The sequence below is a fragment of the Nostoc sp. S13 genome (genome assembly GCF_029379315.1).
In the GTDB taxonomy this organism is placed as follows: Bacteria; Cyanobacteriota; Cyanobacteriia; order Cyanobacteriales; family Nostocaceae; genus Nostoc.
This window is the reverse complement of record NZ_JAQYWQ010000017.1, coordinates 1-57,671: the sequence shown is the minus strand read 5'-3', so window position 1 is coordinate 57,671 and position 57,671 is coordinate 1. Positions and strand designations below refer to the sequence as shown.

Below are 57,671 nucleotides of genomic sequence, written 5' to 3'. Positions count from 1 at the left end.
TCATGCTCAAGGTGCTACCGCTTACTCCCAACGGCAAAGTAGACCGTCAGGCACTGCCAGAACCCAACTCAGTACGTCCTGAGTTAGAAAAAAGCTTTTCAACTCCCCGCACACCAGTTGAGGAGGTACTTGCTGGAATTTGGGCTAGAGTTCTTGGTACTGAGTACGTAGGTATCGACGATAACTTTTTTGACTTGGGAGGGCACTCGTTGCTAGCCACGCAAGTTGTTTCGCAAGTGCGCGAGGCCTTTCAAGTAGAGTTGCGACTGCGTAGTTTATTTGAAACACCGACAGTAGGGGGATTAGCTAAACTCATTGAAACCACAATCAGCGCTGGGCAGAAACTGCAACTTCCACCAATTGAGGGTGTTTCGCGGGACAGAGAGTTACCTTTGTCTTTTGCCCAGCAACGGTTGTGGTTCCTCGACCAACTGGAACCAGGTAATCCTTTCTACAATATTTCTCGATCTGTGCGACTAAAAGGTTCGCTGAACGTGGCAGCACTGGAGCAAAGCTTCAATGAAATTGTGCGACGTCATGAAGTCTTGCGTACAAGTTTTACAGATGTAGATGGGCATCCCGTCCAGAAAATTGCTTCGGCGCTGAATATAACGCTGCCAATTATAAATTTGGGTGAATTATTAGAAGAAGAACAAGAAGTTGAGGTTCTGCGGCTGGCTAGCTTACAAGCGCGACAGTCCTTTGACTTGACTCAAGATGCATTGCTACGAACTACCTTGTTGCGGTTGAAGGAAGAGGAACATGTGTTGGTATTCACCATACACCATATTGTTGCCGATGGCTGGTCAACAGGTGTGATTATTCACGAAATAACTGCACTCTACAAATCATTCCATAGCGGTAAGCCCTCGTCACTGCCGGAATTGCCTGTTCAATATGCAGACTTTGCTATATGGCAACGACAGTGGCTGCAAACAGTACAGTCGTCCCAGATGGCTTACTGGAAACAACAATTAGGCGGGAACTTGCCTGTGCTGCAACTTCCGACCGACCGACCTCGACCAGCCATTCAAGCCTTTAGGGGAAGAAAACAGCCGTGGCAAATTTCCAAAACTCTGACCGAGGCACTCAAGTCCCTTTCACAGAAGAAAGCAGTTACCCTGTTTATGACTTTGCTAGCGGCGTTCAAAACACTACTGTATCGCTACACAAATCAAGCAGATATTTTGATTGGCTCTCCCATTGCCAACCGCAATCGCAAAGAGATAGAAGGTATAATCGGCTTTTTTGTCAATACCCTTGTACTGCGTACCGACCTTTCTGGAAATCCAAGCTTCAAAGAATTACTGCGACGGATTCGAGAGGTCACGTTGGATGCATATGCTCACCAAGATTTGCCTTTTGAGCAGCTAGTGGAAGAGCTACAGCTAGAGCGCAACTTAAGCTACACGCCACTATTTCAGGTGATGTTTGTTTTGCACAATGTTCCAGTAGAGGTGTTGAAGCTTCCGAACTTGAGCTTGAGTCCGATGGAAATAGAACCCGAAACATCCTTGTTTGATCTAACTATGTATTTGACAGAAACTGAACAAGGAATGATGGGCTATTTCGAGTACAATAGTGACTTATTTGATACTGCCACCATTAAGCGAATGCAGGGGCATTTCCAGACACTACTGGAAGGCATTGTCGCCAATCCCGATCAGCATCTATCTGACTTGCCAATCTTGACTGCAACAGAACAACAGCAACTGCTAGTAAATTGGAATCAAACATCGGCTGATTATCCGTCTAGTTGTATTCATCAGTTATTTGAGGCTCAGGTAGAACAAACACCAAATTCCATAGCAGTCGTTTTTGAAAACCAGCAACTGACTTATCAGGAATTGAATGTTCGTGCCAATCAGCTAGCACACTATTTGCAAACGTTAGGTGTGAGACCAGAGGTGCTGGTGGGAATTTGTGTGGAGCGATCACTGGAAATGATGGTCGGACTGTTGGGCATCTTCAAAGCTGGCGGGGCCTATGTGCCACTAGATCCAGCTTATCCGCAGGAACGCTTAGCCTTCATGTTAGAGGATACACAAGTTACCGTACTATTGACACAACAAAAACTGGTTGAGCAACTTCCTGAACATAAAGTACGTGTTGTCTGCTTGGACAAAGACTGGGAGAATATCACCTACGCAAGCGATGAAAACCCAGTCAGCAGTGTGACAGTTGATAATTTGGCCTATGTTATTTACACATCTGGTTCCACAGGAAAGCCCAAAGGCATTGCCCTAGCCCAACGTCCTTTAATAAATTTGTTGGAATGGCATTTCTCATCTCTCTACAGAGGTGCACGTACCCTTCAGTTTGCCTCTTTAAGCTTCGATGCCAGCTTTCATGAGATATTTGCTACCTGGGGCACTGGCGGCACCTTGTTCATACTCTCAGAAAATTTACGAATGGATGCTGTTGGCTTAGGGCGATTTCTTGCAGACCAAGCAATCGAGAAAGTCATCCTCCCAGTTGTTGTGCTACAGCAACTGGCGGAGTCAGTAGGTGAGCAAGGCATTGCCCCCCTACATAGCGGATTTTTTAGCAGTCTCCAGGAAGTGACCACTACAGGTGAGCAACTACAAATCACTCAGCCCATTATCAAGCTATTCAAATCCTTGGAGCATTGTTGTTTACACAACCACTATGGACCATCAGAAACTCATGTGGTAACCGCTTTAAGTCTAAAGAAAAATTTTGAAGAATGGTCATTCTATCCACCTATCGGCAGACCGATTGCCAATACCCAGATTCACATAGTGGATCAACAATTTAATCCGGTACCGGTTGGGGTGATCGGGGAACTTTACATAGGTGGAATCTCCTTGGCACGCGGCTATTTAAATCGACCAGATTTGACAGCTGAGAAATTCATTCCCGACCCCTTTAGCGATAAATCTAGTACCCGCTTGTACAAGACGGGGGATTTAGCACGCTATATGCCTAATGGCAATATTGAGTACCTAGGGCGCATCGACCACCAAGTAAAGATCCGTGGCTTCCGTATCGAGTTGGGAGAAATCGAAGCAGTGCTAAGTCAGCATCCAAGCGTATTGGAGGTAGTTGTCCTGTGTCACAAAGATGAAGCGGGTAACAACAAATTGATAGCCTATGTCGTGTCTGACCAAGAATCCACTCCCACAACTACTGAATTGCGTCGTTTTTTGCACGAGAGGCTGCCCAATTATATGATGCCGTCAGTATTTGTATTCCTGGAGGAATTGTCACTGACACCTAATGGAAAGGTGGATCGCCAAGCACTGCCAGCACCAGATCAGCTACGATCCGAATTGGAAAAAATCTTTGTAGCACCTCGGACTATGGCAGAGGAAATTGTGGCAGGGATTTGGAAACAGGTTCTTTGTATTGAGCAAGTCGGCGTATACGATAATTTCTTTGAGTTGGGCGGTCACTCCTTAATGACCACCCAAGTTATTTCCCGGCTCCGCCAAGCCTTTTTAGTTGAGCTACCCATACGCAGTTTATTTGAATCACCTACAGTAGAAGGTCTGGTTAACGCAATCGCCCAAATCTGGGGTAGTTGCGAAGTTGTCGAAGAAATTGCTCAGACGTGGAAAGAATTGGAACAAATTTCAGTAGATCAGGCAAAAACGATGCTTTCGAGATCAAAAATTGAGATTGAAGGATAAGAAAATGACTCAAAATCAACAAGAGTTTTCAGCAACTTTCAAGGAAAACAAGTACTTTGTTTTAAAATCATTTTTGACTGACCCTTTGTTAACATTAAAATTTACTTACTAACTTCACAAAAAATTTATTATGCACCTGAATAAAGAGCAATTTGAAACTTATGAAGACAAAGGCTTTGTCTTGTTATCTGAATGTTTTTCTAAATCTGAAGTTCATAGAATGAAAGTTGAGTTGCCTGTTCTCTTTTCTGAAGATACCCCAAAAAGGGTTCTTGAAGAAGAGGGAAAGACTATACGAGCAGTGCATGGAGTGCATGGCACTAATGAAACTTTTCAACGCTTATCTCAACATCCACGGCTAATTAAACCTGCCATGCAGCTTCTTGGCAGCAAAGTTTACATCTACCAATTCAAAATTAATGCCAAGGCTGCATTTAGGGGTGACATTTGGGAATGGCATCAAGACTATATTTTTTGGCGTAAAGAGGACGGGTTGCCAACAGCGCGAGTAGTGAATGCCCTTGTGTTATTAGATGACATGAATGAATTTAACGGACCACTATTTGTCATTCCTCGTTCTCATAGAGAAGGGATGATTGACATTGTGGCTCAAAATACCAATAACAAGTCTAAAGCAGAAAAAGAACATCCTGACTGGGTATCAAATTTTACTGCAAAGTTAAAGTATTCTCTCAATCAAGAGTTAGTTGCTGACTTAGTATTGAAGTATGGAATTTTCTCTATAAAAGCTTTGGCAGGCTCAGTCCTATTGTTCGATAGCAATCTTGTTCATGCTTCACCAAGTAACATATCCCCATTTGAACGAGCAGTTGTGATTGTCACTTACAACAGTGTTGAAAATATTCCTCTACCTATGTTAAATCGACGGCCAGAGTTTCTTGTAAGCCGTGATTATCGACCAATAGAACCTCTATCAGAAGATGCTTTATTGATTGAAAGTTTAACAATATAGCAGCGATAAAAGGAAATAAGATAAATGAGTTATTCATCCACGCATATAGGTGATTTTTCCTCAGAAAAACAAGAGCTTTTTAAACAACTACTCAAGAAGAAGGGGATAAACAGTCCAGGAACACAGATAATTTCTCGTAGAACAGAAACTGGTTCGTGCAAACTCTCATTTGCCCAGCAGCGACTATGGTTCCTGGCTCAGTTGGAGCCAGACAGCCCTTTTTACAACATTTTTGCTGCTGTTCGTCTACAGGGACAATTGAACCAAGAGGCACTAAAACAAAGTTTCAACGAAATTTTACGCCGCCACGAAACGTTGCGAACGAATTTCCAGACAGTAGAAGGGCAACCCGTGGCAGTTATCTCCAAAGCGACACCACTACTGTTGCCCGTACTCGATATCAGTGAGTTACCTTTAAATCAACAACAAGCCGAAGTCACACAACTGGCAGACTTAGCACGACAATCGTTTGACCTCAACAGCGACCTTCTGTTGCGGGTGAAACTACTGCGCCTTGAGGAACAAGAGCATATAGTACTACTGACGATGCACCACATTACCTCTGACGGCTGGTCAATTGGTGTGTTAGTGCGTGAGGTGACAGCACTTTATCAAGCCTTCTGTAGTGGGCAACCCTCACCACTTCCCGAACTGCCAATTCAGTATGCAGACTTTGCTGTATGGCAACGACAGCAGTTACAAGGAGAGGTACTTGAAGCTCAACTTGCTTACTGGAAGAAACAATTAGGAAGCAACCTCCCTATACTGCAATTACCGACAACTCGTCCGCGAACAGAAGTTAAAACCAATAAGGGCGCTACTCAATCTTTCCTCATTCCCTCTAACATATCTCAAGAACTGCAAGCACTGTCGCGTCAACAAGGTGTCACCTTATTCATGACCTTGCTGGCAGGTTTTCAGATACTACTACAACGCTACACTAGTCAAAATGACATCGTTGTTGGCACTGATGTCGCTAATCGTAATCAAGCAGAAATTGAATTATTAATTGGCTTTTTTGTCAATCTGCTTGTCTTACGTACCGAGTTGAGCGGAAACCCCACCTTTGAGGAATTGCTTAAACGAGTACGCTCTGTAACATTAGGAGCTTATGCTCATCAAGATTTGCCGTTTGATCAATTAGTCAAAGCTTTGCAACCAGAGCGTAATGTGAGCAACACGCCGCCATTATTTCAGGTGTTGTTTGTCCTCCAGAATACTCCCACGTCACCTTTGGAATTGCCAGGACTGACCTTAAGCCTGTTAGAAGTTGAAAACAAAATAGCAAGGTTTGATTTAGCACTATTTATCACCGAAACAGAGCAAGGCATCTTGGGCAAGTGGCAGTACAACTCTGATCTTTTTGATGTCAGCACCATCACTCGCATGACAAACAACTTCCAGACGCTACTCAACAGCATTGTGTCCCAACCTGATGCACGAATCGGCAATTTAGAAATGCTGACTGATGCCGAAATAAAACAACAAACCACGCAAAAAATGGAGCGCAAAGCGTTCAAGCGAGAAAAGTTTATTAGCCTTGCGCCCAAAGCGTTAAGTTTATCACAAGAAAGATTAATCAAGACTATTTATCTCCAACCAGGGCAAACATTTCCTCTTGTAATTCAGCCAGATGCTGACGAGATTGATTTTGTGGCTTGGGCTAAAACTAACCAAAAATTTCTAGAAACAGAATTGTTGAAACATGGAGCGATTCTATTTCGAGATTTCAATGTAGATTCTCTCTCAGAATTTGAAAGTGTTGCCCAGGCAATTTGTCCAGATTTATTCGGTGAGTATGGCGACTTACCTCGTGCTGGAGAAAGCGGTAAAGTTTATGGTTCTACTCCTTACCCACCCGATACAGCTATTCTTTTCCACAATGAAAGCTCTCACTTACATCAGTTTCCTTTAAAAATTTGGTTTTTCTGCGTACAACCTGCTAAACAAGGTGGACAAACGCCGATTGTAGACTGTCGAAAAGCTTATAAACTCCTCAATCCCAAACTACGAGAAGTATTAGCTGAAAAACAATTCATGTACGTTCGTAATTATACGAATGGTTTAGATGTAAGCTGGCAAGATTTCTTTCGTACCAATGACAAATCTTTAGTAGAAAATTACTGTATTCAGGCTAAAATCGATTTTGAATGGTATGATAATAATAGTCTAATGACTCGTCAAGTTCGTCCAGTAATAGCAGTACATCCTAAAACTGGTGATCAGGTATTTTTCAATCAAATACAGTTACACCATATAGCATATTTAGATGCAGAACTCCGAGAATCTCTGTTGTCATTGTTTGGAGATCAAAAGCTACCACGTAATGTTTATTATGGGGATGCTACTCCCATAGAAGACGAAGTAATTGCAGAAATTAATCAAGTTTATCAGCAGTCGAAGACAAGTTTTCCTTGGCATAAAGGAGACATTTTGATGCTAGATAATATGCTTGTTGCACACGGACGTTACCCCTATGAGGGGGAACGCAAAATTGTGGTAGCAATGGGAGAAATGATTCAAAGCCAAAACATTACACTTCATAGCAGGCAAGGAGGAGGTAAATGATAACTGACGCTACTAGTAACGGTTTTAGGCTATCTCCTCATCAGAAACGCCTTTGGTTATTACAGCAAGATAGTTCTGCTTACTTAACTCAAAGTACTGTTCTGATACAAGGCAATCTTCAACTAGAAATTTTAAAAGCAGCATTACAGCAAGTCGTCAATCGGCATGAAATTCTTCGGACAAATTTGTGTCGCTTGCCTAGTATAAAAACTCCTGTGATGGTTGTTGCCGATCGCAGTTCCCTTTTCTGGCAAGATATTGATTTAAGCGATTGTTCTGAGCCGCAACAGTTATCTAAAATAGAGGAGCTTTTTCAGCAGGTTAGACATCAAGGTTTTAACTTCGAGCCAGCTTCCTTATTGCGTTTATCTTCACTGAAACTGTCGCCAAATACACATATTCTGTTGATCTCCTTACCTGCACTTTGTGCAGATGTCCAGACAATTAAGAATCTAGTTAATGAAATTAGTAATTCATATTCTAGTTGCTTAGAAGGAAAAAAATTGTGCGATGAAGTAGTGCAATTCATACAATTCTCAGAATGGCAAAATCAGTTACTAAGAGATGAGGACGCAAGGACTGCTAATGAATACTGGTCTCAGCAAAAATTATCTTCTTTAGCTACGTTAAAGTTACCTTTTGAGAATAAAACTTTAAAAAAATCAGGATTTGAGATAGACTCTACCAAATTGGTAATAGCTCCTGAACTGGCAGCCAAGATTGAAATTTTAGCCCAAAAGTATAATACTTCCGTTGTTGTTGTCTTACTAGCTTGTTGGCAAACCCTCATTTGGCGACTTACAGGAGAGCCAGATATCGTTATTGGTATGGGTTGCGATCGCAGAGAATATGAAGAACTCCATAACATACTGGGACTGCTTGCCACCTGGATACCAATTAAAAGTCATTTGACACCAGACTTACGCTTTCAAGAAGTTTTGAAACTTGCTGAAAAAACTTTAGACGATGCTACAGAATGGCAGGATTATTTCGTTCCTGAACCTATAGATAATGACAATCACCTAGCTTTTTCCATTGGTTTCGAGTTTGACCAATTACCAGAAAAACGCTTTGTCGGTGGTGTCTCATTTGATCTTGATAAATATTACAGCTGTATAGAGCCATTCAAAGTTAAACTCACTTGTACTCGGCGCGATAACTCTCTAATTGCAGAATTTTACTACGATGTCAATTACTTCAAGGCAGATACTATTGGGCGTTTAGTTGGACAATTTCAAACTTTATTAACTAGTACGACTGCAAATCCAGAGCAGAAAATCAGTCAATTAGAGATACTCAGCGAAAGCGATCGCCAACAGCTACTAGCCGAGTTTAATCAAACGCAGATTGATTATCCACTAGATAAATGTATACATAAGCTTTTTGAAGAACAAGTAGAAAAAACACCTAATGACATTGCCGTTATATTTGAAGACCAACAACTCACCTATGCAGAGCTTAACTGCAAAGCTAATCAACTAGCTCATTACTTGCAAACATTGGGAGTCAAGCCGGAAGTTTTAGTTGGGCTTTGTGTAGAGCGATCGCTGGAAATGATTATAGGACTTTTGGGCATCCTCAAAGCTGGTGGAGCCTACCTACCGCTAGATCCAGCATTACCAAAGGAGGGTTTTGGCTTACGGTTACAGGATGCCCAAGTACCAGTGCTACTGACACAACAGCGATTAGTAGATATACCAACAGATAGATCGCAGATAGTCCGATTAGACACCGACTGGGATATTATTGCTCAACACAGCGATCACAATCCCATCAGTGAAGTCACAAGAGAGAATCTTGTCTATGTATTGTTCACCTCTGGCTCTACTGGTATACCAAAGGGAGTGGCAATTGAACACCAGCAACTCCTGAATTACCTAAACGGAATCATCGATAGGTTGCATTTATCAACAACAACCAACTTCGCTACTGTTTCCACCCTAGCAGCAGATTTGGGTAATACTGTTATCTTTTCTTCTCTTTGTACTGGAGGATGTCTGCATATATTGTCTACTGAGTGTTCTACTGACTCAGTAGCATTAGCCAAATACTGCCGCAGATATCCCATAGACTGTCTCAAAATTGTACCCTCCCACCTTGCCACCCTGATTGCATCTGCACCATCCGAGTCCATTTTGCCTCGCCAGCGACTGATTCTTGGTGGTGAAGCAGCAAGTTGGAAACTTATTGAGCAGATTCACGCCTCTGCGCCAAACTGCCTTATCTTCAATCACTACGGTCCTACAGAAGCTACCGTAGGGGTTACTACTTTTGCGGTTGAGGATAAACAAGCTAACTATAGTTCACAGACACTTTTGCTTGGTCGTCCACTCGCTAACACGCAGATTTATTTGCTTGACGAGCAACTGCAACCCGTGCCCATTGGTGTGACAGGTGAACTATACATTGGCGGTGCTTCTTTAGCTCGCGGTTATTTAAATCGGTCTGAGTTAACAGCGGAACGGTTTATTCCGAACCCCTTTGCAGAAACAAGATTAATTGCCTCTGGGTCAGGATCGCGCTTATATAAAACTGGTGACTTAGCTCGCTACTTAAGCGATGGCAATATTGAGTTTCTTGGACGGGTTGATCATCAAGTCAAAGTCAGGGGTTTCCGTATTGAGCTTGAAGAAATTGAGGCCATACTGTGTCAACACCCGGAAGTACAACAGGCTGTCGTTGCAGCTTGCGAAGAAGAGTTTAGTAACAAGCGCTTGGTAGGGTACGTTGTTCCTAACCACAAACAAACACTCAGTGTTAGTGAACTGCACAGATTCCTGAAAGAGAAGCTGCCCGAATACATGATACCCTCAACCTTCGTCATGTTGAAAGCTCTGCCACTTACGCCTAATGGAAAAGTCAACCGCAACGCACTACCAGAACCAGATGGTCATCGCCCAGAATTAGAAGTAACTTATGAGCCACCTAGAACTGAAGTCGAGCAAACCATTGTTAACATTTGGCAACAGATGCTTCATGTAGAGAAGGTGGGCATTCATGATAATTTCTTCGACCTTGGTGGTCATTCATTACTGCTGGTTCAAATTCATGCCAAACTGCGAGAAATGTTAAACACAAATGTATCGATAGTTAATTTATTTGAATATCCAACTATCAACTCCTTAGCTAAATATTTAACTGAAGAGAAAAGTGACATCTGCGATTTTAAAGAAAGTAATCAACGAGCAGAAAACCGGATTGCTTCCAGGTCTTCAAGAGTAAAAAATAGATAAAATTTAGAAATTTAAGATAATATTTGAATTGCCTAAATACAAAATATAAAATAAAAAAAGGATCTCGTGATGAATAGTCTAGAAACAGCGAATAAAATAGGCGATTTAGATATAGCTGTTATTGGTATGTCTGGACGATTTCCTCAAGCCCAAAATCTTGATGCTTTTTGGCATAATTTGCGAGATGGCATTGAATCAATTTCGTTTTTTTCAGATCAAGAACTGGAGTCTGTAGGAGTAGACTCAATTGTATTAAATGACCCTCACTATGTAAAAGCCAACACTGTACTGGAAAATTTAGAATTATTCGATGCCTCATTCTTTGATTACTCTCCCAGAACAGCAGAAATTATGGACCCACAGCACCGTCTTTTTTTGGAAACTGCCTGGGAGGCTCTTGAAAATGCTGGCTATAATTCTAAGACATCTGAAAGTCGAATCAGTGTTTACGGTAGTGCTAGTATTAGTAGCTACTTTTTATTCAATCTTTTTTCCAACACCGAACTGATAAAATTAGTTGGTCTTGACCAAATTAGGCATAACAATCGTACAGATAACCTGACTACACGAGTCGCTTATAAACTAGATTTGAAGGGATCAGCTATCACTGTCCAAACTGCATGCTCTAGTTCATTAGTTGCCGTTCACTTAGCCTGTCAAAGCTTAATAGATCGTGAATGTGATATGGCTTTGGCTGGTGGAGTTTCAGTAACAGCATTACAAAAAGCCGGCTATTTTTATCAAGAAGGGGGAATTTTGTCTCCCGACGGACACTGTCGCGCTTTTGATGCTCAGGCAAAAGGAACTGTGAGTGGTGATGGTGTAGGTATAGTAGTTTTAAAGCGACTAGCAGATGCTCTAGCTGATGGAGATTGTATTCATGCTGTTATTAAAGGTTCAGCTATTAATAATGATGGTTCTTCAAAAGTTGGTTATACAGCTCCTAGCATTGATGGTCAAGCAAAAGTAATTGCGGAGGCTCTTGCTGTGGCTCAGGTTAAGTCAGAAATGGTAAGTTATGTAGAAGCTCATGGAACCGGAACTTCCCTAGGAGATCCGATTGAGATAGCGGCGCTAACCAAATCTTTTGGTGCTACCACTGACAAAAAAGGTTTCTGCGCTATTGGTTCGGTAAAGACGAACATCGGACACTTAGATAGTGCGGCTGGTGTTACGGGTTTAATCAAGACGATTCTAGCGCTCAAACATCAACAGATACCTCCCAGTTTGCACTTTAAACAGCCCAATCCCCAGATAGATTTTGCTAATAGCCCTTTTTACGTTAATAACAAGCTTTCTGAATGGAAGTCGAACGGGCATCCTCGGTATGCAGGGGTAAGTTCTTTTGGGATTGGCGGTACTAATGCTCATATAATTCTTGAGGAAGCCCCAGATGTAAAACCATCTAATTTTGGGCGGATACAGAAGTTGTTGGTAATCTCTGCCAAAACTAGCTCTGCACTGGAGACTGCCACAGACAACTTTGTCAAGCACTTACAGCAGTATCCTGAACTCAACTTGGCAGATGTCGCTTACACTCTTGGGGTGGGTCGTCGAGCTTTTGACCATCGTCGAATGGTGGTTTGTCAAGACCTTAACGATACAATCAAAATTTTAGAAACAAAAGACCCGCAACGAGTTTTTACCCATTTCCAAGAACCATGTGAGCGAGAAGTTGTGTTTATGTTTCCTGGTCAGGGGTCTCAGTATGTAGAGATGGGTCGAGAACTGTACCAGACTGAGCCAATTTTTCGGGAACAAGTTGATTATTGCTGTGAAATACTTATACCTGTTTTAGGGCTAGACTTACGCACTATTCTGTATCCAAGTGAAGAACAGACACAACAGGCAGCACAAGAGCTTACACAAACTGATATTACTCAGCCAGCGCTATTTGTAATTGAATACGCTTTGGCAAAGTTGTGGATGATTTGGGGAGTGCATCCTTGTGCAATGATTGGTCACAGCATTGGGGAATATGTAGCAGCCTGTTTAGCTGGTGTGTTCTCCCTAGAAGATGCATTGGTGCTAGTGAGTGCGCGTGGACAACTAATGCAGCAAATGCCTGCTGGTGATATGCTGGCTGTACCCCTGCTAGAGAAAAAAGTGCAATCAATGCTTGGCGAAGAACTTGCCCTAGCTGCAATCAACGCACCATCTCTGTGCGTGGTTTCGGGGCTAAAGTCAGCGATTGATGAATTGCATAACAAGTTGACCGAGGAAGGGGTTGACTCTCGTCGTCTGCATACTTCCCATGCCTTTCATTCCCAAATGATGGAACCAATCATTGAGCCGTTCATGGCACAGGTTAAAAAAATTAACCTGAAGGCTCCGCAAATTCCTTTTGTATCCAACGTTACTGGTACTTGGATTACTGTAGCAGAGGCAACCGACTCAAGCTATTGGGCAAAGCATTTACGGGAAACTGTGCGCTTTGCTGAAGGAATTGCCGAGTTCGTGCAACAGCCGAGGCGGATTCTGTTAGAAGTTGGTCCTGGACGCACGTTGAGTACATTAGCTAGACGACATCCAGATAAAGCGGCTGAACAAGTTATATTAAATTCCTTACGCCATCCACAAGAGCACGGTTCGGATGTAACGTTTTTGTTAAATACATTAGGTCAGCTATGGCTTACCGGGGTAGAGGTGGATTGGTCAGGATTCTATACCCATGAGCAGCACCGTCGCCTGCCTTTGCCTACCTATCCCTTCGAGCGTCAGCGTTACTGGATTGATCCCAAAAAACAAACAGACGTTATCAAGATGGATGTAGAAACTTTACCTACAACCTCTCTACGCAAAAATCCAGAAATGGCAAACTGGTTCTACATTCCCTCTTGGAAACGCTCCTCACTACCTATCAATCACCCAAGTGAAAATCCGATTTTGTCCTGCACTCTTGTGTTTATCGATGAGTGCGGCTTGGGTGAAGAGCTGGTGAAACGACTCGAAGTTGAAGCGCAGGATGTAATAGTTGTAAGGATCGGGTCGCAGTTTACTAAACTAAGCGAGTACGTGTATACTCTGAATCCTGGACAATTTAACGACTACGAAACTCTGCTTAATGAACTTCTAGCAAAAAACAAGTTTCCTACGAAAATTGTTCACTTATGGAGTGTAACACCTACTGTTCATGCAGAATTAGGAGTGAAAACAGTTGACAAATCTCAACAAACAGGATTTTACAGTCTGCTATTTCTAGCACAGGCACTCGGAAAACAGAATTTTACTGATGAGCTTCAAATTGCGGTTATTTCCAATAATATGCAGGAAGTGGCAGGCGAAGAGTTGCTGTGTCCAGAAAAAGCAACTTTACTTGCACCTATTAGGGTCATTCCTCAAGAATACCCAAACATCAACTGTCGTAGCATTGATGTTGTTATTCCCAAGTCTGCAAACTGGAGTGAGCAAAAACTTATAGACCAACTGCTCAAAGAGCTTGAGGCTTATACTTCTGACCGAGTTATTGCATACCGTGGTTTTCACCGGTGGGTGCAAACCTTTGAGCCAATTGAATTGCATGAAGCCAAGGGAGAGACACCAAGATTAAGGGAAGGAGGAGTTTATCTGATTACAGGTGGACTCGGAGGTATTGGACTTGTGCTAGCTGAACATCTGGCTCGTACTGTCAGAGCCAAGTTGATTTTGACTGGACGCTCAACTTTTCCAGCTTTTGACAAATGGGAACAATGGTTGAATACTCATGATGAGCAAAATGTTATCAGTTGTAAGATTCGGAAAGTGCAGGAACTTGAAGAACTGGGTGCAGAAGTTTTGGTGATCAGCGCCGATGTGACCAACTCTGAACAAATGGAAGTAGCGATCGCTCAAGCACAAGAGCAATTTGGTCAAATCAATGGTGTCATACATGCAGCAGGGGTTCCTAGTGGCAGCATGATCCAGCGAGAAACACTGCAAACAGTAGAAGCTATCCTAGCACCTAAAGTCAGAGGTACTTTGGTTCTCGATAGTATTCTCAAAAATGTTCAACTGGATTTCTTTGTCCTTTCTTCAGCACGTACTGAAATACTAGGGATATTTGGGCAGATTGATTATATTGCTGGAAATGCTTTTCTTGACGCCTTCGCTCATTATAAGGCTAACCGAGATAGCACATTCATTGTATCTATTGACTGGTGTGCTTGGCAGAAGGTGGGAATGGCAGCAGAGGTGGTGAAGCAACGAGATCAAACTTCAAATATTTCCCAAACATTTCAATTTAAAGAAGAGTTATTACCCTCAGAAGGAATAGAGGTCTTTAAACGAATTCTGGAGAGTACACTGCCACAGATTATTGTATCTACCTATGATATCCAGAGTCGTGATTTTTTAATTTCAAGTAAACAGGATAATGGTTTGAAAGGTAAATCTTACCCGAAAGTGTTGGAGACAGCTAACCTATTCAAACCAACACAGCAACGACCATCACTGATTAATCCTTATATTGCTACTAGAAATGAAACTGAACAAAAGCTTGCTGACATTTGGCAAGAACTTCTTGGGATTGAGGCGATAGGAATCCACGACAACTTCTTTGAGCTTGGTGGCGATTCACTTCTTATAGTTCAAGTTCGCAGCAAACTGCGAGAAAAGTTTAATAAAGATATATCAATATCCGACGCATTTGAATATCCGACCATAAGTGCCTTGGCAGAATATCTCACCCGCAAAGAGGATGAACAGCTTGTCTATCAACAAGCTTATGACCGCGCCCAGAGGCAAAAAGAAGCTATTGAAGAAAACAGCCAACTGATGAAGCGAAAACTAATCAAACAAAATAAGAAGACAAATGGATAACCCTGAATCTCACGATTCCTTAAAAGGAATAGCCGTTATCGGGATGGCTGGTCGTTTTCCCGGAGCCAAAACTACTGATGAGTTTTGGCAGAATTTATGTGAAGGACGGGAGTCGATTTCATTCTTTACTGATGAGGAATTACTCTCAGAAGGTGTAGACCCGACTTTGCTGCGTAACCCTCACTATGTAAAAGCAGGAGTTGGGCTGTCAGATATAGAGATGTTTGACGCTCCATTCTTCGGCTTCACGCCTAGTGAAGCTGAAGTAATGGACCCACAACACCGTCTTTTTTTGGAGTGTGCTTGGGAAGCTCTTGAAAATGCAGGTTATGACTCTGAAACATATGAAGAGTTGATAGGAGTTTACGCAGGGAGCAACCTAAGTACCTACTTACTGAACAACCTGATCTCAAATCATGATCTTCTCAAATCGCTAAGTGGGACAATTATTCTTTGTGGTAATGAGAAAGACCACATACCTACACGAGTTTCTTACAAATTGAACCTAAAGGGACCGAGCCTTAACGTCAGTACTGCTTGTTCCACGTCATTGGTAGCAGTTCATCTAGCATGTCAAGGATTGTTGAGTTACCAATGTGATATGGCGCTAGCTGGTGGCATTGCAGTACGAGTTCCGCAAAATAAAGGTTATTTACATCAAGAAGATGGAATAACTTCTCCCGATGGTCACTGTCGCACTTTTGATGCTAAAGCGCAAGGCACCGTTTTCGGTAACGGTATGGGCATTGTTGTGCTAAAAAGGTTAGAGGAAGCACTGGCAAATGGCGACTGCATTTATGCAGTTATTAAGGGTTCAGCCATCAATAACGACGGTTCTTTGAAAGTGGGTTACACAGCACCCAGCGTCAATGGACAAGCGGAGGTGATTGCCGAGGCTCAGGCGCTAGCTGAGTTTACTCCTGAGACAATTACCTATATAGAATGCCACGGAACAGGCACAGTTATGGGCGATCCTATTGAACTTAGGGCGCTGAAAAAAGTATTTAGTGCAGGAACAAATAAGAAGCGCTTCTGCGCCATTGGTTCAGTAAAAACTAATATCGGACATTTAGATAGGGCATCTGGTGTTGCAAGCCTTATCAAGACCGTCCTTGCACTCAAGCACAGACAAATACCAGCCAGCTTGCATTTTGAGCAACCCAATCCCGAAATTGATTTTGCTAACAGCCCTTTTTACGTCAATACCACGTTGTCTGATTGGAAAACGACCGGCACTCTTCGCCGTGCGGGAGTCAGTTCTTTTGGCTTTGGTGGGACTAATGCCCATGTGATTCTTGAAGAAGCCCCAGTTGTTGAACCATCTGGTCCCGCTCGCCCCTGGCAGTTTCTAGTGCTGTCTGCCAAGACCAGTACCGCACTAGAAACTGCCACAGCGAATTTAGCAGCTCACCTTAAGCAGCATCCTGATTTGAATTTCGCTGATGTAGCTTACACCGAGTGTGTCGGTCGTCGAGATTTCGATCATCGCCGGATGCTGGTGTGCCAAGACCTTGAAGATGCGGTCAAGGCACTATCATCTTTAAATCCTCAACAGGTTTTCACCTACTACCAAAAACCCTGTAATCGCCCTGTAGTGTTTATGTTTTCTGGACAGGGAGCGCAGTACGTGAATATGGGCAAAGAACTCTACCAGAGTGAGCGCATCTTCAAAGAACACTTTGATAAGTGCAGTGAACTGCTCAGACCGCACCTGGGTCTGGATTTGCATACCGTGCTCTATCCTGGTGAACAACAGGCTCAACAAGCAGCAGAGCAGTTACTACAAACCGCGATTACTCAACCAGCACTATTTGTGATTGAGTATGCCCTAGCTCAGTTGTGGATGGCATGGGGCGTGTATCCAGAAGTAATGATTGGTCACAGTATCGGGGAATATGTAGCCGCGACAGTAGCTGGAGTCTTCTCTCTTGAAGACGCCCTAGCAGTAGTAGCGAAGCGAGGAAAACTGATGCAGCAACTCCCAACTGGTGCAATGCTCTCAGTTCAACTACCCGAACAACAGGTGCAACCTCTGCTGTTGAGGAAATTGTCTTTAGCCGCAACCAATGCATCTTCCCACTGTGTGGTGTCCGGTCCCACAGAAGCGGTAGAACAATTGCAGATACAGCTACAAGAAAAAGGCGTAGGATGTCGGCGACTGCATACTTCTCATGCCTTTCATTCTCAAATGATGCAACCGATCATTGAGCCATTCACCCAGTTGTTACAACTTGTCAAACTCAATCCCCCGAAAATTCCATTTATCTCCAACGTCAGTGGAACTTGGATTACAAAAGCCGAAGCAACAGACCCCAACTATTGGGCGAGGCATTTAAGGCAACCAGTTCGCTTTCATGAAGGAATTGCTGAGTTGCTCAAAGAGCCAGAACGCATACTGCTGGAGATTGGTCCTGGGAGGACGCTAAGTACCTTTGCTCTTCAGCAACGAGATCCGCAACTGGTGGCGCTGACATCACTGCGCCATCCACAGGAGCAACAGTCGGATGTGGCATTTTTACTCAACACCTTGGGTCGCCTCTGGCTTGTGGGGGTTAAGGTCAATTGGTCTGGTTTTTACGCTCATGAACGGCGTCATCGTATTCCCTTACCAACATATCCTTTTGAGCGCCAGCGTTATTGGATTGAGCCAAACCAAAAAGCTTTACCGGCAATAGCGCGGCAAGAACCGCTAGACAAAAAGCCAGATATTGCTGACTGGTTCTACGTTCCACGCTGGAAAGAATCCATGCTACTGGAGCTTTTGGAAAAAGGAGAACTGACAGGGCAAAAATCATCCTGGTTGGTCTTTGTTGATGGCTATGGAATCGCAGACGAAATCGCCAAACGACTCGAACAACAAGATCACGATGTGATTACCGTTAAGGTAGCAGATAAATTTGCAAAACTCAGCGACTCTAAATATGCAATTAATCCCCAACAACGAGATGATTATGATGCTTTGCTTCAAGCACTGCAACAGCAAGATTGGACTCCAAGTGCGATCGCACATTTTTGGAGTGTCACACCCAATGATACTTTGCCCAGCAACAGGCTAAGTGAACAGACACAGTTAGCGCATGAGTTTTTTGAAAATTGTCAGAATCTTGGTTTTTACAGTTTGCTGTTCTTGGCACAGGCACTGGGAAGACAGGATATTACCAATTCTCTGAAACTAATAGTCGTGACCAGCAATATACATGATGTCACTGGCGAAGAGAAATTATGCCCTGAGAAGGCAACGGTATTAGGACCATGCAAGGTGATTCCAAAGGAATATCCGAACATCAACTGCTGTAGTATTGATGTCGTAATTCCTTCTGGCGAAACCCCACCATTAAAACAATTGATAGATTACTTGGTAGCGGAATTTACAGCAGATCAGACTGAGGACGTAGTTGCCTACCGTGGGCATCATCGCTGGGTTCAGACCTTTGAGACTGTCCGCTTAAATGAGCGCATTGGAGGCAAAACTAAGTTAAGGCAAGGAGGAGTTTACTTAATCACTGGCGGACTCGGCGGCATTGGTTTGGTATTGGCAGAATATCTAGCTAAGACAGTACAGGCTAAGTTGATCCTGATTGGACGAAAAGGGCTACCCAAGCGATCGCAGTGGGAACAATGGCTAGCAACCCATGATTCCCAAGATGCCATCAGCTGCAAGCTCCAGAAACTGCTGGCCCTTGAGGAATTGGGCGCACAGATTCAGGTCAATAGTGCCGATGTGGCTAATTTTGAACAAATGCAGGCAGCGATCGCTCAGGCATTACGACAATTTGGTGAGATTAATGGTGTCATCCACGCAGCTGGTATTGCCGGTGGCGGTATGGTTCAACTTAAAACACCGGATTTAGCAACCAGTGTCCTTGCACCGAAAGTGAAGGGGACACTAGTACTGGAGCAAGTTTTAAAGAATATCAATTTGGATTTCTTCGTGCTTTGTTCATCCCTAAGTTCCATACTAGGCGAATTTGGACAGGTAGATTATTCTGCCGCGAATGCCTTTCTAGATGTCTATGCTCACTCTCAAGCTTCCAAACCTGATCAATTCACAGTCGCAATCAACTGGGATAGTTGGCAAGAAGTCGGGATGGCAGTGGAAACTGTAATACCAGATGAGATCAAACACTTACGTGAAGAAAATCTCAAAAAAGGAATAGCACCTCAAGAGGGTGCTGATGCGTTTAATCGCATTCTGGGGACTGGGCTACCTCAGATTGTTGTGTCAACACAAGATATCCAAGCCATAATTGATCAGAACCATTCCTACCAATCCCTGGAAGAGGGATTTGCGTTTTTAGAAGAGAAATTAGCGACGAATTTCTTCAAACCAACCCATCCCCGCCCCAATCTAGGGAATGATTATATCGCTCCCCGTAACGAGGTCGAAAAAACCGTTGCAGAAATCTGGCAACAGCTTCTTGGGATCGAGCAGATAGGCATTTATGATAACTTCTTTGAATTGGGAGGCCACTCCCTACTGGCTACTCAAGTGATCTCTTGGTTGCGTAAAGAGTTTAAGGTGGAATTGGCCTTGCATAGTTTCTTTGAGACACCGACTGTCGCTGATCAAGCTTTGGCAGTTAAACACAGACAAAGCTCAGGAGAAAACAATCAGGTCAATGCAATTGAAAGAATTGATCGGGGTAATGCTCAACAGAAGTTGGCAAAACTCAATCAAATTTCAGACCAAGAAGTTGAGTCATTACTCAACGAGATGTTAGCTGAAAAGGACGTTGCTCAATGACTAATACTGACGAAAATATTACTGAGCTTTCACCGGAAAAAAAGCGTGAACTTCTGGCACAGCTACTTCAAAAAAAGGTTAGCCAGTCTCACTTTTTCCCAATGTCTTTTGCCCAAGAGCGCCTGTGGTTTCTCGACCAGTTGCAACCCGGTCAACCCTTATACAACGAAGCCTATGCTTTCCACCTGAAGGGGTCACTCAACGTGACTGCACTGGCGCAGAGTCTCAACGAAATTGTCCGGCGTCATGAAGTTTGGCGTACTAATTTTACTATAGTAAATGGGCAACCGTTCCAGGTCATTGCCCCAACCTTAGCTTTGGCTCTACCGATAGTAGATCTACAGTCGCTTCCAGAAGATGCGCTGGAGGCAGAAATACAACGCCTTGCAACTGAGGAGCAAGCACGACCCTTTGATTTGGCAAAAGAAGCACTAGTACGAACCACTCTGCTGCAATTGAGTCAAGCTGAATACGTATTGCTGTTCACAATGCACCACATTGTGTGTGACCAATGGTCTTTTGAAGTACTCATCTGGGAAGTCGCGGAACTTTATAAAGCCTTCTCCAAGGGTAAGCTGTCACCACTCCCAGAACTTCCAATCCAGTATGCAGATTTTGCTGTCTGGCAGCAACAGTGGCTCCAGGGACAAGTGCGAGAGGCTCAACTGTCATACTGGAAGCAGCAGTTGAGCAGTATTCCAAGTGTACTAGAGTTACCCACTGACCATCCTCGTCCACCGATTCAGACCAATCGAGGCGCAAAGCAATCTCTGGTTCTGTCCAAGTCCCTAACTGAAGCTCTTAAGGCACTAAGCCAACAGGAAAAGGCAACACTATTCATGACACTACTAGCAGCGTTTCAGACGTTGCTTTACCGTTACACTGGTGAGGACGACATTGTGGTAGGCACTACCATCTCTGGTCGCAACCGAGCTGAAATCGAGGGACTAATTGGGTTTTTTGTCAACACCTTGGTTATGCGTACTGAACTTTCGGGTACTCCAAGTTTCCGAGAGATTTTGAACCGAGTCCGAGAGGTTGCTCTGGGGGCTTACGCTAACCAAGACTTGCCCTTTGAGCAGCTTGTGGAGAAATTGCAGCCGAAGCGTAACCTGAGCCACACACCGTTATTTCAGGTGATGTTCCAACTCCAGAATACCCTAACCACGACTTTGGAGCTACCAAGTTTAACCTTAAGTCCTTTGAAGTTTGACAAAGAAACGGCGAAATTTGATCTGACCCTAAGTATGGTAGAAGTAAAGCAAGGGCTGATTGGAACTCTGGAGTACAATACCGATCTGTTCAATGCAGCTACCATTACCCAGATGCTGGGGCATTTCCAGAGCTTGCTAGAAGGCATTATCGTCAATCCCGACCAGCAAATATCAAAACTGCCTATCTTAAGTGAGGCAGAACGGCAACAACTTTTGGTAGAGTGGAACAATACCCAAGCTGACTATCCTCAAAACCAATGCATACATGAGTTATTTGAAGCTCAGGTAGAGCGAGCCTCGCTAACGCCTGACAGCATTGCAGTAGTCTTTGAAGACCAACAACTGACCTATCAAGAACTGAATGCCAGAGCAAATCAGCTAGCGCACTACCTGCGTTCAGCAAAGCTGTCGCGTAGCGATTCGCTTGGCGTCAGACCAGAGGTACTGGTAGGAATTTGCATGGAGCGATCGCTTGACATGGCGATCGCAATTCTCGCAACCTTAAAAGCTGGTGGAGCATATGTACCATTAGATCCATCCTATCCGCAAGAACGGTTGGCTTTAATATTAGAAGATGCGAAACCTCTGGTATTGCTTACCCAAAAGCACCTAGTTGCAGAACTCCCTCAATATGGGGCTAAAGTTGTGTGCATAGACGCAGACTGGGAGATAGATGCCTTTGGCTCTGCTGAGGAAAACCCCAGTAGTGGCGTGACAGTGGAAAATCTGGCTTATGTGATTTACACCTCCGGCTCTACGGGAACACCTAAAGGCGTTCTGATAACGCACCAAGCTTTGGTGAACCACAGCATTGCTGCTGCAAAAGCTTATCAACTTCAACCAGAAGATCGCATTCTCCAATTTGCTTCTATTAGCTTTGATGTTGCCGCAGAAGAACTGTTTGCATCATGGTTAAGTGGGTCAACTGTTGTGATCCGACCTAATCGGATACTAGCTTTTGCCAATTTCCTCCAATTCTTGGAACAGGAAAAACTAACTGTTCTCAATTTACCAACTGCATACTGGCATGACTGGGTGTCCGACCTTGCTCAAACAGAAACACTATTACCTTCCACACTTCGCTTAGTGATTGTAGGAACCGAGCAAGCTTTACCAGAAAAACTTGCGCTTTGGGAGAAATTAGTAGGCAATCTCTACCATAAGCTGCCCGGAGGACATCTACGCATCCGTTGGCTGAATGCTTACGGACCGACTGAGGCAACGATTGGCGCAACAATTTATGAGCCACCTGAACCAACTACCTGGCAAGAAAACCAATCCATTTATAGAGTACCGGTTGGGCGTCCGATTGCCAACACCCAAATCTATTTGTTAGACAAACATTTAAACCCTACACCATCAGGTGTACCAGGTGAATTGTATATTAGTGGTGTCGGTATTGCCAGGGGCTATCTCAATCGCCCTAAACTCACTGCCGAGAAATTTATTCCCAACCCTTTTAGCGAGAAATCAGGGACACACCTGTATAAAACTGGCGACTTAGCCCGCTATCTGCCCAACGGAGATATCGAACTGCTTGGACGTATCGACCATCAAGTTAAAATCCGGGGCTTCCGCATCGAACTAGGCGAGATTGAATCAAAATTGAAGCAACACGCTAAAGTACGCGAAGCAGTGGTAGTGGATCGAGAGAACGAGGAGGGTGACAAGCGCCTAGTAGCTTATGTAAGCCCTCATTTTGAGCAGACGCTTACAGTCACGGAACTGCGTAGTTTTCTTCAGGAGAAGCTACCACAATACATGGTGCCCTCGGCTTTGATCGTACTCCCAGCCTTGCCGCTTTTGTCTAACGGTAAGCTCGATCGCCACTCCCTACCAGCACCGGAAACTCTGCGCCCAGAGATCGAAGTTGCTTATGTGATGCCGCAAACTGAGGTGGAACAAAAAATTGCGACTGTTTGGCAAAATGCTCTCAATATTGAGAATATAGGTATTCACGATAACTTCTTTGAACTTGGTGGCCATTCGTTGCTAATGGTTAAGGTTCATACTCAATTACGTCAAATATCCAAAACTGATTTATTATTGCTCGATCTGTTCAGATACCCGACCATAAGTTCCCTCGCAGAGTTCTTCAGTCAAGCTGATAATCAAACATTACCTTTGAGTGAAACTAATATTCAAACAGAAAAAATCTCTGCTGGTAAATCTCAACAGAAAAGACATCGGGAAAAAATAAAGTCAATTATGAATATTAAAGGAGTTCATGAATAATGAATATTCCCATAGAATCTACTCAGATAAATGGTTCAGAAATAGCGATTATTGGTATAGCAGGACGTTTTCCTCAAGCAAAAAATCTTGAGGAATTTTGGAAAAATCTTCAAAATGGTATAGAGTCAATTTCTTTTTTTAGTGATGAAGAACTGTTATCTTCAGGGACAGATTCAGCCATATTCAATGACCCAAAATTTGTCAAAGCACGGGCTGTATTGGAAGATGTAGAACTTTTTGATGCTTCCTTCTTCGGTTTCAATCCCAGAGAAGCCGAAATTACCGATCCGCAACACCGGATTTTTTTGGAATGTGCGGATGTTGCGCTGGAAGATGCCGGTTATGACTCGCAAACCTACAAAGGTTCGATAGGAGTTTACGCCGGATCTAGCCTAAGTACCTACTTACTTAACGTTTACTTAAACCAAAATATTATAAATTCTATAGATTATAACCAACTGGCGATCGCAGGTGACAAAGATTATCTAACTACACGCGTTTCTTACAAACTTAATTTAACTGGACCTAGTTATACAGTTCAAACTGCCTGCTCAACTTCATTAGTTGCGGTTCATTTGGCTTGCCAAAGCTTGCTCAATGGTGAATGTGATATGGGTTTGGCAGGTGGTGTTTCCATAAGTTTTTCTCGAAAAACTGGCTATTTTTACAAAGAAGGGGGAATTGGGTCTCCTGACGGACACTGCCGCGCTTTTGATGCTAAGGCCCAGGGAACTGTTAGCGGCGAAGGTGTAGGTATTGTGGTTTTGAAGAGATTAGAAGATGCTCTAGCAGATGGAGATTCTATTCATGCTGTGATCAAAGGTTCCGCTATCAATAATGATGGATCTTTTAAGGTTAGCTATACAGCACCTCGCATAGATAGTCAAGCCAAGGTGATTAGAACCGCTCAAGTCGTTGCCGAGGTTGAACCTGAAACAATTACCTATATTGAGGCTCATGGTACAGGGACATCTTTAGGAGATCCCATTGAAATTGCGGCGCTAACACAAGCTTTTCGAGCCAGCACTGAGAAAAAAGGCTTTTGTGCTATTGGCTCGGTGAAGACAAACATCGGGCATTTAGACGCTGCTGCTGGGGTGACGGGTTTGATTAAAACAGTCTTAGCTCTCAAGCATAAACAAATACCACCTAGTTTGCACTTTCAGGAACCTAATCCGCAGATTGATTTTGCCAACAGTCCTTTTTACGTCAACACCACACTTTCGGAATGGAAAACAAACGGCACTCCGCGACGTGCAGGTGTCAGTTCCTTTGGGATTGGTGGGACGAATGCTCATATAATTCTTGAAGAAGCCCCACCTCTTGAAACCTCCAGTACTTCTAGCCCTTGGCAGTTGTTGCTACTCTCAGCTAAGACGACTACAGCTTTAGAAGCCGCTACAAATAATCTGGTAAATCATCTCCAGCAGTATTCTAATTTAAAGCTTGCAGATGTAGCTCACACACTTAGTGTTGGTCGTCGAGCTTTCGACCATCGCCGGATGGTGGTGTGCCAAGACGTTAAGGATGCAGTGAAGTTGCTTTCTAGTTTAGATCCACAACGAGTGTTCACTCACTACCAAAAGCCTTCCACTTGCTCGATTGTTTTTATGTTTTCCGGTCAGGGAACGCAGTACATGAATATGGGGAGGGAACTTTATCAGAGTGAGCCAACCTTCAGTGTGGCAGTTGATAACTGTTGTGAACTGCTTAAACCGCACTTGGATTTTGACCTCCTCCATCTACTGTATCCTGATGAAGCAGAGAAAGAAAAGGCAGCAGAGCAACTAAACCAGACTTTTGTTGCCCAGCCAGCACTGTTTACCATTGAATATGCCCTAGCTCAGTTGTGGATGACTTGGGGTGTGCGTCCCGAAGCGATGATTGGTCACAGTATTGGGGAATATGTGGCAGCAACTCTTTCCGGGGTTTTCTCCCTCGAAGACGCTTTAGCGCTAGTCGCAAACCGAGGACGACTGATGCAGCAACTGCCCAGTGGGGAAATGCTCTCTGTTCAACTTAGCGAACAAGAGGTACAACCCCTATTGGTTCGAGAACTGTCTTTAGCCGCAACCAATGGACTTGCCTCCTGTGTGGTTTCTGGTTCAACGCAGGCAATTGAACGATTGCATCAAAAGCTACAAGAAAAAGGTGTAGGCTGTCGGCGGTTGCATACATCCCATGCTTTTCATTCGCAAATGACGGAGCCAATTCTCGACTCGTTTTCTGATTTATTCCAAAAAGTCACACTAAATCCTCCGAAAATTCCGTTTGTGTCTAACGTGAGTGGTACTTGGATTACAACAGCAGAAGCAACAGACCCCTACTATTGGGCAAAGCATCTGCGGCAAACTGTGCGCTTTAGTGAGGGAATAACTGAGTTACTCAAAACACCTGGGCGCATACTGCTAGAGGTTGGGCCAGGAAGAACTTTGAGTACTTTCGCGCTGACGCATCATAATTTGGAACCAGTAGTGCTGACTTCAATCCGCCATCCACAGGAGCAACAGTCAGATGTAGCGTTTTTACATCACACTTTAGGCAGGCTCTGGCTTTTCGGAGTCAAAGTAGACTGGTCTAGTTTTTATGCCAATGAACAACGCCATCATATTCCCTTGCCGACCTATCCATTTGAGCGTCAGCGTTACTGGATTGAACAGCAAAAACAGTCACTTTTACAGGGTTTTCAGCCTAGAGTAACAGCAACCCAGTTGTGGGAATCTCTGGTAGAAGCAGGAGAAACGCAGGCTCGTGCAACTATCGCGATACTTGACGAAGAAACTTATTTGGCGAAGAAACAGTGGTCGGATCGTTTATGCACTACCTATATTAACCTTGCCCTGAAGAAGTTAGGTGCTTTTGGTAACTTTGATGAAAAGTATTCTTCTCAAGAGTTATTTGAGCGATGTCATATTATTCCTCGCTATCAGCAATTGTTATATCGCTTTTTGGATGTGCTAGTAGAGCAAGGTCACTTACAGCAAGAGGAGAAACTGTTTACTAAGTTTGTACCCTTTTCTACGGAGGATTTAAATACTCTGCTAGCAGAAATTAACCATAGATGGGCAGACACACCCCAAATGGGAAATTTAATTAAGCAGTGTGGCGAAAATCTGCCAGTCGTGCTGATGGGGGAAAAAGAACCGTTAGAGTTGTACTTTGCGACGGTAGATGAAAAGGTAAAAACCTCAGAATCTGAATTGCCGTTGAATACTTACTTAAAAGGAATTCTTCGAGCAAGTCTGGAACAGGTGGTGAAGTCCTTACCGCAAGATGTGAACTTAAGAATCTTGGAAATTGGCGGTGGACAGGGTATTGCCACGACAGAATTATTGCCTGTGTTGCCTCCAGAACAAACAAACTACACCTTTACGGATGTGGGTGGTTTGCTCTTAAACCGAGCCAAAGAAAAGTTTACTGCTTATCCTTTCGTCGAGTATCGTTTCCTAGACATTGAAAAATCTCTGATTGAGCAAGGTTATTCCAGCGATCGCTTTGATGTTATCATCGCTGTCAATGTATTGCATGTCACCCGTAACATTGAAAAAACTCTAGATCGCGTGCGCTCTTTGCTGGCTCCTGGAGGATTTTTGTTGCTCTGGGAGATAACTCAACCTCAATTAGATTTTGACATTACAGACGGTCTGCTGATGAATCCGTTAGAGGATGAAGAACGCAGCCGAGGTAATCCATTTTTGTCTAAAGAGCAATGGCAAGAAAAACTGCGATCGCATGGGTTTGGTGAGGTAGCTGTTTTCTCACAAACAGAAGCTTTTGGGGAACAAATCTTCTTGGCTAGAGCTTTGGCAACTGACTCAGTATCTACTGCATTTACAGTTCGGCTTCAAAAAGAAGATGTTCAATTATCTCTAGACAAAAGACCTGATATTGCCGACTGGTTTTACATTCCTTCTTGGAAACGCTCGATGCTGCCGCAACCATTTATACCTGGAATTGAGAAAAATCAACCGGGATACTGGTTAATATTTGGGGATGAGTGCGGTTTGGGCGAAAAAATGGTGCAGCAGCTAGTACTTGCGGATCAGAATGTAATTACTGTAAAAATCGGGGAGCAATTTCAGCGTGAGAGTGAGTGCAGATATACAATTAATCCTCAACAACAGGATGACTACGCTACTCTCTTTAAAGAACTGCGTCAACTAAATAAGATTCCCAACAAGATAGTTCACTTATGGAGCGTCACACCCGACATTGAACCAGAATCAGAAATTAAGTTACAGGAAAAAATTGAGGCACTTGGCTTTTACAGTTTACTATTTCTTGCCCAGGCAATTGGAGAACACAATTCCACTGATTCTCAAGTTACAGTGATCTCAAACAATATGCAGGCAGTAACAGGTGCAGAGGTGTTGTGTCCAGAGAAGGCACTAGTTCTTGGCCCATGTCAGGTCATACCGCTAGAGTACCCAATCAGCTGCCGTAGCATTGATATTGTTGTTCCCAAATCCGAAAGTAGGCAACAGCAGCAACTTATCGACCAACTCCTAGCAGAATTAGTTAGCGAACCTTCCAGCCAGATTATTGCCTACCGTGGACTCCACCGGTGGGTGCAAGATTTTGAACCAGTCCGATTAGATGCAACCGTTGCAGAAAATCCTCGATTAAAAGAAAGAGGAGTTTATCTGATTACTGGTGGATTGGGGGGAGTTGGTTTGACACTAGCAGAATACTTGGCACAGAGCGTACAGGCAAAATTAGTATTGTTGGGGCGATCGCCTTTCCCGGAACCAGACGAGTGGGAAATATGGCTATCTACTCATGATCAACAAGATGATATAAGTTCTAAAATTCGCAAATTGCAAAACCTAGAAGCACTGGGATCAGAAATTATGGCGATCGGTGCTGACGTTGCTGACTCTGAACAAATGTCGGTGGCGATCGCCAAAGTCAATCAACGATTTGGTCAGATCAATGGAGTAATTCATGCAGCAGCCGTTTCTGGCGGAGGTATGATTCAATTAAAAACAAAAGAAGATGCTGCAAATGCGATCGCACCGAAAGTGCGGGGAACACGAGTACTTGAAGCTCTCTTTAAAGAGACCAAACTTGATTTCTTTGTACTTTGTTCATCACTGAGTTCATTTGCTGGGGCATCCGGGATGGTAGATTATACCTCTGAAAATGCCTTCATTGACTCTTTCGCTCACTATAATGCTTTCAAACATGACACATTCATCAAATCTATTAACTGGGATAGATGGAACAGTTTAGGAATGGCAGTTCCTGTTGAAGCACGGCATCAGGAGATAACAGGAGAAGAGTTAATAGGAGGAATGACCCATGAAGAGGGCATTGAAGCGTTTAGACGCATTTTATGCAGTAGCACAGTTCCTCAGGTCATTGTATCAACTCAAGATTTTTCCAGCCTGATCAAGCCAAAGAAATCAACTCAGTCCTTGGAGGAAAAATTAGCCCAGATGAGTCAATCTAAACCAACTCATCCTCGTCCCCATCTTGCGAATGCTTATGTTGCTCCTGGCAACGAAGTTGAGCGAAGCCTTGCTGATATTTGGCAACAACTTCTAGGTATTGAACAGGTAGGAATTCACGACAACTTCTTTGAATTGGGAGGAGACTCTTTATTTGCCACTCAACTCGTTTCTCAACTGTGCAAAACTTTCCAAATAGAACTTTCTTATAAGGGCTTTTTTAATGAACCGACAGTAGCTGAGTTGGCTAAGGTTATTGTACAAAAGCTGGCTGAACAGACTGATTTGGAAGATTTAGCTAGAGCTTTAGCAGATATTGAGCAATTATCAGAAGATGAGGCGCAGACAATACTTGCTTCGCAAAAATTAAGTAATTAACTGAGTTTGATATGACTATGGAATTACCTCTTTCTTTATCTGAAGTTATTGGGTTGAGTTTTTTGACAATTGGGCTGATTGTTGTTACACCCTTAGTTATATATTTGCTTAAAATAACACAAGATTCACAGTACTTAAAAAAATTATTAAAGAATTTCAAATAAAGTAATCGACCAGACCTGATATGGCTATAAAATCTCTTTCTTTTTTCGACATTGTGAAGTTGAGTTTTGTCTTGATTGCATTGTTTGTTGCCACACTCCTAATCGTTTATCTACTCAAGAGGATGCGGCAAAAGAATAAATGCAAATTGGTATGGACATCTATTGATTTTGTTGAGCGTCGCAGTCATCTTTCATGTGATGAGTTTGTGGATAAATATGCCTCTGTTGGCAAACCTGTTATCATCACTGACGTGATGCAAGACTGGAAAGCCATGAAAAAGTGGAATTTGGATTTTTTCAAGTCGCATTACGGCTCAATTGAACACGTCGTAAAAAACGACAAAAATGAAGATCGGGCTTTCATGACTATTGCTGATTACATTGACTATATGAGTGTCGAAAATAGTGACGAATGTCTATATTTAGCTAATTGGGTAGTTTCTTATTACCCTGAACTTTTAGAAGACTACAAAGAACCGGTTTACTTTTCTAATTGGTTTCAAAGGCTACCAAGAAAACTTTTACAAAAATACGAATATGATAACCCAGAAATATTTATAGGTCATAAGGGTACATCGGTCGGTCTTCATAAAGATCCTAGTAGTTGTGCCGCTTGGTTGGGATTGATTTCTGGACGTAAAAAAATTATTTTCTTTACACCAGAGCAAAAAGATGTTTTGTACGAAGGAAAAGTAGATGCCTTCAATCCTAATTTAGAAAAGTTTCCACTTTACGCCAAAGCCAAGCCAGTGGAAGTCATACTTGAACCAGGAGAAATCATTTATATCCCGCCGAACTGGTGGCATCAAGTGAACAACCTAGAAAACAGCATCGGTATGGGAAATCTTTTTGTAAACGAATGGAACTCGGAAGTAGTCTTCCAATCTTTTGTTGAAGGGGGTTCTATCAAAGGTTATCTTCTACCATTAATTTTGGAGTTTCCTTGGTTGAGTAGATTTATGCTTGCTGTTGGTTTACTTTAAACCCAATACTTCTCAAACAATTAGCGTTTTTACATTTATTATTTGATATTGGTTTCTATAAATGAGTGACCTTTCCCAAAAAATTGCTGCTCTTTCCCCAGAGAAACTTAAGCTTCTTGCAAAACGGCTTAACCAGAAAAAAGGAGACATCTTCTTACGATCGCAAATAGTCCCTCAAAGTCGAGAGTCCAACTCCTTTCCCCTATCCTTTGCCCAGCAGCGCCTGTGGTTTCTCGACCAGTTGCAGCCTGGTCATAGTGCCTATAACATCTTCCAGTCCATGCGTCTGGTAGGATCGCTAAATGTGGGGGTGTTAGAGCAAAGCTTTCAAGAAGTGGTGAAGCGTCACGAAGTTTTAAGAACCACATTCACTACAGTGGATGGTCAATCAATACAAGTTATTGCTCCAACCCCTACTTTCAGACTATTATTGGTAAATTTGCAACAAGTTGCCATAGACAAGAGGGAAGTTGAGGTTCTGCGACTAGCTTATGAAGAAGCTCAATACTCCTTCAACTTAGCCAAAGTCCCCTTACTCCGAGTTACTCTACTGCGGCAAAGCGAGACAGATCATGTCCTATTGTTGACCATGCATCACATCATCTCTGATGGTTGGTCAATAGGCGTGCTTATTTGTGAAATCGCAGCCCTTTACGAAGCCTTTTGTCTGGGAAAACCCTCACCGCTTCCTCAACTATCTATCCAGTATGCAGATTTTGCCGTTTGGCAACGACAATGGTTACAAGGAGAGCAACTAGAAACTCAAGTTGCTTACTGGAAGCAGCAGTTGGGTGATCGCCTACCTACACTCGAACTACCCACTGACCGTCCCCGACCAAGAATTCAGACTTTCTCTGGAGCAAGGGAAGCTCTAATGTTACCCAAAACCTTATCCGAGAAGCTTAAAGCTCTGAATCAACGGCAAGGTGTTACGCTATTTATGATACTACTTGCAGCGTTTGGGACTTTGCTTTCCTGGTACACAGGGCAAGAAGATATCGTCGTGGGTACTGATATCGCCAACCGCAACCAAGCCGAGACCAAGAGATTGATTGGGTTCTTTGCCAACCAACTGGTATTGCGTACCGATTTATCAGGAAATCCTACCTTTCTAGAGTTATTAGAACGAGTTCGCGAAATGACCCTGGAAGCCTATGCTTACCAGGATCTGCCCTTTGACAAACTGGTAGATGCTCTGAATCCGAAACGGGAGTTGAATCGCTCACCATTGTTTCAGGTAAAGCTAGTTTTGGAAAATACCCAAACCCCGTCTTTAGAACTTTCAAATCTGACTATAAGCTCCTTAAAGGTCGAAAATAAAACAGTGCAGTTTGACTTACTCCTAGAGCTAAATGAGACAGAGAAAGGACTATTTGGTGTATGGGAATATAATACAGACCTATTTGACACTGCCAGTATTGCCCAGATGTCGAGAAATTTTGAAATGCTTTTAGGCAAGATTTCGACACATCCAGAAGCTAAATTGAATGAGCTAAAAACAATTCTTTCTGAAGCAGACAAGCAGCATAATCTCGCCCAAGAACAAGTTTATCAAAACACAATTAAACAAAAATTAATGAACGTTAAACGCAGAACTACTAGCAGATTATAAGCTTAAGGAAATACAATTTATGACAAAAACTGAATCTCAAGGATATAATATCAATCATTTAGGAACAGGAAGACGTAAGAGCGTCAATCTCTCGCCAGAAAACTTAATAAAAACAGAGTTTATTCAGTCTGACACTAACTTTCCTTTAGTGATCAAACCTAGCATAAAAGGTGTGAATCTGGAAAACTGGGCTGAGAACAATCGTAAATTTGTAAACACCGAATTATTAAAATATGGAGCTATCCTTTTTCGGGATTTCAAAGTTAAATCAGTAGAGGAATTAGAGCAAATCATCGCAGCTATTTGTGGAGAAGCAATGGAGTATCGTTATCGGGCATCTCCACGAACTCAAGTAGGCGGTAGAATTTATACTTCAACTGACTACCCTGCTGAACAAAGTATCTTTCCCCACAATGAACACGCATATTCTCTGACCTTTCCGTTAAAAATATTCTTCTTTTGTATGAGTCCAGCGCTGGAGGGAGGAGAAACTCCAATTGGTAGTTGTCGAAAAGTTTTTGAGCGGATTAATCCAACTATCCGCGATCGCTTTATTGAAAAGAAAGTGATGTATATGCGTAACTTTGGCGATGGATTTGGTCTTCCTTGGCAAACTGTATTTCAAACAACAGACAAAATAAAGGTAAAGGAGTATTGCCAAAGTCATGGAATTGAGGTTGAATGGAAAACAGGCGATCGCTTAAGAACTCGACAAGTTGGACCCGCTATTATCAAACATCCTCAGACCGGTGAAATGGTCTGGTTCAACCACGCGACTTTTTTCCACGTTTCCACTTTGGAACCAACAGTCCGCGATTCATTGTTGACAAATTTACAAGAACAAGACTTACCGACTAACACATATTACGGAGATGGTTCTCCAATAGAGCCATCAGTGTTAGCTCATCTGAGAGAAGCTTATCAACAGGAAATGGTCATCTTTTCCTGGCAAAAAGGAGATGTATTGATGTTGGACAATATGTTATCAATACATGCCCGCAAGCCATTTGTCCCTCCCAGAAAAATTTTAGTAGGAATGGCTGAACCGTATACTCCCCAATGCGTTTAATTGACATAGAGGTATAAATATGCAAGCAGAAAGTATGGAGGGGTTTCAACTTTCACCTCAGCAAGAGCATCTATGGTTGCTGGAACAAATTGATAAAAGTGAAGCGTATCGTAGCAATTGCGCGATTTTAATTGAAGGTAATCTCGATATAAATAACCTAGAATTGGCATTGCAAGATATTGTCGATCGCCATGAGATACTTCGTACCTATTTTCCTTGTCTACCTGGGATGACTCTTCCAGTGCAGGTAATTACAAACCACAAGTTAAAATTAGACACAAAGCACAATCTTAGTAGTTTGAATCCTCAACAACAAGAAGCTAAGATTGAAGCAATATATCAGCAATTTAACCAGTTGCCTTTTGACTATCAGCAAGGTTCAATTTTACAGACATCCCTGATAACTTTATCGCCAGAGAAACATCTGTTATTTCTCAGTTTACCTGCTCTTTGCGGAGATAATGCAAGTCTGATAAATCTCGTAGAAGAAATTGCCATTTTATATTCCAATCAATCGCCAAATAAGCTATCTGTAGAACCACTGCAATACGCAGATTTTTCGGAATGGCAAAATCAAATCCTTGAAGCAGAGGAAACAGCACTAGGAAGAAACTATTGGCGCAAGCAAGACTTTTCTGCTATTGAATATTTACAGCTTCCTGATGAAATCTCTCTTTCGGAAAAACAGAAATTTGAACCAAAATTATTAAGTTCAATAATTGCACCTGAACTAATAGTAAAAATTGAAGTTTTAGCTCAGAAGTATAATACATCTGCTTCTATATTTTATTTAACTTGCTGGTTGATTCTGCTTTGGCGACTTATTGGACAATCCAAGATAATAGTTAGCAACGCTGTTGATGGCAGGAAATATAATGAACTAAAAAACGCATTAGGGCTGTTTGCTAAATACTTACCAGTTCGTTGTGATCTAGAAGATAATTTCCAGTTTAGTCAAGTTATACAGGAGATTCATAAATCTGTAGAATCTATCTACAAATGGCAAGATGGTTTTACTTGGGAACAAATATCATCCGATACCAAATCAGAGAACTTGTCTTTTTTACCTTTTGGCTTTGATTTTCAATCAGAAGATAGAAAGTATTTTGCAGATAGTATAATATTTACAATTTCCCAGCGTTACACCTGCATTGAACGTTTTAAAATAAAGCTCTATTGTCAGCAAAGGGATGATTTAATAAATACAGAATTTCATTATGATTCTAACCTATTTTGTGCAAACGATATTGAAAGATTAGCAGAGCAATTTCACAAGTTAGTAGAAAGTGCTGTAAATAATCCAGAAGCTGTAATCAGTGAATTAGAAATTTTAAGCGATCGCACCCGACATAAACTTCTAATTGAGTTCAACCAAACACAGGCTGATTATCCTCAAGATAAGTGTATTCACCACTTATTTGAAGAACAAGCAGAGCGAACACCAAACAATATTGCTGTTACATTTTCTGACCAGAAACTTACCTATCGTGAATTAAACGCTCGTGCCAATCAAATGGCTCACTACCTCCAAAGGTTAGGAGTTGGAAAAGAGGTAATGGTGGGAATTTGTATCGAGCGATCCCTCGAAATGATTGTTGGGATTTTAGGTATTCTCAAAGCTGGTGGAGCTTATATTCCACTCGACCCCAATTATCCGTCAGAGCGTTTAGCCTTCATATTAGAAGATACCAAAACACCAGTATTATTGACTCAGCAACGACTGCTTTCGGGTTTACCAACCCATAACGCCCAAACAATTTGCTTGGATACAGCTTGGGAAATTATTGCTCAGGAGAGTCAAGAAAATCTCTCGCTCAAAACCCATAGTGAAAACTTAGCTTATGTCATTTACACCTCTGGTTCTACAGGCAAACCTAAAGGAGTGCAGATTGCACATCGCCATTTAGTAAACTCTACAACTGCTCGGATTACTTACTATCAAGAACCCGTTAGCAGCTTCCTATTACTTTCTTCCTTTGCTTTCGATAGTTCTGTGGCGGGTATTTTTTGGACTCTTTGTTCTGGAGGGATTCTTTGTCTTCCCCAAGAAGGGTTGCAATTGGACATTCCAAAACTATTAGAGTTAATCGTTGAAAATCATGTTTCCCATTTATTAAGCCTTCCATCTTTGTATACTATTTTATTGGAGGAGGCCAAACCCGAACAATTAACATCACTCCGTATCGTCATTGTTGCTGGTGAATCTTGTCCAGCAGAGTTAGTACAACGTCATCACCAATTGCCATCAAAACCATCTTTATTTAATGAGTATGGGCCAACAGAAGGCACAGTTTGGAGCAGTGTATACCATTGTGGCTCTCAACAAACCAAAGGGCAAGTATCGATTGGTCAACCCATTGCTAATACGCAGATTTATCTACTTAACTCTCATTTGCAACCTGTTCCTGTTGGCGTTATCGGCGAAGTTTATATCAGTGGTGATGGTTTAGCAAGAGGCTATCTCAACCAAGCTGCCTTAACTAGCGAAAAGTTCATTCCTAACCCATTTAGCGATCGCCCAGGAATGCGCCTTTACAAAACGGGAGATTTAGCCCGTTATCTGAGCGATCGCAACATTGAATTTCTGGGAAGGCTTGACCAGCAGGTTAAAATCCGGGGTTATCGTATAGAACTGGGAGAGATTGAAGCGGTACTGGATCAACATCCACAGGTGCGGGAGGCTGTAGTTATAGCCCAGAAGCAGGAACTTCAGGATATACGCCTCGTGGCATATCTGGTTGCTAACCAGCAGCCAGTTCCTCTCATTAATGAACTTCGTCGCTATTTGTTGGATCATCTGCCTGAATATATGGTAGCGTCAGCTTTTGTTCTGCTCAAGGAAATGCCACTGTTGCCCAACGGCAAGGTAGATCGTCGAGTACTACCCGATCAGCCCCAGCTGAATCTGGAAGAAAACTTTGTGGCTCCTGAGACTGAACTTGAGCAAACTATTGCTATAATTTGGCAAGAAGTACTTCACGTCGAGAAAGTAGGCATTGATCACAATTTCTTCGATCTTGGCGGTCATTCATTGCTGATGGTTCAGGTACACAGCAAACTGTATCAAACTCTTAATAAAGAGATATCAATTGTTGAAATGTTTCAATATCCAACGATTAGTGCATTGGCGAAACATTTAAGTCAACAATTAGCAGAAAAACCTGATTTACAACCAAGTCACGATTTAGTTAATACTCGTAGAGAATCAAAGAAACAACAAAGACAACTCCGACAAAAACATCAAGAAAAAAGCCATTAGGAGGAGACTATGATGAATCAACCAAATGCATTTGATAGCCTCGATGAGATAGCGATCGTTGGTATGGCTGGTCGTTTTTCTAAAGCCAAAAATATCGAACAGTTTTGGCAGAATCTCCGAGATGGTGTCGAGTCTATTTCTTTTTTCAGTGATCAAGAATTATTGTCTTCTGGAATTGACCCAGCGATGCTGAGTCAACCTCAGTATGTAAAAGCAGGATCTGTATTAGAAGATATTGATTTATTTGATGCTTCATTCTTTGATTTTTCTGCGAAAGAAGCCCAAATCACTGATCCACAACACCGTTTATTCCTGGAGTGTGCTTGGGAAGCTTTGGAAGGCGCTGGCTACGATTCGGAAATATATACAGGTCGGATTGGTGTTTACGCTGGTGTCAGTTTAAATACTTACTTTTTGACAAACCTTTATACACAACCTCAAATTATAGAATCAGTCGGCAGTTACCGAATTTCGATTGGAAATAGTCCAGATTTTCTGCCTACATATATCTCATATAAATTAAATCTTAAGGGGCCAAGCATTAACGTCCAAACGGCCTGCTCGACTTCATTAGTTGCCGTTCATTTAGCTTGCCAAAGCTTACTAAATGGCGAAAGTGACATCGCTTTGGCAGGTGGCGTTTCGCTCCAAGTGCCACACAAAACTGGTTATCGCTATCAGCAAGGGGGAATTATGTCTCCCGATGGACACTGCCGTGCTTTTGATGCCAAAGCTCAAGGAACTATTAGCGGCAACGGCGTGGGTATTGTAGTTCTCAAGCGGTTAGAAGATGCTTTAGCAGATGGAGATTGTATTCATGCTGTGATTAAAGGTTCAGCTATTAACAATGATGGGTCTTTGAAAGTTGGTTTTACGGCTCCTAGTGTAGATGGGCAAGCAAAAGTAATTGCCGAGGCTCTTGCAATGGCTAGGGTTGAATCGGAGGCAATTAGCTATGTAGAGACTCATGGCACCGGTACAGTTTTAGGCGATCCGATTGAAATTGCCGCGCTGACACAAGCTTTTCGCCCCACAGATAAAAAGAACTATTGTGCGTTCGCGAAGCGTGCATATTGTGCAATCGCTTCAGTAAAAACCAATATCGGACACCTAGATGCTGCGGCTGGTGTTGCTAGTTTAATCAAGACTGTTCTCGCACTCAAACACCAGCAGATACCACCTAGCTTGCACTTTCAGCAGCCCAATCCCCAGATTGATTTTGCTAACAGCCCCTTTTATGTTAACCACAAGCTTTCAGAATGGAAGTCAAACGGTACTCCTCGCCGTGCGGGGGTTAGTTCCTTTGGGATTGGCGGTACCAATGCTCATATAATTCTTGAAGAAGCTCCTGCTGTTGAAACTTCTGGTTCTTCTCGTCCTTGGCAACTATTGCTGCTTTCTGCTAAGACCAATTCTGCACTAGAAACTGCAACGGAAAACTTAGTAAAGCACTTAAAGCAACATTCTGAACTCAACTTAGCCGATATTGCTTATACCCTGAAACTAGGTCGAAGGGCTTTTAGCGATCGCCGGATGTTGGTTTGTCAAAACCTTAACGATATAGTCACAGTCTTAGAAACGCCTGTTTCGGAAAGGGTTTTCACCAAATTCACCGAACCATCTGGGCAACAGATTGCATTTATGTTCCCCGGACAGGGTGCCCAGTATGTGGACATGGGTAGAGAATTATACGAGACTGAGACAATTTTCCGCAAACAGATTGATTACTGTTGTGAATTTCTCAAATCTTATCTGAAGTTAGACCTGCGGACATTATTGTATCTACATCAGCGAACGGAAGCGCCAACACAGCAACTACAACAAACTCATATTACCCAAAGCGCAGTATTTATAGTTGAGTACGCCTTGGCTCAGTTGTGGATGGCTTGGGGTATACGTCCGAATGCAATGATTGGTCACAGCATTGGCGAATATGTCGCAGCCTGCATTGCTGGTGTGTTCTCCTTAGAAGACGCATTGATACTCGTAGCCAAACGAGGACAACTGATGCAGCAGCTTCCATCGGGAACAATGATGGCTGTTTCACTACCAGAGCAAAAAATCCAACCCATTCTAGGAGAAAAACTCTCTTTAGCTGCAATCAACGCCCCAGATATGTGCGTAGTTTCTGGATTGGAAGAAGCGGTTGATGATTTACAAAAACGATTGACTGAGGAAGGTGTGGACTGTCGCCCTCTGCATACTTCCCATGCTTTTCATTCCCAAATGATGGACTCGATTCTGTTACCATTCCAGGAACAGGTTAGCAAAATTAGCCTTAATTCTCCAAAAATTCCTTTTGTGTCTAACGTCACCGGCACTTGGATAACCCCAGCACAAGCAACAGACCCGAAATACTGGGTAAAACATTTACGCCAAACAGTGCGTTTTAGCGAGGGAATTGCCGAATTGCTGCAACAGCCAAAGCGAATTCTTTTAGAGGTTGGGCCAGGGCGGACATTAAGTACCTTAGCTAACAAGCAAAAAGCAGCCCAGCAGGTAGTTCTTTCTTCACTAAGACATCCACAGCAACAACAATCAGATGTGGCGTTTTTACTAAATACATTGGGTAGACTCTGGCTAGAGGGAATAAATGTGGATTGGTCAGAATTTTATGCTCATGAAGAACGTCATCGAATTCCCTTGCCAACATATCCTTTTGAGCGAAAAAGATACTGGATTGAGCCTATTTTAGCTAATGATCACAATCCATCCTCTAAAAAGGAAATTTCTGTGTCTCAACCAGAAGATGTGATCATCAACTCAATCAAAGCTCCAGATCCGCAAATAGTCAACCAAAAATCCGAGAAACTCATCAACTCAATCAAAGCTCCAGATTCACAAATAGTCAACCAAAAATCCGAGAAACCTATAGCAAATACAGCCATTGAACAGATCATTTCACAGCATCTTCAGGTTATGTCTAAACTAATAGACTTATTACCACAGGGAAGTTTAGCCAGAGAAGTTGTGCCTTCATTGGCAGCTATCCATCAAGATGGGCAAATTGCTCAAACCTCAACTAATGGCTCTGCATTTACTAAGGCAGACTCTGAACAACAAATCAAAGACCGGAAATTTGCTTCCCAACAAATCGAAAAAGAATCGATGATGTTGAGTCCCCGCCAGCAGAAACATCTAGATGCTTTAATTGCACGTTTTGTCAAGCGTACCCAAGAATCTAAAAGACTCACCCAAACTTATCGTTCTTGCCATGCCAATAGCAGGGCAGTATCAGGGTTCTTTCCGTTTATTAAGGAGATGATATATCCAATCCATGCAGAGCGTGGCGAGGGTGCTAGACTCTGGGATGTCGATGGCAACGAATATGTAGACATTTCAATGGGGTTTGGTACGCTTTTATTTGGTCATTCGCCATCTTTTGCGATCGCAGCCATCCAAGAGCAGAGCAAGCAAGGTATACTAAATGGCCCACAATCGCGTCTTGCAGGTCAGCTAGCTGAGTTAATTTGCCAGTTGACAGGTGCGGAACGGACAGCCTTTTGTAACGATGGCACAGAAGCAGTGATGGGGGCTGTACGCATAGCACGTTCTGTTACAGGACGCTCAAAAATTGCTTTATTTGCTGGTTCTTATCACGGCGGTTCTGACGGAGTTTTGGTCAAAGGAGTAACAACCAATGACGGAAAGCTGCGTTCTGTCCCGATGACTTCAGGTATTCCATCATACTTGGCTGAGGATGTGATGGTGCTGGAGTACGGTACCTCCGAATCTCTCAACATTCTTAAAGACCATGCTCATAATTTAGCAGCGATTTTAGTTGAACCAATACAAAGCAGTCGCCCAGATTTTCAGCCTAAAGAGTTTCTATTTCAACTCAGACAATTAACCCAAGAAACTGGAACTGTTTTAATTTTCGATGAGGTAGTTACTGGCTTTCGGATGCACCCAGGCGGTATTCAGGCTTTATGGGGTATTCAAGCAGATATCACAACTTATGGTAAAGCTGTTGCTGCTGGCATCCCTATTGGGGTAGTGGCTGGCAAAGCTGCTTTCATGGATGCATTGGATGGAGGTATGTGGAACTATGGAGATGAGTCTTACCCCCAGGTGAAAACAACTTTTTTCGCTGGTACTTTTTTCAAACATCCTCTCGTCATGGCTGTCGCCTGGGCTACACTCAATCACATTAAAAACAATGGTTCCAAACTTCAGGAGGAGTTAAATCAACGCACAACACAATTAGCCGAGACTCTTAATAGTTACTTTGAACAAAAGCAAGTACCAATTCGAGTTGTTAATTTTGGCTCACTCTTTCGTTTTAATTGCCAGACTCAACTTAGTAATTTACTTTTCTATCACTTACTTGCAAAAGGGATTTATGTCTGGGAAGGACGCACTCTATATCTATCTACCGCTCATACTGATGAAGACATTGAACAGGTGATTAAGGCGGTCAAGGAAAGCATAGTTGAAATGCAAGAAGGAGGATTTTTTCCATCTGAACAGATTTCAACAAATGGCGGACAGATGACGACCAATCAAACTTTGACAAGCTCATCCTTAAACTTAGTTACTGAATCCCTGCCGGTTACTTCAAATGCAAAGTCAAAGTCTGCTGATGAGTTGTTTGAAACCCTGGTTGAGCAAATACCTGATGCTTTGGAGAATACTTATGCTGCTTCCCGTAAAAAGGTTGAGAACACCATTGCTAACACTTGGCAAGAACTCTTTGGTTTTGACAACGTGAACATTCACGATAACTTCTTTGATTTAGGTGGTGATTCTCTAACAGCCCTTCAGGCTATTTCTCTGTTAAATAAAAAATTAGACGTTGACATTCCTATAGAGAGTATTTACGAAGCACCAACTATAAACTCCCTTGCGAATATTATCTGCCCGCAACAGAAGGAAATCCTTTCTGCTAAACAAAGTATTTCTCGTGGTCAAAGACGAAGAGAAAAAATAAGTGAACGATAGTACTATATATAAAATCAAAAAATAGATCCTACTAATTAGTAATTAATAAAAATATAAATTATGATCAACAAATTAGAAAAAATTAATGACGTAGATGAGGCAGATGTAGCTGTTGTCGGTCTATCTGGGCGGTTTCCCAAAGCCCAGAATATTGAACAGTTTTGGCAAAATCTGCGAGATGGAGTAGAATCAACTTCATTTTTTTCTACTCAAGAATTAGAGTCTGCGGGTATAGACTCTGCAACCCTCAGTAACCCCAACTATGTAAAAGCAGCAGTTCCACTAGAACATATAGATTTGTTTGATGCGTCATTCTTTGGCTATAATCCCAGAGACGCTGAAATTATGGATCCCCAACACCGCATTTTTTTGGAGTGTGCGTGTGTTGCTCTTGAAAATGCTGGCTATAACCCCCAAACCTACTCTGGTTCAATAGGGGTTTACGCTGGTTCAACTATAAGTAATTATTTATTCAATCTTTATTCAAACCCCAACATTAGAGAATTAGCAAGCGATGTGGAAATTAGTCTGGGAAATCATCCCGATTATCTTCCCATGCGTGTCTCTTTCAAATTAAATCTAACTGGGCCAAGTTATGCAGTTCAAACTTCGTGCTCCACTTCTTTAGTTGCCGTCCACGTTGCCTGCCAAAGCTTGCTCAATTACGAATGTGATATGGCCTTAGCGGGTGGTATTTCAATATTAGATATGCAACCAAAAGGTGGCTATCTCTATGAAGAAGATGGGGTTTTGTCTCCTGACGGACATTGCCGCGCCTTTGATGCTAAGGCAAAGGGAACTATTTTCGGTAGCGGTGTAGGAATTGTGGTTCTCAAGAGGTTAAAAGATGCTCTTGCTGATGGCGATCGCATTCATGCAATAATTAAAGGCTCTGCTGTCAATAATGACGGTTCTTTGAAAGCCGGATTCACAGCTCCGAGTGTAGAAGGTCAAACGGAGGTGATTGCAGAAGCGATCGCTGCTGCTGGGGTAAAAGCTGATACTATCACTTACGTAGAGGCTCACGGGACAGGAACACCACTAGGCGATCCTATAGAAATTAAAGCTTTGACAAAAGCTTTTCGTACCAGTACACTCAAGCGTGGTTTCTGTGCGATCGGTTCAGTGAAAACCAATGTTGGGCATCTAGATGCGGCTGCCGGGATCGCAGGCTTAATCAAAACTATCTTGGCTCTCAAACACAAACAAATACCACCAAGCTTACATTGTGAGCAGCCCAATCCCCAGATCGACTTTGCTAATAGTCCCTTTTATGTAAATACCACACTGGCGGAATGGAAATCGGGCATAATTCCTCGTCGGGCTGGAATTACTTCACTTGGTTTTGGTGGAACTAACGCCCATGTCATTCTTGAAGAAGCCCCTGATATCGAAGCATCTAACGCTGGGCGAACTCATAAGTTGTTAATGCTGTGTGCAAAAACCAGCTCTGCTTTAGAAACCGCCACAGTAAATCTGACAAATCATCTTAAGCAGCATCCCGATTTGAATCTGGCTGATGTGGCTTACACTCTCCAAGTTGGTCGTCAAACTTTCAACCATCGCCGGATACTGGTGTGTGATGATATTGATCATGCAGTTGAGGCACTGCATACTCTAGAAGCTCAACGAGTTTTCACCCACTACCAACAACCCTGTAATCGACCCACTATATTTATGTTTCCTGGACAGGGAGCGCAGTATGTGAATATGGGGCGGGAATTGTACCACAGCGAACCCCAATTTACTGAGGAAGTTGATCACTGCTGCCTGATTCTAAAACCTCACTTGGGGTTGGATTTACGAGATATTCTCTATCCCAGCGAAGCACAAATTGAAACAGCTACAAAGCAATTAAAACAAACTTCTATTACCGAAAGTGCGCTATTTGTCATTGAGTACGCCCTGTCAAAATTGTGGATGGCTTGGGGTGTGCTACCAGAAGCGATGATTGGTAACAGCATTGGGGAATATGTGGCAGCAACTCTTTCCGGGGTTTTCTCCCTCAAAGATGCTTTAGCGCTAGTAGCTGCCAGAGGACGACTGATGCAGCAACTTCCAACAGGTGCGATGCTCTCGGTTCAACTTTCTGAACAAGAGGTGCAACCCCTGCTCCCAAAAGAGCTTTCTCTTGCGGCAATCAATGATCCTTCATTATGTGTTGTTTCTGGTTCGACAGATATCATTGATAAATTGCAGCAGCAACTACTGGAGAAAGACATAGGCTGTCGAAAGCTGCATATATCTCATGCTTTTCATTCTCAGATGATGGATTCCATCATTGAGCCATATACAAAGTTATTACAAAAAGTCAAGCGAAATCGCCCCCAAATTCCATTTATCTCTAACGTAAGTGGGACTTGGATTACCACAGTACAGGCAACAGACCCTGACTATTGGGCAAGGCATCTACGGCAAACTGTGCGCTTTAGCGAAGGGATGACTGAATTACTTAAAGAACCAGAGCGAATCTTGCTAGAGGTTGGCCCAGGACAGACATTGAGTACCTTCGCCAAACAGCATAATAATTTGGAACCTGTGGTGCTGACTTCAATCCGCCATCCCCAGGAGCAACAGTCAGATGTAGCCTTTTTACTCAGTACTTTGGGTCGCCTCTGGCTTTGCGGAGTTCAAGTAGACTGGTTTGGCTTTTACGCGAACGAACAACGTTATCGCCTTCCCCTACCAACATATCCATTTGAGCGTCAGCGTTACTGGATTTCGCCACCAGCACAGCCTCGCGATGTCCGCGCAAAAGTGTCATTGAGTAAAAAGCCGGATATCGCCGACTGGTTCTACCTACCTTTTTGGAAGCAATCTGCACCTCCAGGGTTGATTGGTAAAGAAGACTTGGCAGAGCAAAAGTTCTGCACGCTTGTATTTATCGATGAGTGCGGCTTGGGTTCTCAAATAATAAAACGACTCGAACAGCAGGGACAAGATGCGATCACAATCCAAATCGGCTCCAAATTCTCCAAACTAAGGGAATGTCCACGCCTATATACCCTCAATCCTCGACAAAGTAATGATTACGATGCCTTGCTCAATGAACTTATAGCACAAAATAAGATCCCCAAAACAATTATTCATTTATGGAGTGTCACACCAGACTACCGCGCAGAATCAGAACTTGAGTGGTTTGACAGCGCTCAATATTTGGGATTCTACAGCCTGTTGTTTCTCACCCAGGCACTTGGAAAACAGAATTGGACTGATAATCAAATCACAGTTATCTCCAATAACATACAGTCAGTAACAGCAGAAGAAATGTTGTGCCCAGAGAAAGCGACTGTACTCGGGCCTGTTAAAGTCATTCCTCAAGAATACTCAAACGTCAGCTGTCGTAGCATTGATGTTGTTCTTCCAAAACCAGGAAGTTGGCAAGAGGAGAAACTTGTAGATTATTTACTGGACGAACTACAAACTAAATCCTCGGAGTTCGTTATAGCCTACCGTGGTCTGAATCGTTGGGTGCAAAATTTTGAGCCAGTGCGATTGTTAGAAGCTAAAGGAAAAACATCAAGATTACGCAACGGCGGAGTCTACTTAATTACTGAGGGTCTGGGAAATATTGGACTGATACTGGCAAAGTCTCTAGCCCAGACAGTGCAGGTAAAACTGGTGTTGATTGGACAGAAGAATCTTCCAGAAAAAGGTGAATGGTTCGCGTGGTTGGAAACTCATGATGATCGAGATGAGGTGAGCTACAAAATCAGGAAAGTGCAGGCTTTAGAGGAGTTAGGAGCCGAAGTTTTAGTTTTGAGCGCAGACGTGAGCAACTCCGAACAAATGGAAAGAGCGATCGCGTTTGTTACTGAGCATTTTGGCGACATACACGGTGTTATTTACGCACCAGAAATTGTGGAGGAAAACTCACAAAAATCTGTTCAAGAAATTTCTCAAACTGATTCCCAGTGTCAATTTAAATCAAAAGCTGATGAATTATTCGTACTAGAAAAAGTTTTGCAGGGGAGAGAACTTGATTTTTATCTGTTGATATCTTCTTTATCATCCATTTTGGGAGGATTAAGATCTGTCGCTTATTCAGCAGCGAACATCTTTATGGATATTTTTGCTCAAAAACAAAATCAAACAAATCCCGTCCCCTGGATTAGTGTTAATTGGGAACGCTGGCGATTTGGAGAAGAAAACACAACTAGTAGAACAACATTATCTGAATTATTTATCACACCAGAAGAAGGCATAAAAGCTTTTCAACGTATTTTAAAAAGTGGTAAAATCACTCAAGTTGTTCTCTCCACAGGAGATTTACAAGCTAGGTTCGATCAATGGCTGAAGCTAAAATCTTTAGGCGATGTTGAGCAGACCTCTTTTGCTGGGGACGGAAAAGAGAAATTAGCTTCAACAAGTCTTGCTAGGATACTCCATCCCCGCCCGAATATCGGAAATGATTATGTTGCTCCTCGCACTTATATTGAACAAACCCTTGCTCATATCTGGCAAGAAATTCTTTGTATTGAGAATTTAGGCATCAACGACGACTTTTTTGAGCTTGGGGGACACTCGCTTTTAGCTGTACACTTAATAGCAAAAATTAATAAACAGTTTGGTAAAAATATTCAATTATCTGCCATTTTCCAAAGTCCAACTATCAAACAGTTAGCAATTCTGCACGAGCAGGCTAATTACCAAACCTCGTCCCCCTTAGTCGCAATTCAACCTCAAGGTTCCAAGCCACCTCTGTTTTTTGTGCATCCAGTAGGTGGGAATATTCTCTGCTACTACGAATTGTCACTTCATTTGAGTTCAGATCAACCATTCTACGGGCTGCAAGCACTAGGTTTAAATGGGGAATCGCAGCCTTATACGCGGATAGAAGATATGGCAGCTAAGTATATTGAAGCACTACGCGAGATTCAGCCGAATGGCCCATATTTTCTGGGAGGTTGGTCTATGGGCGGTATTGTCGCTTTTGAAATGGCAACTCAGTTACTAAGACATGGCGATCAAGTTAATATGCTTGCTATGCTAGACAGCCCGGCACCAGTTAACAGTGAGCAAATTGCAAAGATTGATGACTACAACGATGTCAAAATATTAGTCGATTTTGCCATAGATATGGCACAGTCTGCTGGCAAAAACCTATCAGGTTCGGTTGAGCAACTTCAGGGACTGACGCTGGACGAGCAATTAAACTATTTTTTAGAGCAAGCAAGGATAGTTAACCTCGTCCCTTGGGATTTTGAACTAGAACAGCTTCGTTGTCTTCTGAAAGTTTTTAAGAATAACGTACTCGCTCTACAAAGCTATACACCACAAGTTTATCCAAACCAAATTATATACTTTCATGCAAGCGATGAAGTATCTAATGAATTTTCTAATCCAACTTTAATTTGGGGTAGACTTTCAGGCAAGCCAATAGAGATTATTACTATCCCTAGCAATCATTACACAATCATCACCAAGCCTCATATCCAGACTCTTTTAGACTATTTGAATGTTTTTATGAATCAGATTTAAAACAAACAGAATGAATTATTAACAAAAAAATGCTAGTTGAGTCGGAAATAAATGTTAAAAAAATTTAATAAAATGGGTTTTTAACATTATAATTTACTGTTGACTATTTCTTAAAAACTTAAAAAATTTGATTGTTACAATATGTTGAATATATTTTAGTCTAGAAGCAATATCTCTATTAGCAAAGTTAACGTAAATACCTTAAAAAATCGGAGAAAGGAATGATATGATCAGTAAAATTGAGCCACTAGGCACTAGCACAGGAAAGATAGTATATAGTAGTCATTGTCAAAATATTCTTGACCTCTCCGTAGCGGAGACTATGGAGATATTTAAGTCATCTGGAGTTATTCTATTTCGAGGTTTTGGGGTAACTCCTAAGCAGATGAAAGATTTTTCGGAAAAATTTAGTGGCAGACACATCATAGACTTTACAAAAGTCAGCATTGATTATGACAAGTTTGTTAATTTTGTAGATGGCGGAATGGATAGTCTTATTCCTCATAGTGAAAATTCTTGTTTTCCCTTTCGACCTGATGTTATTTGGTTTTGCTGTACTGTACCAGCTGAACAAGAAGGCGAAACTTTATTCTGGGATGGTGTCCGAGTGTGGGAGGAACTAAGTCAAGAGTCAAGACAGTTATTTCTTTCCAAGCAACTAAAGTTTTCTTATAATAATGTTCCGCTTGATAGATTGAAGGTATTTATAGGTTCAAATGCTAATACAATAGATGACATCAAGCTAATATTGGACAGTCTTGATGGTGTGAGTTATCAGTTTAACGATGATAATACTGTTTCTGTAGAATATACTTGCTCATCTGTGGTAAAAAATAAATATAATCATCAAAATGCATTTGCCAATCACTTTTGGGTATATCAGAAAAAGACAGAAGAGGCAATTTTTGATGACGGGTCAAGAGCTTCTGATGAAGTCGCTAACGAAATAGAGACAATCTTCGACAAGTTAACAGAAAAGATCCCGTGGGAAGCAGGTGATCTGGTGATGATGGATAATTCCAGATTTTTACACGGTCGTGGAGCATTTAACGATAACCGACGGCAAGTTTTTACTACCCTAAGTAACCTTAAGTTTTGATAAGCTGTTTCACATTTAACTTGCATATTTACGCGAGTAGACAGTCATTTTTAATTAATTATTAAGCAAGGAAAAACCTTTTATGTCTTCGTCTTCAGCAACTAGCTATTCTCAAACTAGCTATTCCACATCTCATCGGTACAATAACAAATCTAAGTTGATATGGACGCCAGTTGATTCTGTTGAACGTCGCAGTAACCTCTCGTATCAAGAGTTTGTTCGAGAGTACGCATCTGTGGGAAAGCCTGTGATCATCACTGATCCAATGAAAAACTGGAAAGCCTTAACGAAGTGGAATATGGATTTTTTCAAGTCAGAGTACGGCTCATTCGAGGCTTTTGTATTAGATTATAAGGCTGAAACTAAAATGTGGGGTCGAACTTATATGTCAATGCATATTGCTGATTATATAGATGTGATAACTAGTGGTACTAGTGACAAATTGCTCTACCTATCGGAATTTCATGTTGGCGATCACCCCGAACTTTGGGAAGATTGCAAAGATCCAATATATTTCAACGATTGGTATAGGAAAATACCATTAGAAATCTTTAAAAAATATATCAACGATACCTATGACATCCAGATAGGTCAGAAAAATACATCGGTAGGTCTTCACTGCGATCACCGTCATGATAATGCCTGGGTTGCAGTGATTTCTGGGCAGAAGCAAGTTGTATTGTTGTCACCAGATCAAGAAAAATATTTGTACGAAGGTCAAGTTGATTGCTTTAATCCAGACTTACAAAAGTTTCCACTGTACGCCAATGCCAAAACGGTGGAATGCATACTAAATAAGGGAGAAATGCTCTACATACCGCCAGATTGGTGGCATCATCTAAAAAACCTCGAAAACACAATCGGCTTGGCTATCAACACGATGAATGAATGGAGTTATGAATTAGTTCGTCAAGGTTTTTTAAAGCGGAATCCAATAAAAGGTCATCTTTTTCCGCTAATTGTGAAATTTCCGTTTCTAGGCAGAGCTTTATTGGCTGTTGGTTTGATCTAACACTAAGGGCTTAACTTCTTACACCCACTGGGCCATTTATCTTGAAAGTAAGCTCAAAATAGAAATGAACAATCAATATCAAAGCAATCAAAGTTGATATGACTATACAATCACCCCTTTTTTTCTCCAACATTATTGAGTTGAGTTTTTTGACAATTACATTCATTTTTCTCATCCTCTTAGTTATCTATTTTATTCAGAGAATGCAGTACAACAAATGTAAGTTGGTATGGACGCCAATTGATTTTGTTGAGCGTCGCAGTAACCTTTCCTATGAGGAGTTTGTCAGGGAGTATGCATCTGTTGGAAAGCCTGTCATCATCACTGATGCAATGAAAAATTGGAAAGCCTCTACAAAGTGGACTATCGATTTTTTCAAGTCAGAGTACGGGTCAGTCAAAGACCTGATGATGGATTACAAGTCTGAAAATAACACATGGAATCAAACTGAACTGACAATGAGTATTGCTGATTACATAGATGATATAACTAGTGATGCTGGTGACAAATTGCTCTACCTATCGGACTTCAATATTTGGAATTATCCCAAGCTTTTGGAAGACTACGAAGATCCAATATACTTTAATAACTGGTATAAAAAAATACCAGTTGAACTATTGAATAAATATTTAGGCAATATCTGTAACGTCCTTATAGGTCGGAAAGATTCAACAATAGGTCTTCACAACGATCACCGTCGTGATACTGCTTGGGTTGCAGTGATTTCCGGGCGGAAGCAAGTGGTATTGTTGTCACCAGACCAAGAAAAATATTTATACAATGGTCAAGTTGACTGCTTTAGCCCAGACTTACAAAAGTTTCCACTCTACGCAAATGCTAAACCAGTGGAATGCCTACTAAACCACGGAGAAATGCTCTACATACCATCGGATTGGTGGCATCATGTAATAAACCTCGAAAACACAATTAGCTTGGCTATCAACACACTAAATGAATGGGACTATGAAGTAGTTTGCCAAAAAATTTTACAGAGGGCTCCAATAAAAGGTCATCTTTTTCCGCTAATTGTGAAATTTCCGTTTCTAGGCAAAGCTTTATTGGCTGTTGGTTTGGTCTAAGACTAAAACACCGATTCAGTAATAAAATGCGAGATTGATAAACCCGGTTTTGACATCTTTATAAACCAGAATTTACTTGTTGCGACCCAACAAAACCAGGGTTTTTATGATCATTCTGAATGCTGAAGCTGTTTTGTAATTTAACTTGCACATGCCATGAGTATACCGTCATTTATCATTTTTCATTTGTATGACTAAAGTGTTACTCCAAAGGGCAATGGACGCAAGTAGATGACATATCTGGAAAAGTTGATAAAAAAATCATTTTTCATTGCTTTGGTAATCATAGGGTTGGAAAGCAATACGTAAAGCAAGGATAAATTTTTTATGTCTTCGTCTTCAGCAACTAACTATAACAAATTTGATGAACCATTTGCCCGAATATATAACGAGACTTTGGGGCCAAGTTACAACAAAATAGCTTTGCCAACCTTAGAAAAATTACTATTACCTTACATTCCTGAGAAAGCGAATATCCTTGACCTCTGTTGTGGTACAGGGGAACTGTCACAATGGCTGCTAAATAAAGGTTATCAGGTGACTGGAATTGATCGCTCTCAGAGAATGTTGGAATATGCTCGTCATAATGCACCTAATTGTAAATTGATTCTTAGCGATGTGCGCTTTTTTGAATTACTGCCTACTTTCCATGCAGTATCTTCAATGGGTTTGGGTTTCAATCACATTCTGAGTTTGTCAGAGTTAACAGCTACTTTCCACAATGTATACAACGCACTTGATAGCAACGGTATATTTGTATTCGACTTACGTCTAGAAGATGTATATAGTTCCACTTTGAACAATCGTGTATTGGGCGATGTTAAGGATGACTATGCTTGGGCTATGAAAAACATTTATCATCCAGAAAGCAAAGAATGTCGAGTTTTTGTAACGACATTTCAATTAAGAGACATAGATTGCTGGAAACGCCTAGACACTAGTTTTTCACTGATGAGTTATTCCAAAGATGAAGTTCAGTCATCTCTAGAAAATGTCGGCTTTACAGAAATTATTATCTATGATCTAAAACTTGATTTAGGATTAATTACAGAGGCTGATATGGTCTGCTTTGTTTGTCGGAAGCCAAGTTAAATATTCAGCATAAAATTAACTGAATTCATGAATAATTACTATCTATTTTGACAGAGATAGTAATATGCTTAATTTTGGTAAATCTATTCTTTCCATGCAGGTCAATCAATAGAAATATGAAAACAAAACAATCTGAATTACAAGAGATTAAACCGCAAATTAATTCGATACAATCTTCCAACAAGATATCAAAAAAAGGTCTGAATTACTGTCAAAAAAAACATTTAGAAACTTTAATTACACGCTACACCGAGCGTACAAAAACATCAAAACAACAGATGCAAGCCTATCGTTCGGTTTTGGCTGATCCAAGAGGTTTAGAAGGATTTTACCCTCTCGTGAAAGAGATGGTTTATCCCGTTATTGGTAAGCACGCTTCGGGATCTAGAGTTTGGGATATCGATGGCAATGAATATATAGATATAGTAATGGGGTTTGGGGTGAATCTCTTTGGTCACAACCCCCCCTTTATTAAGGAAGCTCTGGAACAGCGACTTGAACAAGGTATACACTTCGGACCACAATCAGATCTTGCTGGTGAGGTTGCTGAGTTAGTCAGTGAACTAACGGGGATGGAGCGAGTGACCTTTAGTAATACAGGCACAGAAGCTGTAATGACAGCAATACGCTTGGCACGAGCCGCAACAGGTCGCTATAAGATTGTTCGGTTTTCAGACTCTTATCATGGGCATTCTGATGGCACTTTAATTAAAGCAGAGAAAGCAGACGGCTCAGGTTCAGTACCAGGTTATCCAGGAGTACCGCCAAATGTTGCTCTTGATGTTTTAGTTCTGGACTATGTGAATCCTCAGTCGCTTGAAATCATAAAAGCGCATGAGCATGAATTAGCAGCTGTTATCGTTGAACCAGTACAGAGTAGCCGACCAGACTTACAACCTCAAGAGTTTCTCCAGCAACTGAGGGAATTGACAAAAAAATCAGGAATAGTTTTAATATTTGATGAAATAATTACTGGCTTTCGGGTTCATCTAGGTGGTGCCCAGGCTTGGTTTGGTATTAAAGCCGATATAGCTACTTACGGAAAGATTGTCGGTGGTGGTATGCCAATTGGTATCATCGCCGGATCGGCTACTTACATGGATAAAATCGATGGTGGAATGTGGAACTATGGGGATTTATCTTATCCTCAGCCAGAGGCAGAAATGACATTTTTTTCTGGCACTTTCTGTAAGCATCCGTTAGCTATGGCTGCTGCACGAGCTGTACTAAAGCGTCTTAAGAGTGAAGGACCTACCCTTCAGCAACAGTTAAATCAACGCACATCGCAGTTCGTGAAAACGCTGAATACTTATTTTGAAGCTGATGAAATACCCATGAGACTTGCGAATTTTGGTTCAATATTTAACTCTGTTCGTTTTAAAAATTCAGCCTCATCGGTTAGTTCGGATGCTTTAGAGAAGAGGCAGCTAATAAATCTATTACTATATCATCACCTTCTCGATAAAGGAGTTTACCTGCGATCGTCATTACACGCACTATCCACAGCCCATACAGATGAAGACCTTGATTTCATTATTCAGGCTATTAAGGATAGTGTAAGGGAACTGCAAGACGGAGGTTTCTTGCCTAGTAACTCTGACAAATTGGCTAAAACATAAAAGCTGTTGGGAGCAATTGATGATTAGTCTAACAATCCGCTCTTATGAAGGCGAAACTGATTTACAGTCGATTTCTGACCTACTAAAGGCTTGTGAAGCAGTTGATAAACTGAACCAAGAGCCATCCGTCTCCGAACTGCGGCAGGCATCTGATGACCCATCCCTGGACAAAGTGCGTGATATCCGTCTGTGGGAAGATCCTGACGGGAAGCTAATTGGCATTGGTCATTTAGGAATTTCCAGATCAGATGAGGCCATTGATGGCTCCCTCTCGTGCCGCGTCCACCCTAGCGCCCGTAGTGGTAATTTGGAAAGGCAGATTATCACCTGGGGTGAAGAGCGGATGCGCGAGGTTCAGCAAGACCAGGGTGTGCATGTTAAACTGCGTGCATCCGCTCGTGATGACAAAGCAGGTTTTATTGCTCTATTGGAAAGCAGTGGTTTCAAGTCTGAGCGTTGCTTGTTGACAATGACGCGATCGCTTAAAGAACCCATTACAGAACCACAGTTACCAGCAAATTTCACCCTCCGCCAAGTTAGAGATCAACAGGATGCTGAAGCATGGGTAGAGATGTACAACCAGTCGTTGATCGACGACTGTAATCACCATCCCTTAACGGTAGAACATTACAAATACTTGCGGAGTCACCCCACATACAGACCCGATTTGGACTTGGTGGCGATCGCTCCTGATGGCACTTTTGCGGGCTGCTGCGAGTGTGCAATTAACCCAGACAGTAATACCCGCACCGGACACAACGAAGGCTGGGTCAGCCAACTAGGTACAAGACGTGGTTTTCGCCGGATAGGGCTGGGACGTGCAATGTTGCTTTCGGGAATGCGTCAGTTACAAGCTGCTGGTGCGGATATGGCAAAGCTGTCAGTCTATTTTAATAACCCGAATGGTGCTTTGCAGCTTTACGAATCCGTTGGCTTTTATAAGCTCTATACTTGGATTTCTTACGTCAAGTATGTTTAGCCAATCGCCGCGCTGGTTAGAAGCTGATATCTTGCACCTATCCCTAGAAACTACGAGTAAGTAAAAAACGCCGAAATAAAATTACATTTTATCATGGCCTTTTTATCGAAAATAAAGCACTTTGCACTTAATATTTAGTGCTTAAATAACATTTGTTTTTTAGGTGCAAAATGTGAGAAAATTAACCTACTGAATGTGGGTCTTCAGGCTTAAGTAAGCTGCATTGTGGTACAGCTTGATATCCGAATGAACACTTAAAAATGCTTATTAACGAGATAAAGGAAGTAAAACTATGGCAACAATGGGAAAATACTGCAAAGCTTACTCTCTCAAAAAATTACGTGAGTTCAGTCAGTGGACAGAGCGTGCTGAAAATACCAGAAAAGAAAAGAAAGAGGTCGAGGGTAAGGAAGTCGAAGTTAATAGAGTGCTAACTAGTGATGACTTTCTTTATCTGCAAGAAACCTATGTAGTCACAGATGGTATTTTTCAAGATGAAAATATCATTTTTGACAATGTAACGCCGGAATGGCAAAAATTCTGTAAAAATACACTTTTATTCGATATTCCAGTTTACGAATCTGTGCAAATTAAAGTATCAGCAGGTTAAGAAAAAGGTCACACAATGCAAGGATTTTAGATTTAAAAGAGCAATCAAGTCAGGGGCAAGTGTAGCCCCTTCGGGAAAGTCAAAAGTCACTCATTCAAAAGTTAAAAGTAAGAACCCTGACAAAGGACAAATGACCACCCTCACTAGTTAGCTTTATTTACGCCTACTTACTTAAGTTTTACATCGCGCAAGACAAATCGCAGGAGATAAATTATGTATCAAGACGACAAAGAAGACACGACGATTTACAAAGTGGTAGTCAATCATGAGGAGCAGTATTCCATTTGGCCTATTGAGCGAGAAAACCCTCTTGGTTGGCGAGATGCAGGTCATAGTGGTCTAAAGGCGGAATGTCTTGAGTACATCAAGCAAGTATGGACGGATATGAGACCACTCAGTTTAAGGAAGAAGATGGAAGAAGCAGCTCATAATCAGACATAATACTACCGATTAGTAAGAGGTTTTAACTATAAGGAAGAATGCCTACCAAAGACGCTCTGTAGGACTGTTTTGCTCATGAAAACTACACCAACATTTAACTTCTGCTCTACTACAGAGCGCCCTCTCTCTTCATACTCTTTTTTTGGCAACGGTATTGTCATATCATTATTGTTTATCAATACCTCTGCCAATTTACGAGGGTTCAACGCCTGTAGAAACAGGATGAATACGACCATTAGCAGTAAGCTTGGCAAAAATCTCGGTTAATAAAATAGGCTCAGGGATTTCGGGAAGCATTTTTAACATTTCACGAACATATCGAAAACCACGGTAGTAAGCCTTATCGTGGCATGGGCTGAAGAGTAGTTTTTGAGTTGTCGTTGTGAGAGACAATAACTCTACTACATCAGCCCTATTTTTTCACACTCTTTTTTGGCAAAGGTATTGCAATATTTAACAGCTTTTTAATCATTAGAGTTGATAATCTTTCTTGATAAATATATAAATTAGATGATTATCTAGCCTTTTCCCCATTTTTGAAAATGAATAATGGATACCATTCCAACTTTGATATATTTTCTCAACAAAGTGGTATTGTTAGATAAATTTAAATCTGGTTTGTCAAAGTCACTTGCGTGCAGCTTTGTCTTGTTACCGAAGAGGGGAGTGGGGACTAGGGATTGGAAGCTAGGGGGACAAGCAGGACAAAGGAAAATTATTTAAAAAATCACTCCCTTATCTCTTGCCAATGCCCAATAGCAGTTTCAGTCACCAGGCGTTACATCTGTAGATGGTGGTATTAATGAGGATTGATAGTTTACTCAGGGTTTACAAAAGAAAATCAAAACGCGTTTTACCCTTTATACTCAGTTTGATACTGGTTTTGTTTGTAGGAAACCGCACTATAGCTGTACCAACAAAATCCACAGAGATATTATGGGATACCTATGGTGTGCCACACATCTACGGAAAAGATAACCAGAGTGCATTTTATGCCTTTGGTTGGGCACAAATGCAAAGTCATGGAGATTTGCTTTTGCGTCTCTATGGTCAAGCACGGGGACGCGCGGCCGAATATTGGGGAGAGAAATACCTAGATTCAGATCGTTGGGTACAGACTGCGGGAGTACCAGAACGCGCTCGTTCTTGGTACAAAGCACAGAGTTCAACTTTTCGCAGTTATCTTGATGCTTTTGCTACTGGGATTAATGCTTATGCTTCCCAAAATCCTAACTTGATTGATGATGAAGTTGAGGTGGTGCTACCAGTCAAGGCAGAAGATGTCATGGCTCACTTACATCGGGTACTCAATTTCACCTTTGTAGTCAATCCAGAGGAAGCATTAGACCTGAGCAAAGAAAAGTTGCAAGCAGGATCTAATGGTTGGGCGATCGCACCAACTCATTCTGCCAATGGGAACGCCATGTTGCTAGCCAACCCACACCTACCTTGGTCAGATTTATTTTTGTGGTATGAAGCCCAAATCACCGCACCAGGAATTGATGCTTATGGGGCAACACTTGTTGGTATTCCCGTATTAGCGATCGCATTTAACAACAACTTAGGTTGGACTCACACCGTTGATACCTATGATGGTTGGGATATTTATGAACTCACACTGGTAGGTAATGGATACCGCTTTGATGACAAAGTTCGTAATTTCGAGACAAAAACTCTTTCCTTAAGAGTGAAGCAGAAAGATGGCTCCTTGCAAGAGCAACCATTAGTAGTGAAAAGTTCTGTCCACGGGCCTGTGCTCGTCGAGAAAAATGGTAAAGTTGTGGCGCTGAGAGTTGCAGGTCTTGACCGACCAGGTGTACTCCAGCAGTGGTGGGATATGGCACGAGCAAAAAACCTTACCCAGTTTCAAACAGTACTCAAGCGCTTGCAACTGCCGATGTTTACGGTGATGTATGCAGATAGAGAAGGGCATATTATGCACCTATTCAATGGTCAAGTTCCAGTGCGCTCTTTTGGTGATTTTAAATATTGGCAAGGCATAATCCCAGGAAATACATCTAAAACCTTGTGGACAAAAATTCATCCTTACCAAGATTTACCGCGTATAGTTGACCCGAAGAGTGGCTGGTTGCAAAATACAAATGACCCACCTTGGACAACTACATTTCCAGCCGCCATTAAAGCAGATAATTACCCGCCTTACATGGCACCTCATTTCATGAGTTTCCGCTCCCAACGTTCTGTAAGGATGTTGGCTGAAGAGAAAAAAATCTCTTTCGATAAAATGGTTGCAGACAAGTACTCTACCCGCATGGAACTGGCTGATCGGATTTTGGATGATTTAATTCCGGCTGCACGCAAGTACGGTCAGGACTTAGGGCAGCAAGCAGCTAATGTCTTAGAAACCTGGGATCGGCAAGCCAATGCAGATAGTCGCGGGGCGGTATTATTTGCCTTTTGGGCACAACAGATGGACTTAGATAAGATGTTTAGTAAACCCTGGAATGAAAATTCTCCACGCACCACACCCGATGGCTTAGCTAATCCTGAAAGTGCAGTTGCAACTCTGCAAGCAGTAGCAGCACAGATAGAAATAACTTATGGGGAGATTGATGTACCTTGGGGCAAGGTTTTTCGGCTACGGTTGGGTAATCTGGATTTGCCTGGTAATGGTGCGGATGGTGATCTGGGAATTTTTCGTGTACTCTATTTTGCGCCTGCACAAAAAGATCAGTTCAAAGCCGTTGCAGGTGATTCCTATGTTGCAGCGATTGAATTTTCTAACCCAGTACGGGCAATGGCAATAACTAGCTACGGTAATGCAACTCAACCCGGATCGCCTCACATTAGCGACCAGTTACAGATGTTCGCTAACAAAAAATTGCGTCCTGTGTGGCGCGATCGCTCAGATATTCTTGCCCATCTAGAAGAACGTAAAATATTCTGAGCTTCGTCTCCTTGAGAAATAAATAGACATCTGGTGAAATTAAATATGCGTTATCTAGAACCCTTGTAGAGACGCGAA

General features: G+C 42.1%; 23 protein-coding genes and 1 pseudogene (1 of these 24 running past the window's edge). 23 read left to right on the top strand and 1 reads right to left on the bottom strand.

The genetic code is table 11. The features are described 5' to 3' along the window. The 22 genes from PUQ00_RS08420 to PUQ00_RS08315 all read left to right on the top strand — a co-directional run. Window positions 1-3,653, top strand: the 3' portion of a protein-coding gene (locus tag PUQ00_RS08420; RefSeq protein ID WP_300415085.1) for a non-ribosomal peptide synthetase. It extends 2,833 nt beyond the left edge of the window; 3,653 of the gene's 6,486 nt are visible here — the last part of the coding sequence; its start codon lies beyond the left edge, outside the window; its stop codon occupies window positions 3,651-3,653. Between the two features lie 130 nt (window positions 3,654-3,783). Then, window positions 3,784-4,626, top strand: a complete 843-nt coding sequence (locus PUQ00_RS08415) for a phytanoyl-CoA dioxygenase family protein (protein ID WP_300415083.1) — start codon at window positions 3,784-3,786, stop codon at window positions 4,624-4,626. Between the two features lie 24 nt (window positions 4,627-4,650). Further along, window positions 4,651-7,194 carry a condensation domain-containing protein gene (locus PUQ00_RS08410; RefSeq protein ID WP_300415081.1) on the top strand — a complete coding sequence of 848 codons (2,544 nt, stop codon included), beginning with the start codon at window positions 4,651-4,653 and terminating at the stop codon, window positions 7,192-7,194. Continuing rightward, window positions 7,191-10,427, top strand: a complete 3,237-nt coding sequence (locus PUQ00_RS08405; RefSeq protein ID WP_300415079.1) for an amino acid adenylation domain-containing protein — start codon at window positions 7,191-7,193, stop codon at window positions 10,425-10,427. Before PUQ00_RS08410 ends, PUQ00_RS08405 begins: the two co-directional genes overlap by 4 nt. Window positions 10,428-10,496: 69 nt before the next feature. Next, the gene (locus PUQ00_RS08400) at window positions 10,497-15,224 is read left to right on the top strand and encodes a type I polyketide synthase (protein ID WP_300415077.1); all 4,728 of its coding nucleotides are present in this window, start codon (window positions 10,497-10,499) and stop codon (window positions 15,222-15,224) included. After that, window positions 15,217-19,968: a type I polyketide synthase gene (locus PUQ00_RS08395; RefSeq protein WP_300415075.1), complete on the top strand. Its 4,752-nt coding sequence runs from the start codon at window positions 15,217-15,219 to the stop codon at window positions 19,966-19,968. The genes PUQ00_RS08400 and PUQ00_RS08395 overlap by 8 nt, the downstream gene beginning before the upstream one ends. Further along, window positions 19,965-23,417: an amino acid adenylation domain-containing protein gene (locus PUQ00_RS08390; protein ID WP_300415073.1), complete on the top strand. Its 3,453-nt coding sequence runs from the start codon at window positions 19,965-19,967 to the stop codon at window positions 23,415-23,417. The genes PUQ00_RS08395 and PUQ00_RS08390 overlap by 4 nt, the downstream gene beginning before the upstream one ends. Then, window positions 23,417-29,245 carry a type I polyketide synthase gene (locus tag PUQ00_RS08385; RefSeq protein ID WP_300415071.1) on the top strand — a complete coding sequence of 1,943 codons (5,829 nt, stop codon included), beginning with the start codon at window positions 23,417-23,419 and terminating at the stop codon, window positions 29,243-29,245. The genes PUQ00_RS08390 and PUQ00_RS08385 overlap by 1 nt, the downstream gene beginning before the upstream one ends. A gap of 184 nt (window positions 29,246-29,429) precedes the next feature. Further along, a complete protein-coding gene (locus PUQ00_RS08380) occupies window positions 29,430-30,392 on the top strand; it encodes a cupin-like domain-containing protein (RefSeq protein ID WP_300415069.1) in 963 nt (320 codons plus the stop codon). A 61-nt stretch (window positions 30,393-30,453) separates the two neighbouring features. Then, window positions 30,454-32,004, top strand: a complete 1,551-nt coding sequence (locus PUQ00_RS08375; RefSeq protein ID WP_300415067.1) for a condensation domain-containing protein — start codon at window positions 30,454-30,456, stop codon at window positions 32,002-32,004. A 19-nt stretch (window positions 32,005-32,023) separates the two neighbouring features. Then, the gene (locus tag PUQ00_RS08370) at window positions 32,024-33,073 is read left to right on the top strand and encodes a TauD/TfdA family dioxygenase (protein WP_300415065.1); all 1,050 of its coding nucleotides are present in this window, start codon (window positions 32,024-32,026) and stop codon (window positions 33,071-33,073) included. A 19-nt stretch (window positions 33,074-33,092) separates the two neighbouring features. Next, window positions 33,093-36,332, top strand: coding sequence for an amino acid adenylation domain-containing protein (locus PUQ00_RS08365; protein ID WP_300415063.1), 3,240 nt, complete (start codon window positions 33,093-33,095; stop codon window positions 36,330-36,332). Between the two features lie 9 nt (window positions 36,333-36,341). Continuing rightward, window positions 36,342-41,273 (top strand): type I polyketide synthase, encoded by a 4,932-nt coding sequence (locus tag PUQ00_RS08360; RefSeq protein ID WP_300415061.1) that lies wholly within the window; start codon window positions 36,342-36,344, stop codon window positions 41,271-41,273. A 60-nt stretch (window positions 41,274-41,333) separates the two neighbouring features. Then, window positions 41,334-46,754, top strand: a complete 5,421-nt coding sequence (locus PUQ00_RS08355; RefSeq protein WP_300415059.1) for a type I polyketide synthase — start codon at window positions 41,334-41,336, stop codon at window positions 46,752-46,754. Between the two features lie 226 nt (window positions 46,755-46,980). After that, complete coding sequence (locus PUQ00_RS08350) at window positions 46,981-47,853, top strand: TauD/TfdA family dioxygenase (RefSeq protein ID WP_300415057.1); 873 nt, start codon at window positions 46,981-46,983, stop codon at window positions 47,851-47,853. 82 nt (window positions 47,854-47,935) lie between these two features. After that, the gene (locus PUQ00_RS08345) at window positions 47,936-48,865 is read left to right on the top strand and encodes a cupin-like domain-containing protein (protein WP_300415055.1); all 930 of its coding nucleotides are present in this window, start codon (window positions 47,936-47,938) and stop codon (window positions 48,863-48,865) included. Between the two features lie 203 nt (window positions 48,866-49,068). Next, complete coding sequence (locus PUQ00_RS08340; protein WP_300415053.1) at window positions 49,069-49,944, top strand: cupin-like domain-containing protein; 876 nt, start codon at window positions 49,069-49,071, stop codon at window positions 49,942-49,944. Window positions 49,945-50,271: 327 nt separating this feature from the next. After that, entirely contained in the window at window positions 50,272-51,036 is a 765-nt protein-coding gene (locus PUQ00_RS08335; RefSeq protein ID WP_300415051.1) for a class I SAM-dependent methyltransferase, read from the top strand. Window positions 51,037-51,152: 116 nt separating this feature from the next. Further along, window positions 51,153-52,655, top strand: a complete 1,503-nt coding sequence (locus tag PUQ00_RS08330) for an aspartate aminotransferase family protein (RefSeq protein WP_300415050.1) — start codon at window positions 51,153-51,155, stop codon at window positions 52,653-52,655. A gap of 19 nt (window positions 52,656-52,674) precedes the next feature. After that, on the top strand, window positions 52,675-53,634 hold the full coding sequence (locus PUQ00_RS08325) for a GNAT family N-acetyltransferase (RefSeq protein WP_300415048.1): 960 nt from the start codon (window positions 52,675-52,677) through the stop codon (window positions 53,632-53,634). Between the two features lie 292 nt (window positions 53,635-53,926). Then, window positions 53,927-54,244 (top strand): hypothetical protein, encoded by a 318-nt coding sequence (locus tag PUQ00_RS08320; RefSeq protein WP_300415046.1) that lies wholly within the window; start codon window positions 53,927-53,929, stop codon window positions 54,242-54,244. 213 nt (window positions 54,245-54,457) lie between these two features. Further along, window positions 54,458-54,685 (top strand): MbtH family protein, encoded by a 228-nt coding sequence (locus tag PUQ00_RS08315; protein WP_300415044.1) that lies wholly within the window; start codon window positions 54,458-54,460, stop codon window positions 54,683-54,685. A 192-nt stretch (window positions 54,686-54,877) separates the two neighbouring features. Here PUQ00_RS08315 and PUQ00_RS08310 read toward each other — a convergent pair. Next, window positions 54,878-55,027 (bottom strand): annotated as a pseudogene (locus PUQ00_RS08310) (IS4 family transposase); the annotation flags it as partial. A gap of 460 nt (window positions 55,028-55,487) precedes the next feature. On the opposite strand from PUQ00_RS08310, the gene PUQ00_RS08305 reads away from it, so the two are divergent. Then, on the top strand, window positions 55,488-57,593 hold the full coding sequence (locus PUQ00_RS08305; protein WP_300415042.1) for an acylase: 2,106 nt from the start codon (window positions 55,488-55,490) through the stop codon (window positions 57,591-57,593). The last annotated feature ends 78 nt before the right edge of the window (window positions 57,594-57,671 follow it).

What these genes read in the sequence shown, in the direction of transcription:
- PUQ00_RS08415 (WP_300415083.1), top strand. Translation starts at nt 3,784, where the DNA reads ATGCACCTGAATAAAGAGCAATTTGAAACTTATGAAGACAAAGGCTTT.
- PUQ00_RS08410 (WP_300415081.1), top strand. Translation starts at nt 4,651, where the DNA reads ATGAGTTATTCATCCACGCATATAGGTGATTTTTCCTCAGAAAAACAA.
- PUQ00_RS08405 (WP_300415079.1), top strand. Translation starts at nt 7,191, where the DNA reads ATGATAACTGACGCTACTAGTAACGGTTTTAGGCTATCTCCTCATCAG.
- PUQ00_RS08400 (WP_300415077.1), top strand. Translation starts at nt 10,497, where the DNA reads ATGAATAGTCTAGAAACAGCGAATAAAATAGGCGATTTAGATATAGCT.
- PUQ00_RS08395 (WP_300415075.1), top strand. Translation starts at nt 15,217, where the DNA reads ATGGATAACCCTGAATCTCACGATTCCTTAAAAGGAATAGCCGTTATC.
- PUQ00_RS08390 (WP_300415073.1), top strand. Translation starts at nt 19,965, where the DNA reads ATGACTAATACTGACGAAAATATTACTGAGCTTTCACCGGAAAAAAAG.
- PUQ00_RS08385 (WP_300415071.1), top strand. Translation starts at nt 23,417, where the DNA reads ATGAATATTCCCATAGAATCTACTCAGATAAATGGTTCAGAAATAGCG.
- PUQ00_RS08380 (WP_300415069.1), top strand. Translation starts at nt 29,430, where the DNA reads ATGGCTATAAAATCTCTTTCTTTTTTCGACATTGTGAAGTTGAGTTTT.
- PUQ00_RS08375 (WP_300415067.1), top strand. Translation starts at nt 30,454, where the DNA reads ATGAGTGACCTTTCCCAAAAAATTGCTGCTCTTTCCCCAGAGAAACTT.
- PUQ00_RS08370 (WP_300415065.1), top strand. Translation starts at nt 32,024, where the DNA reads ATGACAAAAACTGAATCTCAAGGATATAATATCAATCATTTAGGAACA.
- PUQ00_RS08365 (WP_300415063.1), top strand. Translation starts at nt 33,093, where the DNA reads ATGCAAGCAGAAAGTATGGAGGGGTTTCAACTTTCACCTCAGCAAGAG.
- PUQ00_RS08360 (WP_300415061.1), top strand. Translation starts at nt 36,342, where the DNA reads ATGATGAATCAACCAAATGCATTTGATAGCCTCGATGAGATAGCGATC.
- PUQ00_RS08355 (WP_300415059.1), top strand. Translation starts at nt 41,334, where the DNA reads ATGATCAACAAATTAGAAAAAATTAATGACGTAGATGAGGCAGATGTA.
- PUQ00_RS08350 (WP_300415057.1), top strand. Translation starts at nt 46,981, where the DNA reads ATGATCAGTAAAATTGAGCCACTAGGCACTAGCACAGGAAAGATAGTA.
- PUQ00_RS08345 (WP_300415055.1), top strand. Translation starts at nt 47,936, where the DNA reads ATGTCTTCGTCTTCAGCAACTAGCTATTCTCAAACTAGCTATTCCACA.
- PUQ00_RS08340 (WP_300415053.1), top strand. Translation starts at nt 49,069, where the DNA reads ATGCAGTACAACAAATGTAAGTTGGTATGGACGCCAATTGATTTTGTT.
- PUQ00_RS08335 (WP_300415051.1), top strand. Translation starts at nt 50,272, where the DNA reads ATGTCTTCGTCTTCAGCAACTAACTATAACAAATTTGATGAACCATTT.
- PUQ00_RS08330 (WP_300415050.1), top strand. Translation starts at nt 51,153, where the DNA reads ATGAAAACAAAACAATCTGAATTACAAGAGATTAAACCGCAAATTAAT.
- PUQ00_RS08325 (WP_300415048.1), top strand. Translation starts at nt 52,675, where the DNA reads ATGATTAGTCTAACAATCCGCTCTTATGAAGGCGAAACTGATTTACAG.
- PUQ00_RS08320 (WP_300415046.1), top strand. Translation starts at nt 53,927, where the DNA reads ATGGCAACAATGGGAAAATACTGCAAAGCTTACTCTCTCAAAAAATTA.
- PUQ00_RS08315 (WP_300415044.1), top strand. Translation starts at nt 54,458, where the DNA reads ATGTATCAAGACGACAAAGAAGACACGACGATTTACAAAGTGGTAGTC.
- PUQ00_RS08305 (WP_300415042.1), top strand. Translation starts at nt 55,488, where the DNA reads ATGAGGATTGATAGTTTACTCAGGGTTTACAAAAGAAAATCAAAACGC.